The following is a 55,131-nucleotide window of genomic DNA, read 5'->3' as shown; positions in this document are numbered from 1 at the left end:
CGGGTACGGATCGCCGCAGTCCACCCACGACCCGAGCGCGATGCCCCGCACGCCTTCGAACGCCCCGGCCTGCAGCAGCTGCGTCAACATCCGGTCGATCCGGTACGGCTCCTCCCCGATGTCCTCCAGCAGCACCAGCTTGCCGTCGAACGAGGGCTGGTACCGGGTGCCGCACATCGAGGCCAGCAGCGACAGGTTGCCCCCGGTGAGCACGCCCTCGGCCCGTCCGGGCACCAGCACCCGGTCGCCCCGCACGGTCGCGCTCTCCCCGGCCAGCGCCGCCCGCAGACTCTCCCACGAACGCGGCTCGGGGCCCTGCTCGGCGGCGATCGTGTCGCAGGCCGTCATCGGCCCGTGCAGCGTGGGCACGCCCAGCTCGATCGCGAAGGCGTTGTGCAGCGCCGTGATGTCGCTCGACCCGACCAGCACCTTGGGCCCGGCCGCGCGCATGGCGTCCCAGTCGAGCAGGTCGAGCAGCCTGGCCGCGCCGTAGCCGCCGCGGCCGCAGAACACCACCGACACGGCCGGGTCGCACCAGGCGGCCTGCAGGTCGGCGGCGCGGGCGGCGTCCTGGCCGGCCAGGTAGTCGAGGTCCTGGCGGTCGAGCACGTGCGTCCCGGCCACCACCTTCAGCCCGAGGGCCTCCAGCCGCTCGACGCCCCGACCGAACAGGACGGGTGAGGGCGGCCCCGACGGCATGACGATCGCGACGGTGTCACCTTGCTGCATCGGTCAACTCCTGCACGCCTGGGAGCGCCGGGGCCCGGGTAAGCACCGAAACGCTGATTGGCTCGTTCACCTGCCAAACGGTGTCACACTTGTGGTCCAGTATGCGACTTCCGCCCCACATCCTCGTGGTCAACGGCATCAAGGTCCGCAGGCCCGTCTTCCTGCTCGGCGCCCCGCACTCCGGCGCGGACCTGCTGGCCCGCGCCCTGAAACGGTCCCCGGGCTTCCACGTCACGACGGGCCGCGCGAGCGTGACGCACGTCGTGTACGCCTTCGCCCGCAAACCGTCCATCGGCCGCACGTCGGGCGCGGTCCGCGTGCTGCGCGACGCACTGGCGGAGTCCTGGCAGGTCTCCCCGCGGTCGTGCGGGCAGTGCGCCGAGCCGTGCCGGGAGGCGGGCGGCGTGACCGGCAGCGGGCCGTGCGTGGAGCCCGGCGAGGTGACGCGGTTCGGCGACGGCAGCCCCGACCTGCTCTACAGCGCGCCCGTGCTGCTCCAGGCGTTCCCCGACGCCCGGTTCGTCCAGCTCATCAGGGACGGCAGGGACGCCGTCGCCGGCATGCTCGCCGACCCGGCGTGCCTGGCCTGGTTCAAGCCCGCGATGCTCTCCGACAGCACCGAGTTCCCCAACGCCTTCCTCGGCGTCAACAAGGACGAGCACCTCGACCGGTGGAAGGGCATGCCCGCGGCGGGCAAGGCGGCGCTGCGCTGGCGCAGCGCCGTGCGGCTGAGCGCCGAGCTGCGCCGGGAGCTGCCCGAGCGGCAGCTCCTCACCGTCCGCTACGAGGACCTGGCGCACAAGCCCGCCGACACCCTCGCCGCGCTCACCGAGTTCCTGGAGACGCGCGTGTCCAGGATCGCGCTGTACGGCTCGCGCGTCCCCGAGGTCGGCGCCTGGCGGGCCCGGCTGCGACCGGCCGACCTGGAGCTGGTGGAGAAGGTCGCCCGGCAGGAGCTCACCCGGCTGGGCTACCTCCCGAGCTGAACTGGGTGCGGTAGAGCTCGGCGTAGTGGCCGCCGCGCGCCAGCAGCTCCTCGTGCCGGCCGCGCTCGGCCACGCGCCCGTCGTGCACGACGAGGATCTCGTCGGCCTCCCTGATCGTGGACAGCCGGTGGGCGATGACCAGCGACGTACGGCCGTGCAGGGCCGTCTTGAGCGCGAGCTGCACGGCCGCCTCGGACTCGGAGTCGAGGTGCGCGGTCGCCTCGTCGAGCACGACCACGCGCGGCGCCTTCAGCAGCAGCCTGGCCAGCGCGAGCCGCTGCTTCTCGCCGCCGGACAGCCGGTAGCCGCGGTCGCCGACGACGGTGTCGAGCCCGTCGGGCAGCCCCTCGACGAGGTCGCCGATCTGCGCGGCCCGCAGCGCGTCGCGGATCTCCTCCTCGCTCGCGCCGGGCCTGGCGTAGCGGAGGTTGGCCCCGATCGTGTCGTGGAACAGGTGGGCGTCCTGCATGACGACGCCGACGGTGTCGCGCAGCGAGTCGAGCGTGGCCTCGCGCACGTCGAGCCCGTTGATCCGGACGGCCCCCGCGTTGACGTCGTAGAGCCGGGAGACCAGGGAGGTGATGGTGGTCTTGCCCGCGCCGGAGTGGCCGACCAGCGCGATCATCTCGCCCGGCCGGGCGGTGAAGGAGACGCCCTTCAGCACCTCCTGCGACGGGCCACCGGAGTCCTGGCGGGCCACCGACTCCAGGGAGGCGAGCGAGACCTCCTCGGCCGCCGGGTAGCGGAAGCGCACGTCGTCGAACTCGATGGTGACCGAGCCCTCGGGCACCGGACGCGCGCCGGGCCGCTCGGCGACCATCGGCTCGAGGTCGAGGATCTCGAAGACGCGGTCGAAGCTGACCAGCGCCGTCATCACGTCGACGTGCACGTTGGACAGGGACGTCAGCGGGCCGTACAAGCGCATCAGCAGGGCGGTCAGGGCCACCAGCGTGCCCAGCTCGAAGGCGCCGCCGACGGCGAGCACGCCGCCGATGCCGTAGACCAGCGCGGTGGCCAGGGCGGCGACCAGGCCGAGCGCGACCCGGAAGACCGTGCCGTACATGCCGACGGTCACGCCGACGTCGCGGACGCGCCCGGCCCGTGCGGCGTAGGTGGCCGCGTCGTCCTCGGGCCGGCCGTAGAGCTTGGCGACCATCGCGCCGGCCACGTTGAAGCGCTCGGTGGTGACCGAGCTCATCTCGGCGTCGAGCTGCATCTGCTCGCGGGTCAGCGCGGACATGCGCCGGCCGACGTACTTGGCGGGCACGATGAAGATCGGCAGCAGCACCAGCGCGACCAGCGTGACCTGCCACGACAGCGCCAGCATCGCGCCCAGCACCAGGACCAGGCTGACCACGTTGGACACCACGGACGACAGCGTGCTGGTCAGCGCCCGCTGGGCGCCGATCACGTCGCTGTTGAGCCTGCTGACCAGCGCGCCGGTCTGCGCCCGCATGAAGAAGGCCACCGGCATGCGCTGCACGTGGTCGAAGACCTCGGTGCGCAGGTCGTAGATGAGCCCCTCGCCGATGCGCGCGGAGAACCAGCGCTGCGCCAGCGTCAGCGCGGCGTCGACGACCGCCAGCGCGGCGATGGCCACGGCCAGGCCGATCACCACGTTGGTGCGGCCGGTCAGGATGCCGTCGTCGATGATCGCCTTCATCAGCAGCGGATTGGCGACCACGATCACCGCCCCGGCCACCACGAGCAGCAGGAACGCCGCGATCTTCCTGGTGTGCGGGCGGGCGTGCCGGCCGATGCGCCGGACCGTGCCCGGCGCGATGCGCTGCTTGGTCACCGAGCCGTCACGGCGCAGCGACGTCCAGACCTGAGGGCCGAAGCCCCCTCCCATCATCGCCATACGGGGGATCCCTCCTCCTCCCCCGGATTCAGCGTCGCGAGGGCCTCCGGCGATTCCGCGATCCGCTCACGGCGAACCGGAGCCCCGCCTCCGGCCGCCGTCCTAACGCGGTCCGAACAGGGCTTTGATGCGCTTGGCCTGCTCCCTGCCCTCGGCCGCACTCTGCTCCTCCAGGGTGCGCGCCCGCGCCCCTGGAGGAGGCGCTTCGTCGCCACCGCCGCGTCCCGGTTCGTCGACAGCAGCTCCGCGATCTTGTTCTGTACGGTCTTGTCCAGGTCGCCCCCGGCGACCACCTGCTCCGCGAGGCCGATGCGCATGGCCTCCTCGGCGTACACGTTCCTGGCGGTCAGGCAGATGTCGATCGCCTTGGCCAGTCCGACCAGCTCGACCAGCGGTTTGGTCCCCGTCAGATCCGGGACCAGGCCCAGTGCGGGCTCTTTCATGCAGAAGGTGACGTCGTCGGCCACGATCCGCAGGTCACAGGCGAGCGCGAGCTGGAACCCCGCGCCGATCGCGTGCCCCTGCACGGCGGCGATGGAGACGATCTCCGGGCGGCGCAGCCACAGGAAACCGTCCTGCGCCTGACGTATGCGCTGCTCGAAGGTCTCGCCGTCGGTTGCGGCGGCCGAGCTGAACGAGCCCTGTCCGGGCACTCCCTCCGGTGTGAACATCCGCAGGTCGATTCCTGCCGAGAAGGACGGTCCCTCACCTTTCACGACGACGACGCGCACCTGTTCGGGAAGGCTCTCCCCGATGCGAGCCAACGCCGACCATGTCGCGAACGTCTGGGCGTTGCGCTTTTCCGGCCGGTCCAGCGTGATCGTCGCTATCTCACCGTCCACCTCATAGCGAAGCCCGATCTCCGCCAGCCTTTCGGCAGAGACGTCCTCCGCGTTCCCCCCGCGCTGTGGTGCCTGTGCTTCCGCCATCGCCTGCTCCCTGTGTCCGGTCGCGCACGGGGTGCGCCACCAAGGCTGACCGTCGCGCCCGAGCTTACAGAATATGATTCTGGCTCGGGCGCGACAGCGGCTGACAAGGGACGGGCGGCTGCGGTCGCACGTTCCGAGGCAGCCGTCAGCGCTTGGACTTGCCTCGAGTCGCCCCGCCGCGCCCGCGCAGAGTCACGCCGGACTCGCTAAGGATGCGGTGGATGAACCCGTAAGACCGACCGGTCGAAGCGGCCAGGGCGCGGATGCTCTCGCCCTGCGCGTAGCGCTTCTTGAGATCGCCGGCCAGTTTTTCCCGGTCGGCCCCGGTGACCCGGGTGCCCTTCTTCAGTGTCTCGGCCACGAGTACCTCCTGTAGTGCCGGACTTCCGCAGCGTTACTCCGCCATGATCAGTCATTTCAGCGGGATCGGCTACCTACTCCACGGGAAAAGATCCGTACCCACTCAAATTAAGATCAGGCAAGTGCCACAAGATCGGAAAATTCGTCGCTCCACGCGTCTTCAGTTCCGTCAGGCAGCAAGATCACCCTATCCGGTGACAAGGCGTCAACGGCACCCTCGTCATGGGTGACGAGGACGATTGCTCCTGAATACGACCTCAGAGCGTTGAGAACCTGCTCGCGGCTGACCGGATCGAGGTTGTTCGTGGGCTCGTCGAGCAGCAGGACGTTGGCGCTCGACAGCACCAGGATGGCCAGCGCGAGCCGGGTCTTCTCGCCGCCGGACAGGACACCGGCGGGCTTGTCGACGTCGTCGCCGGAGAACAGGAAGGAGCCGAGGACCTTGCGCAACTCGGTGTCGGTGAACTCGCCGCCCGCCGAGCGCATGTTCTCCAGGAGCGTGCGGCCGGGGTCGAGGGTCTCGTGCTCCTGGGCGTAGTAGCCGACCTTCAGGCCGTGGCCGGGCCGCAGCTCGCCGGTGTCGGGAGACTCGATGCCGCCGAGTATGCGCAGCAGCGTGGTCTTGCCGGCGCCGTTGAGGCCGAGGATGACGACCCTGTGACCTCGGTCGATGGCCACGTTGACGTCGGTGAACACCTCCAGGGAGCCGTAGGACTTCGACAGGCCCTCGGCCGTGAGCGGCGTGCGGCCGCACGGCAGGGGCTCGGGGAAGCGCAGGCGGGCGACCTTGTCGCTCTGGCGCTCCTCCTCGGTGCCGGCCAGCAGCCGGTGGGCGCGGCGCATCATGTCCTGGGCCGCCTTGGCCTTGGTGGCCTTGGCGCGCATCTTGTCGGCCTGGGCCAGCAGCGCACCCGCCTGCTTCTCGGCGTTGGCGCGCTCGCGCTTCCTGCGCTTCTCGTCGGTCTCGCGCTGGGCCAGGTAGGCCGTCCAGCCGACGTTGTAGTGGTCGATCACCGAGCGGTTGGCGTCGAGGTGGAGGACCTTGTTGACCGTTGCTTCAAGAAGGCCGACGTCGTGACTGATGATCACCAAGCCACCTTGATGAGATCGCAAAAAATCACGAAGCCACCCGATTGAGTCCGCATCTAGGTGGTTTGTCGGCTCGTCGAGAAGGAGAGTTTCCGCTCCGCTGAAAAGAATTCGCGCCAATTCCACGCGGCGCCGCTGACCGCCGGAAAGCGTTTGCAACGTCTGGCCGAGGACCCGGTCGGGCAGACCGAGGCTGGAGGCGATGGAGGCGGCCTCGGACTCGGCCGCGTAGCCGCCGAGCACGTGCATCTGGTCTTCGAGCCTGCCGTACTGCTTGACGGCCTTCTCGCGGGTGCGCTCGTCGGCGGAGGACATGCCGACCTCGGCCTCGCGCAGCTTGCGCAGGACCTCGTCGAGGCCGCGCGCGGACAGGATGCGGTCGCGGGCCAGCACCTGAAGGTCACCCGTACGGGGGTCCTGGGGCAGGTAGCCGATGCTGCCGGAGGAGGTGACCGCGCCCGCGGCGGGCAGCGCCTCCCCCGCGAGCACCTTGGTGAGGGTGGTCTTGCCCGCGCCGTTGCGGCCGACCAGACCTATCTTGTCGCCGGGGTTGACCCGGAAGGAGGCGTTCTCGATGAGCAGGCGCGCGCCCGCGCGCAGCTCGATGTCATTGGCGATGATCATGTTGGCGGACACTCCCGAGCTAGGAAACGAGGATTGGGCGTGCGACCGCCGGTCAATCGGGAGTATGCATACAGATCAGTGTAGGGCCCCCGTGCCAGGCGCTACCTCTGCTTATAGGGGCTCCAGGTGCCCTCCGGTACGCGTGGGACAGGGGCCGTCAGCCCGGCAGCGACGTCGCGGCCCCGGCGGCCATCCCGTCGAGCATGAGGTGCAGGTACTTCTCCGGACGGGCGGCCACGGGGGCGGGCAGCCCGTCGGGGTGGCAGGTGAAGACGTTGAGCAGGCTGACGACGTCCTCCCAGGTCACGTCGGGACGCATGCCGCCCTCGGCCTGGGCCCGGCGGACGAGCCCCTGGAGCAGCCCCAGCCAGCGCTCCTTGCTCTCGGCGAACTCCGCCGTGCCCGCGATCTCCTCCTGCGGCAGGTGGGCCAGCGCGGCGGCCAGCGCGACGCGGCCGGGGGCGGCGGCCCACAGCACGAAGCCCCGCAGCGCGCTCCAGGCGTCCCGCTCGCCGTCGACGGCGTGCTCCAGGGCCTCGGCCAGCGACTGGACGTAATGCTCGCCCAGCGCGGCGATGAGCGCGTCGCGGTCGGGGAAACGGCGGTAGAGGGTGCCGACGCCGACGCCGGCCTGCCGGGCGATGAGCTCCATGGGCGCGTTGACGCCGCGCTCGGCCATCACCCGGGCGGCCGCGTCGAGGATCTTGACCAGGTTCCTTCTGGCGTCCGCGCGCACGTCCCGACCTCCTAAGTGGACGAATTGTTTCCGCTTAGTGTACCGTCCGGGCAAGCGGACGAAGAGATTCCACTTAGGAGGCCATCATGATCGTGATCACCGGCGCGACCGGTTCCATCGGCCGGGCCCTGGTCGCCCAGCTCGCCGGCCAGGACGTGCTCGCGGTGTCGCGTACGCCCGCCGACCTGGGCGCACGGCACGCCGTCGGCGACTTCACCCGGCCGGAGACGATCGGCGGGCTGCTGTCCCCCGGCGACCGGCTGTTCCTCAACAGCTCGCCGTTCCCCGGGTTCGCCGAGCGCCTCAACGAGGTCATCGACCTGGCCGCCGAGGCGGGCGTGGCGCAGATCGTCGAGGTCTCCGTACGCGACGCCGCCCCCGGCGCCGCGCTCAGCGCCGGACCCCACGGCGAGGTCGACGAGCACCTGCGGGCCTCCGGCGTGCCGCACGCCGTCCTGCAGCCGACCGGGTTCATGCAGAACCTGCTCGGCGAGGTGCGCGGCGACCGCTTCCACGGCTCCTGGGGCACCGGCGGGATGAACTACATCGACGCCAGGGACATCGCCGCGGTGGCCGCCGCCCTGCTGACCCGGCCGGTGGGCGAATCGGGCTCGTACCTGCTGACCGGGCCCGAGTCGCCCACCCACGAGGAGATCGCGGCGACGATGACCGGCGTGCTCGGGCGTCCCGTCTCCTACGTGGACCTGCCGGTGCCCGAGATGGCCGCGCGGCTGGCCGGGCAGGGGATCCCGGAGCCGTTCGCCACCGAGCTGGCCACCACGCAGGCGACGCTGAGCCGGACCGGCTGGGCGGAGATCACCACGACCGTCGAGGAGGTCACCGGCCGCCCGCCGCGCACCCTGGCCGCCTTCGTCGCCGACCACGCCGACGCCTTCCTCCCGGCGTCCTGACCGCTTGGTCGAACCCTCGGGGCTCAGGACGGGTCGACCACCCGGATCCGGACGGCCCGGAACCGGGCGGGCGCGTCGCGCAGGACCGCGAGCCTCGGGTCGGGCACCACCAGGAACGGCTCGCTCTCCAACGCGAACACCGGCGCGAGCCGCCGGTCGCCGCGCAGCGCGTCGACCGCCCGCCGGTCGCCGCCGAGCACCACCGCCTCCAGCTCCCCGAGCGCCGGCAGGAGCACCCGCACCGCCGTCTCCGCCGCGCTGTCGAACGCCTGGGCCGCCTGCTTCTGCCGCCTCCTTGCGAAGCGCTGCTGCGACCACCCGCCGGCCGCCGTACGGCCCTGCACCAGCCGGGAGCCGACCTTGGAGTCCAGCAGGTCGGCGCCGTGGAACACCCCGGCCGCGTAACCGCCGAGCCGCACCAGCAGCACGCCCACCCGCCGCGCGGCCTGCGCGTGCGCGACCAGCCTGGTGACGTGCGGCGGGCCGGGGGTCATGGGCGGGAACGGCACGTGCAGCTCGGCCAGCGCGCCGTCGGCGGCGGTCAGGCGCACCACGCGGTCGTCGCCGGCGGCCTCGAAGGGCCCGTGGCGGCCGGCGAACCCGTCGATCCAGGGGTGCACGCGCTCGGGCGGCACCGTGACCCAGCGGCCGCCGCCTCTGGCCGGTCGCGCGCTCATGCGGGAAGGGTAACCGAACGACATTCCCTTCACGAGAAGGGGGGGAACTATAGCGGAAATGTCGGTGAACTTCGTTTCGGGGGGCTTCTGCCGTAACTGTGCCGGTCGGATCATCTGAACGTGTCCTCCCTGCTCACCAGCCCCGTAGTGGATCTCGACAACGGGGCCGTCATCGCGCAGCCCGCCGTCGTCGACCCGGCGGGCGTTCTGCGGGCGGCTCCGCTGCCCATGGTGCTGCCACTGCCCCTGCACGTGGTGCTCTCGGGCGCCGGGGCGCTGGCGCCGCTCCACGAGGCCCTGCGGCGGGCGGGCAGGCATCCTCGTGAGGCGATCCTGATGCTCACCGGAACGTGCCAGGAGCAGGACCGCCGCCTGCTGAAGGTCGGCCTCGACGGGCTGCGCACGATCGGCTACCTGCTGGGCTTCGCCGACGTGGGCGCGGGCGGCCCGGCGCTGGACGTCGTCACCGACTCCGCGCCGTACCTGCTGGCGCTGGACGAGGAGCTGGTGACCAGGTTGCCGGGCGACCACCGGGCGGCGGCGGTGGCGCGCGCGGTGGTGACGCTGGCCCGCGGGATCGGCGCACACGTGCTGGCCCCGGGCGTGGAGCGCGAGGGGCAGGTGGCGGTGGCCCGCGGCCTGGGCGTGCGCCTGGCCCACGGCCCGCTGCTGGCGCCCGGCCCCGACGGCAAGATCCGGGTGCCGCTCCCGGTGGCCGACGAGTCGCCGGACACGCTGATGCTCGGCCCGCGCGTGCAGGAACTGCTGATCCCGGCGGTGACGCTGCCGGCCGGGGCCAAGGCGGAGGAGGTCGTGGCGGCGTTCGGGCACGAGCCCACGATCACCAGCGTGATCCTGGTGGACGAGTACCAGCGCCCCAAAGGCAGCCTCGACCGCAGCCGCTTCCTGCTGTCCTTCGCCGCCCGGTACGGGCACGCCCTGCACGGCGCCAAGCCGGCCCAGCGCCTGGCCGACCCGCCGCGCACGGTCCCGAGGACGACCCCCGCCATCGCCGCCATGCAGGCCGCCGGCCGGGACGCGGCCCGCATCTACGACGACCTGGTGGTCACCGACGAGCTCAACCGCTGCCTGGGCATCGTCCGGGTGTCGGACCTGATCCGCCAGATCGCCGCCATGCGGACGTGAGCCCCCGCCGGCCCTGCCCCGGCTAGACCCAGCCCTGCGCCCTGGCCCGCCGCACGGCCTCGATGCGGTTGCGCGCGTGCGTCTTCTGGATGGCCGAGGACAGGTAGTTGCGCACGGTGCCCTCCGACAGGTGCAGGCGCCGGGCGATGTCCCCGATCGTGGAGCCGTCGGCGGCGGCGGCCAGCACGTCGCGCTCGCGCGCCGACAGCGGGTTCGGCCCCGCGCTCAGCGCCGCCGCGGCCAGCCCCGGGTCGATGACCCGCTCCCCCGCCTGCACCCGGCGGATGGCCGCCGCGAGGTCCTTGGCCGGGCTGTCCTTGACCAGGAACGCCACCGCCCCCGCCTCCATCGCGGTACGCAGGTAGCCGGGCCGCCCGAACGTGGTCAGGATCATCACCCGGCAGCCCGGCACCCGGGCGGCGATCTCGGCGGCGGCGGTGAGGCCGTCCTTGCCGGGCATCTCGATGTCCAGCAGCGCGATGTCGGGGGTCGCGGCCAGCGCGACGGCGACGGCCTCGTTTCCGTCGGCGGCCTCGCCGACCACCTCGATGTCGGGCTCCAGGCCGAGCAGTGAGGCCAGCGCGCCGCGGATCATGCCCTGGTCCTCGGCCAGCATCACCCGGATCACGCGGCCGTCCCCACCTTGGCCGGCACGAGCACCCGCAGCCGGAACCCGCCCTTGGGCGCGCCGCCGGCCTCCATGGTGCCGCCCGCGCCCGTCACCCGTTCGCGCAGGCCGCTGAGCCCGCTGCCGGTGCCCTGCGGCTCGCCGCCGCGTCCGTCGTCCATGATCTCAAGGGTGGCGTGTTCGCCGTCGTACGTCACCTGGATCTCGCAACGGGCGGCCCGCGCGTGCCGGACGACGTTGGTGACGCCCTCGCGCACCGCCCAGCCGAACAGTCCGTCGAGCAGGTCGGGCAGCGGCGTGCCTGACACCCGCACCTCGGCCAGCACGCCCGCCGCCCGCAGCACCGACCGGGCGCCGTCGAGCTCCTCCGACAGGCTGCGCTGCCGGTAGCCGGTGACCGCCTCGCGCACCTCCACCAGCGCCTGCCTGGCGACGGACTCGATGTCGGCGATCTCCTGCCGCACCTGCGGCGACTCCTCGGCCAGCCGCCCGGCCAGCTCGCTCTTGAGCACGATCAGCGACAGGCTGTGGCCGAGCAGGTCGTGCAGGTCGCGGGCGATGCGCAGGCGCTCCTCCGTGGCCGCCAGCCTGGCCACCTCGCCCTGCGCCTCGTGCAGCCTCAACGTCAGCACCCTGCTGTTGCGGATGCTGATGAACAACACGCCCAGCGTGACGACCTGCAGCCCCAGGACGACGACGCCGGCGAACTCGTCGCCGGTCAGCACCCCGGCCGCCACCACCACCGCCAGGTTCACGCCCACCCCGGCCAGCGCCCAGGCGGGCGGGAGGGTGAACCCGTAGAGCACGACCGTGTAGACGGGCAGGGTGAGCCAGGCGCCGCCGAAGGCGAACGCGCTGACCACCGCGATCACCGCGGTCACCCCGAGCAGGGGGAAGGTGGCGCGCGAGCGCTCGTGGAAGCTCTTGGCGCTGATCACCGTGGCGGCGAAGCAGCCGACGAACGCGACCAGCGCCACGGCCCCCCAGACCGCGCGGGCGCCCGTGACGCCGCCCGCGACGATCTCGGCGATCGGGAAGACGAGGTAGACCATGCCGACGGACATCCCGAGCAGCCGCCGCCTGGGCGACGGCCGCCCGTCGCCGAAGTGCAGCTTGTCGGCGAAACTCATGCCCGAACAGTAGCCCGGCGGTAGAGGTAGGCGGCAGCCCCGCCCAGGACGACCGCCCATCCTCCGACCACCAGCACGTCGGTCAGCGCGACGCCGTTCCCGGCGACGATGCTCCAGCCGAGGCTCGCGTAGTGGTAGGAGGGCATGACGTCGGCCACGGTCCGCATGGTGTCGCCGAACACCTCGGGCGGGAACCACAGGCCGCCCGCGATGGCCAGGACGAACATGCAGATCATCGCGGCCGGCTGTGCGGCGTCGGCGGTCAGCAGCGACCCGATCGCCAGGCCCAGCGCGATGAACGGGATCGTCCCCAGCCACATGGCCAGCAGCAGCGGCACCCACCGGCCGACCGGCATCGACACGCCCTGCTGGACGATCCCGACGACGGCCACCAGCAGCAGCGAGGGCAGCACGAGCAGCATGGCGGTGCCGAGCTTGGTGGCGATGATCATCCAGTTCGGCAGCGGGGTGATCTGGAGCTGGCGCAGCCAGCCGGACTGCCGTTCGGTCGCCCACGGCACCGCCGAGCTCATCATCGACGAGGCCAGCGCCCCGTAGGCGGCCATGGAGACCATCAGCACGACGCTGTAGCTCACCCCGGCGCCGTCGGTCTGCTTGCCGTAGATGTTGGCGTTGATCAGGTACAGCACGACCGGGAAGATGACCACGAAGATGATGTAGCGCCGGTTGCGCAGCATGCGCATCGCCTCGGTCTTGGCGTAGAACAACATCAGGACTCCCTGGTGAGCGCGAGGAAGGCGTCTTCGAGGTCGGCGCCGGTGAGCTGGAGACCCCGTACGTCGAGCTCGGTGCCCCGGAACAGGGCGGCCACGGTCGCGTCGGGGTCGGAGGTGTGTAGCGTGGCGGTGCCGGCGGCGACCTCGACGGCGGTGACGCCGGGCAGCCGGTCGAGCCCGGCCGCGGGCTGGTCGCCCAGGGTGAAGCGGACGACCTGCCCGCCCACGCCCGCCTTGATCTCGGCGGCGGTGCCGTCGGCGGCCAGCCGGCCGCGGGCGATGACGATCACCCGGTCGGAGTGCTCGTCGGCCTCCTCCAGGTAGTGGGTGGCGAACAGCACGGTCCTGCCGCCGGCGGCGTAGTCGTGCATGCTGGCCCAGAACCGCAGCCTGGACTCCACGTCCATGGCCGCGGTCGGCTCGTCGAGCAGCAGGATCTTCGGCGCGCCTGCGATGGCCAGGGCGAACCTGACGCGCTGCGTCTGGCCGCCGGACAGCTTGTTCGCGCGCCGCTTGACCAGGTCCGACAGGTCGGCCAGCTGGAGGATCTCGGCCAGCGGCAGCGGGTCGGGGTAGAGCCGGCGGACGAGGTCGATGAGCTCCTTGACCGACAGCTCGGGGATGAGGGCGCCGTTCTGGAGCATCGCGCCCAGCTCGCCGGAGCGCACCGCGTGGTCGGGCGTGCGGCCGTGGATGGTGATCGTGCCGCTGCTGGGACGCAGCAGGCCGAGCAGCATGTTGATCGAGGTTGACTTGCCCGCGCCGTTGGGCCCGAGCAGGGCCACGGTCTTGCCCGGCTCGATGGCGAGCGAGAGGTCGTCGACGGCAAGCACGTCCCCGTAGCGCTTGCTGACCTGGTCGAACACGATGGCGTTCATGTCAGCAAACGCTACGGGCGCGGCTTTTCCCCCGTTAGTGTGATCCTTCCGGGGTTGGCCGTGACATTTGTCAGAGGCGGCAGGCGTAGATGTCGGTGACCAGGATGGCCCGCGCGCCGATGTCCCAGAGCTGGTCCATCACCTGCTGGTGGCCCTTGCGCCGGACCATGGCCCGGACGGCGACCCAGCCCTCGCGGTGGAGCGGCGAGACCGTGGGCCCCTCCATGCCGGGCGTGAGGGCGATGGCCTCCTCGATGCGCTCGGCGCGGATGTCGTAGTCCATCATGACGAAGTCGCGGGCGTGCACGACGCCCTGGAGACGGCGGACGAGCTGGCCCATGCCCGGCGTCTCCGGCGCGCTCTGCCGCTTGATCAGCACGCCCTCCGAGCGCATGATCGGCTCGCCGAACACCTCCAGGCCGACGTTGCGCAGCGTGGTGCCGGTCTCCACGACGTCGGCGACCGCGTCGGCCACGCCGAGCCGGATCGCGGTCTCGACGGCGCCGTCGAGCTTGATCACGCGGGCGTCGACGCCCTGGTCGGACAGGTACTTGTCGAGCAGCCCCGCGTAGGAGGTGGCGATGCGCTGCCCGTCGAGGTCTTTGACCGACGACATCGTGCCCGCCCTGGCGGCCAGGCGGAAGGTGGAGCCGCCGAAGCCGAGCGGCATGATCTCCTCGACCGGCGCGCCGGAGTCGATCAGCATGTCGCGGCCGGTGATGCCGAGGTCGAGGGTGCCCTCCCCGACGTAGACGGCGATGTCGCGGGGACGCAGGAAGAACAGCTCGCAGCCGTTGTCCTCGTCGACGACGACGAGCTCCTTGCTGTCCCTGCGGGACCGGTAGCCGGCCTCCTTGAGCATGTTCTGGGCGGCTTCGCTGAGCGCGCCCTTGTTCGGTACGGCCAGACGCAGCATGTTCGGGTCTTCTTCCTCACTCATGGTCGATGGGACGCCGGGGCGGGCGCGAGGCGCCCTAGAGATGCTTGTACACCTCGTCGAGCCCGATGCCCTTGGCGATCATGAGCACCTGCACGTGGTAGAGGAGCTGGGAGATCTCCTCCGCCGCCCTGTCGTTCGACTCGTGCTCGGCGGCCATCCAGCTCTCGGCGGCCTCCTCGACGACCTTCTTGCCGATGGCATGCACGCCGGCGTCGAGCGCGGCCACGGTGCCCGAGCCCGCGGGCCTGGTACGCGCCTTGTCTGACAGCTCGGCGAACAGCTCTTCGAAGGTCTTCATGGTCTCTCTCGTCGGTCGGGTGGCGTGCCTGACAAGCCTAGTCTGCGCGCGGCGGTGACGACGCCCGGAGTCCGCCACGCGAGACGGCCGCTTCCTGCCCGTCGTACGGGCGCCGCTTGATCTCCAGAAGGCCGTTCTAGGCTGGTGGTCATGGACATCGCGACCGTGGGCAAGCTCTGGGACGCCGATCCCGGCTGGCTCAACACCCCTTCGTACGGCCTTCCGCCCCGTCCGGCGTTCGAGGAGTTGCAGGCCGTGCTCACCGAGTGGCGGCACGGCAGCGGCGACTGGACGCCCTGGGACGCCTCGGTCGGCCGGGCCCGCACGGCCTTCGCCCACCTGGTCGGCGCCGACCCGGCCGACGTGACGGTCGGCTCGACGGTGTCGCAGATCATGTCCACGGTGGCGACCGCGCTGCCGCCGGGGGCACGGGTGCTGGTGCCGGAGATCGAGTTCACCAGCAACCTGTTCCCGTGGGCGGTGGCGGCCGAGGTCGAGACCGTGCCCGCCGAGCGTCTGGCCGACACCGTCACGAGCCGGATCGACGCCGTCGCCTTCAGCCTCGTGCAGTCGGCCACCGGCTACGTGACGCCCCTGCACGACGTCGTCGCCGCCGCCCGCGCCCACGACGCGCTGGTCATCGCCGACGGCTCCCAGTCGTGCGGGTGGCTGCCGGTGTCGGTGGCCGACGGGATCGACGTGCTGGCGTGCGCGGCGTACAAGTGGCTCATGGCGCCGCGCGGGGCCGCGTTCGGGTACCTGTCGCCCCGGGTGCGCTCCCTCATGCGCCCGCTGGCGGCCAACTGGTACGCCGGCGACGATCCGGGCGGCTCCTACTACGGGCCGCCGCTGCGGCTGGCCGCCGACGCCCGCGCCTTCGACCTGTCGCCGGCCTGGTTCTGCTACGTCGGCGCGGCGCCCGCGCTCGAACTGCTCAACGAGATCGGTCCCCAGCGCGTCCACGAGCACAACGTGGGGCTGGCCAACCGGTTCAGGGCCGGGCTGGGGCTGGAGCCGTCCGACTCGGCGATCGTGTCGGTGGAGGCGCCGGGCGAGCGGCTGGCGGCGGCCGGCATCCGCGCCGCGGTGCGCGCCGGCCGGGTCCGCGCGGGCTTCCACGTCTACAACACCACGGACGACGTCGACCGCGCTCTTGAGGTCCTGACCTCGTAGAACGCCCGGGAACGACGAAGCCCGCCGCCCCTCCCCCGTGGGAGGTGCGACGGGCCCGGTCGTTCAGGCAGGGTCAGGCGGGATCAGCGCTCGAAGCGGCGGCCGCCGTTGTTGCGGCGGAACCCGCCGTTGCCGCGCTCCTCGGAACGGAAGCCGCCGCCGGAGCGGAAGCCGTCGCGGGGGGCGCGCTCGTCGGAGCGGGCGGGCCGGTCACGGTCGCCCGAGAACGGGCGGCCACGGTCGGCGCCGAAGCGGCTGCGGTCGTCGGAGCGGAAACCGGCGCCGCCGCCGCGCTGGCCGTCACGGAACCCGCCGCCACGCGGTCCCTCGGACCGGTAGCCGCGGTCGTCCTGACGGAACGGGCGGTCGTCGGAACGGAAGCCACCACGGTCGTCCTGACGGGCAGGGCGGTCGTCGGAACGGAAACCGCCGCGGTCGTCCTGACGAGCGGGACGGTCGTCGGAGCGGAAACCGCCGCGCGGCCGGTCGCCGCGCCTGCGGTCGTCGCCGAACGTGCGCGGCTCGCCGGAGCGCTGCCCGCCGCCGAACGGCCGCTCGCCCTCGGCGTGCCGGCGCGGACGACGGTCCTCGCCACCGGACTCCTCGTGGCGGCGCGGACGGCGGTCGTCGCCGCCGGCGAAGGTGCCCTCCTCGTGCCGGCGCGGACGGCGCTCGCCGTCGAACTCGCGGCGCGGACGACGCCCGCCCCGGCGCTCGGCGCCGCCGTGACCGCCCTCGCGGCGCGGGCGCAGCGGCTTGCGCACGTCGGGCTCCCACACGGGGATGGCCTCGCCGCTCGGGATCCTGGCCCCGGTCACCTCGGCCAGCCGGGGGTGCCCCGGGGTGGCCTTGAGCCGGAACGGGTGGATGCCGGCGCGCCTGGTCAGGGCGTCGGTCGAGCGGCGCTCGTTGGGCAGCACCAGGGTGACGACGGTGCCCTTCTCGCCCGCGCGGGCGGTACGGCCGCCGCGGTGCAGGTAGCTCTTGTGGTCCTGCGGCGGGTCGACGTGCAGCACCAGGCTGATGTTGTCGACGTGGATGCCGCGGGCCGCGACGTCGGTGCAGACCAGCACGTTGATCGAGCCCTCGCGGAACTCGGCCAGGATGCGGGTGCGCTGGTTCTGGCGCTTGCCGCCGTGCAGGCCGCCGGCCTTGATGCCGACCCGGGCGAGCTGCTTGCACAGCCGGTCGACGCCGTGCTGGGTGCGGACGAAGATGATCGTACGGCCCTCGCGGTTGGCGATCTCGGCCGTGACGTCGAACTTGTCGTCACGCGTGACCTGCATCACGTGGTGCTCCATGGTGTCGACCGGGGAGGTCGCCGGGGCCACGGAGTGGGTGATCGGGTCCTTCAGGAAGCGGCGCACCAGCTTGTCGACGTCGCCGTCGAGGGTGGCCGAGAACAGCAGCCGCTGCCCGTCGGTCGGGGTCTGGGCCAGCAGCTCGGTGACGACGGGGAAGAAGCCGAGGTCGCACATGTGGTCGGCCTCGTCGAGGACGGAGACCTCGACCTGCGCCAGCGAGCACTCGCCCTGCCGGATCAGGTCGCCCAGGCGGCCCGGGGTGGCGATCACGATGTCGACGCCGCGGCGCAGTGCCTCGATCTGCTTGCCCATGGACATGCCGCCCACGACGACCTTCATCCGCAGCCCGAGGCCGCGTCCGAGCGGTTCGAGCGCGTCGTGCACCTGAAGGGCCAGCTCACGGGTGGGCACAAGGATCATCGCGCGCGGGTGGCCGGCGGCGGGCCGCACCCCCGCGATGCGAGCCATGGTCGGCAAACCGAAGGCCAGGGTCTTGCCCGAGCCGGTCTGGCCACGGCCCAGGACGTCATGGCCGGCGAGCACGTCGGGGATCGTCGCACTCTGGATGGGGAACGGGCTGTCGATGCCCTGCTTGGCCAGACCGCTGATGAGCGGCTTGGGAAGGCCGAGCAGTTCGAACTCCGACGGGCCCGTCTCGGGGGCGGTCTCGTCGAGCGCGGGCATGACAGAGTCAAGCATGGTCACGAAATTCGTGCCTTTCAGTCGAAGTGGCGCGTCACTTCTGCGAAAGGACGAGCCGGGACATACGGCCTGATGCCGTACACGTTGCATTACGCCCGCCATCGAGGCGGGACTTCACAGGGGGGATACACCGGGGCACCGGCCGCAGGCGGCGCGATGACGCGAGATGAGGCGTCTGGTGTATACCTGGTGCCAACGCCGGGGATGTTATCGGATATTCCCTGGCTGGGTACGGACCTTCCGAAACCCTTCCTTGGCACACTGAAACGGCTGACGCCCAACGCCAGCCGTAACAGCTAGAAAGATCAGACGTTGAAGCCTAGCATACGGAGCTGCTCACGCCCCTCGTCAGTGATTTTGTCCGGGCCCCACGGCGGCAGCCAGACCCAGTTGATCTTCACGTCGGAGACCATGCCCTCCAGGGCGGAGTGGGCCTGGTCCTCGATGACGTCGGTCAGCGGGCAGGCCGCGCTGGTCAGCGTCATGTCGATGGTGGCCACCGGCTGACCGGTGTCGGACGGGTCGAGGTTGAGCCCGTAGATCAGCCCCAGGTCGACGACGTTGATGCCGAGCTCGGGGTCGACGACGTCTTTGAGCGCCTCCATGACCTCTTCGACGGTGGTGTCACCGTCGAAGCCGGTCGGAGTCTCCACAGGCTTGCTCATTGGGCACTCCTCACCACAGCGTCCTTGTAGGCCATCCACGACAGCAGCGCGCACTTGACGCGCGCCGGGAACTTGGCCACGCCCGCGAACGCCACCGCGTCCCCGAGCACTTCCTCGTCGGCCTCGACCTGCCCCCGGCCCTGCATGAGCCGGGTGAACTCGTCGACCACCGACAGCGACTCCTCGACCGTCGAGCCGGTGGCCAGCTCGTGCAGCACGGAGGCGGCCGCCTGGCTGATCGAGCAGCCCTGGCCGTCGTAGGAGACGTCTTCGATCTTACCGGCGTCGCCCACCCTGACCCGCAGCGTGATCTCATCGCCGCACGTCGGGTTCACGTGGTGAACCTCGGCGTCGTACGGCTCGCGCAGCCCCCGCCCCTGCGGGTGCTTGTAGTGTTCCAGGATCAGCTCCTGGTACATCGACTCGCCGATCATGGCTATGCGAACACCTTCTGAACGTGATGGAGGCCGCGCACCAGGGCGTCGATCTCGCCCGTGGTGTTGTACAGGTAGAACGACGCCCGCGTGGTCGCCGGTATTCCGAACCGCAGGTGCAGCGGGCGCGCGCAGTGGTGCCCGACGCGGACGGCGACCCCGAACTGGTCGTCCAGGATCTGCCCCACATCGTGGGGGTGTATGCCTTCCAGCGTGAACGACAGCGTGCTGCCGCGCTGGTCGAGGGAGTCGGGCCCGATCAGGCGCAGCGACGGCACCTCGCGCAGGGCGTCGAGGGCGTAGGCCGTCAGCGAGCGCTCGTGCGCCTCGATGGCGTCCATGCCGACCGCGGTGAGGTAGTCGACCGCCGCGCCCGGGCCGATGGCCTCGACGATGGGCGGCGTGCCGGCCTCGAACTTGTGCGGGATCGGTGCGTACGTCGAGCGGTCCATCCAGACCGCCTCGATCATCTCGCCGCCGCCCAGGAACGGCGGCATGGCCTCCAGCAGCTCGGTACGGCCCCACAGCACGCCGATGCCCGAAGGGCCGACCATCTTGTGACCGGTGAAGGCCACGAAGTCGGCGCCCAGCGCGGCCATGTCCACCGGGTGGTGCGGCACGGACTGGGAGGCGTCGAGCATGATCAGCGCGCCGACCTCGTGCGCCCGCGCGGCCACCGCGGTGACCGGGTTGACCGTGCCGAGCACGTTCGACTGGTGGGCGATCGAGACGATCTTCGTCCGCTCGGTGACGACGGCCGGGTCGAAGTCGAGCCGCCCGTCGTCGGTGACGCCGAACCACTTCAGCGTCGCACCGGTGCGCTGCGCGAGCATCTGCCACGGCACGATGTTGGAGTGGTGCTCCATCTCGGAGATGACGATCTCGTCGCCGGGGCCGAGGGTGAAGCGGGGGTCGGTGTTGGCGGGGTTGCCGAAGGAGTAGGCCACGAGGTTGAGGGCCTCGGAGGCGTTCTTGGTGAAGATCACCTCATCGCGCGAGCCCGCCCCGACGAACGCCGCCACCTTGTCGCGCGCGCTCTCGTACGCCTCGGTCGACTCCGAGCCGAGCACGTGCATGGCCCGTCCGACGTTGCTGTAGTGCAGCGCCAGGTGGTCGCGCATGGTGTCGATGACCTGGTTGGGCTTCTGCGAGGAGTTGCCCGAGTCGAGGTAGACGAGCGGGCGCCCGTCGGGCAGCTCGCGGGAGAAGACCGGGAAGTCCTTCCTGATCTTCTCCACGTCAAAGCTGGTGGAAGTCATGCAGATGCCTTCGTGTACTGCTCGTAGCCCTCGGCCTCGAGCTTGTCGGCCAGCTCCGGCCCGCCCTCCTCGACGATCCGGCCGCCGGCGAAGACGTGCACGAAGTCGGGCTTCACGTAGCGCAGGATGCGGGTGTAGTGGGTGATCAGCAGCACGCCGGTCTCACCCGTGGAGCGGAAGCGGTTGATGCCCTCGGAGACCACCCGCAGCGCGTCGACGTCGAGGCCGGAGTCGGTCTCGTCGAGCACCGCGATCTTCGGCTTGAGCAGCTCGAGCTGGAGGATCTCGTGGCGCTTCTTCTCACCGCCGGAGAAGCCCTCGTTGAGGTTGCGCTGGGCGAAGGCGGCGTCGATGGACAGCGCGTCCATGCCGGCCTTGAGGTCTTTGGCGAACTCGCGCAGCTTGGGCGCCTCGCCGCGGACCGAGGTGACGGCCGAGCGCAGGAAGTTCGACACCGACACGCCGGGGACCTCGACCGGGTACTGCATGGCGAGGAACAGGCCGGCGCGGGCGCGCTCGTCGACCGACAGCTCCAGCAGGTCGACGCCGTCGAGCAGCACCTGGCCGCCGGTGATCGTGTACTTGGGGTGACCGGCGATCGCGTAGGCGAGGGTGGACTTGCCCGAGCCGTTGGGGCCCATGATGGCGTGCGTCTCGCCGGACTTCACCGTCAGGTTGACGCCGCGCAGGATTTCCTTGTCCTCGACGGCGACCTTGAGGTCACGGATCTCTAGGGTGGACACGTTTATGACTCCTTCGAGAGCGAGACGAGGACGTCGTCGCCGTCGATCTTGACTGTGTAGACGTTCACGGGCTTGGTGGCGGGCGGGCCGGTGGGCTTGCCGGAGCGCACGTCGAAGCACGAGCCGTGCAGCCAGCACTCCAGGGTGCCGTCGTAGACCTCGCCCTCGCTGAGCTTCACCTCGGCGTGGGAGCAGACGTCGTGCAGGGCGAAGACGTCGGCGCCCTTGCGCACCAGCGCCACCGGGGTCTCCCCGACCTCGACGCCGATGACGCCGCCGTCGGGGATGTCGGCGACCTGGCAGACCTTCTCGAAACTCATCGCGCGAGCTCCGCCTCCACCGCGGCCAGCACGCGGTCGCGGATCTCCTCGATCTGGATCTTCTCGATGAGCTGGCCGAGGAAGCCCCTGATGACCAGGCGGCGGGCCTCGTCGTAGGGGATGCCGCGGGCCTGGAGGTAGAAGATGTGCTCGTCGTCGAGGCGGCCCGAGGCCGAGGCGTGCCCGGCTCCGGCGACCTCGCCGGTGAGGATCTCCAGGTTGGGGACCGAGTCGGCGCGGGCGCCGTCGGTGAGGATGAGGTTGCGGTTGAGCTCGTAGGTGTCGGTGCCCTCGGCCTCGACCCTGATGATCACGTCGCCGATCCAGACGGCGTGCGCGTCCTGCCCCTGCAGAGCGCCGCGGTAGTCGACGTTGCTCTTGCAGTTGGGCTGGGAGTGGTCGACCAGGAGGCGGTGCTCCAGGTGCTGGCCGGCGTCGACGAAGTAGACGCCGGACATGTCGGCGTCGCCGCCGGGCGCGGTGTAGGCCACGCTGGGCGAGAGCCGGACCAGGTCGCCGCCGAGTGTCACCACGAAGCTGCGGAAGGTCGCGTCCTTGGCGAGCTGGGCGTGGTGGTGGGAGACGTGGACGGCGTCGTCGTCCCAGTCCTGGAGGCTGACGACCCTGAGGTTGGCGCCGTCGCCGACGACGAACTCGATGTTGTCGGCGTAGACGGCGCTGCCCTTGTGGTCGAGCACGACCACGGCCTCGGCCATCGGCTCCACCTTGACCACGATGTGGCCGTAGGCGGCGCCGTCGCCCTCACCGGTCAGGGTGAGCACGGTCGGCTTCGACGTGACGGCCTCGCGCGGCACCGTGATCACGGTCGCCTTCTCGAAGCTGTTCCACGCCTGCGCGCTGACCCGGTCGGTGGGCGTGAACGCCTTGCCGACGCGGGCGTCGTCGCGCCCGACCGTCTCGACGACGACCTCGGGCGCGGCCTCGACGTCGAGGCGCACGTGGCCCACGGGGTCGGCCTTGCCGTTGTGCAGGCCCTTCAGGCGGGACAGCGGCGTGAAGCGCCACGACTCCTCGCGCCCGGTCGGGACCTCGAAGTCGTCCAGGTCGTAGGACGCCTTCTCGTGCAGGGTCGACAGGGGCTTCTCGTTCAGGCCCATCAGCCGACGGCTCCTTCCATCTGCAGCTCGATCAGCCGGTTGAGCTCGAGCGCGTATTCCATGGGCAGCTCGCGGGCGATCGGCTCGACGAAGCCGCGCACGATCATCGCCATGGCCTCGTCCTCGCCGAGCCCGCGGCTCATGAGGTAGAAGAGCTGGTCCTCGCTGACCTTGGAGACCGTGGCCTCGTGGCCCATCGAGACGTCGTCCTCGCGCACGTCGACGTACGGGTAGGTGTCGGAGCGGCTGATCTGGTCGACCAGGAGCGCGTCGCACTTGACGGTGCTGGCGCTGCCGTGGGCGCCCTCCTCGATCTGCACGAGACCGCGGTAGGAGGTGCGGCCGCCGCCGCGCGCCACCGACTTGGAGATGACGCTGGAGCTGGTGTTGGGCGCCAGGTGCACCATCTTGGAGCCGGCGTCCTGGTGCTGGCCCTCGCCGGCGAAGGCGACGCTCAGCGTCTCGCCCTTGGCGTGCTCGCCCATCAGGTAGACGGCCGGGTACTTCATCGTGACCTTGGAGCCGATGTTGCCGTCGATCCACTCCATGGTCGCGCCCTCGTAGGCGACGGCGCGCTTGGTGACCAGGTTGTAGACGTTGTTCGACCAGTTCTGGATGGTCGTGTAACGGCAGCGGGCGTTCTTCTTCACGATGATCTCGACGACCGCGCTGTGCAGCGAGTCGGAGGAGTAGATCGGCGCGGTGCAGCCCTCGACGTAGTGGACGTAGGAGTTCTCGTCCACGACGATCAGGGTCCGCTCGAACTGGCCCATGTTCTCGGTGTTGATCCGGAAGTAGGCCTGCAGCGGGATCTCGACCTCGACGTTCGGCGGCACGTAGATGAACGAGCCACCGGACCACACGGCGGTGTTGAGCGCGGCGAACTTGTTGTCGCCGACCGGGATCACCGAGCCGAAGTACTCCTTGAAGAGCTCCTCGTGCTCCTTCAGGCCCGTGTCGGTGTCGACGAAGATGACGCCCTTCTCCTCAAGGTCCTCACGGATCTTGTGGTAGACGACCTCCGACTCGTACTGGGCCGCGACGCCGGCGATGAGGCGCTGCTTCTCCGCCTCGGGGATGCCGAGCTTGTCGTAGGTGTTCTTGATGTCGGCGGGCAGCTCGTCCCAGGAAGCGGCCTGCTTCTCGGTCGAGCGCACGAAGTACTTGATGTTGTCGAAGTCGATGCCGGTGAGGTCGGAGCCCCAGGTGGGCAGCGGCTTCTTGGCGAACAGGCGGAGGCCCTTCAGGCGAAGGTCGAGCATCCACTCCGGCTCGTTCTTGAGCGCGGAGATGTTGCGGACGACCTCCTCGGACAGGCCACGCTTGGCAACCGCGCCCGCGGCATCCGGGTCGGCCCAGCCGAACTTGTAATTCCCGAGGCCTTCCAGCTCCGGGCGGTCGGTGACAGTCACCTTCCGGTCTCCTTGCTCTTGTCTCTGTGTGCGGATTCAGCCAGCGACTTGGGGCTCACGTGGGTCGTGCAGACCCCGTCGCCGTGCGCGATCGTGGCCAGGCGCTGCACCGGGGTGCCGAGCAGTTGCGCGAACGCCTCCGTCTCGGCCTCGCAGAGCTGCGGGAACTCCGCGGCCGCGTGAGCCACCGGGCAGTGGTGCTGGCAGAGCTGGTCGCCGCCCGACTTGGCCTTGCTGGCCGAGGCGGCGTACCCCTCTGCCGACAGCGCCTGCGCCAGCACCTGTACGCGCTGGTCCGCCGGCACCGTCCGCATGACCGGCTCCAGCCGCGTCAGCAGGCTCGACACCTGCGAGCGGGCGAAGTCGGTCACGGCTTCTCGTCCCATGCGCTCGGCCAGGAAACGGAGTGCGCTCCCGGCGAGGTCGTCATAGGCGTGCTCGAAAGCACTGCGCCCCGCGTCGGTGATGGCGAACAGCTTGGCGGGCCGTCCGCGCCCGCGCTGACCGCGCGGCCTGACCGTGCGAGGCTCTATCATTCCCTCGGCCAGCAACGCGTCGAGGTGCCTGCGCACCGCGGCGGGCGTCAGCCCCAGCCGCTCGCCGAGCGAGGCGGCCGTCACGGGACCATGCTCAAGGATCAGCCTGGCGACGCGCGCGCGGGTGCTGCGCTCGCTACCGGGCTCGATCGTGGGCATGTTTTTCACAACATCAGTGTGCCGTAATTCCTTCCCGCTGCACAAACGAATCCGAGCAGGCCACCAATGGAATTGCTCACGCAGGTAAGGCTTACCTAACCTTTCGGCGCCCCAGAATCGCGAACGCGAGCGTGGAGCAGATGATGAGGCCGAGCATCACGCCGGCCATCGGCACGGCCGTGCCCTCGCCCGCCAGGCCGACCAGCGGGGCCGCCAGGGCGCCCAGCGCGAACTGCAGCACGCCGAGCAGCGCCGAGGCGCTGCCGGCGATCTGGGCGGGCTGCCCGGCCAGCGCGAGCGCGCCGGTGCCGGGCAGGACGAGCCCCTGACCCAGCATGATCACGAACAGGCCCGCCACGATGCCGGCCAGGCCGAGCCCGGTGAGCGCGGCGGTCAGCAGCAGCGCGGCGCCCACCAGGCCGGTGACCAGCCCGACGACGACCAGGCGGGCGGGCTCCACGCGGCCCGACAGGCGGCCGCCGAGCTGGGCCATCGCGGTCAGGCCGAGCGCGTTGAGCCCGAAGATGAGCGAGTACTGCTGCGGGGTGGCGCCGTACACCTGCTGGAGGACGAACGGCGAGCCGGAGATGTAGCCGAACATCGCCGCGAAGGCCAGCCCGGCGGTGAGCGCGCAGCCCATGAACGAGCGGTCGCGCAGGAGCTGCCAGAAGGTGCGCACGGTGTGCCCCAGGCCGCCGCTCTCACGGCGGTCGGCGGGCAGCGTCTCGCGCACCCCCGGCAGCACGGCCAGCAGCAGCACGAGCCCGGCGACGCTGAGCGCCACGAACACGCCGCGCCAGGAGGTGAAGGCGAGCAGCTGGGCCCCGGCGATGGGGGCGAGGATCGGCGCCAGGCCGCTGACCAGCATGAGCGTGGCGAAGATGCGGGCGATGGCGGCGCCGTCGTACAGGTCGCGGACGACCGCGCGGACGATGACCAGCGCCGCCCCGCCCAGGATGCCCTGGAGCAGCCGCAGGACGATCAGCACGGGCACCGACGGCGCGAACGCGCACAGCAGCGAGGCCACCATGAACCCCGACACGCCCACGATGAGCGGGACGCGCCGCCCGCGCACGTCGCTGACCGGGCCGGCGACGACCTGGCCGACGGAGACGCCGATGAGACAGGCGGTGAGGGTGAGCTGGACCTGCGCGGGAGCGCTGAGCATCTCCTCGGTGATGGCGGGCAGGGCGGGCAGGTACATGTCGATGGACAGCGGGCCGATCGCCGACAGCGCGCCCAGGATGACCAGCAGCAGCCCCCGCCTCCCGCCCTTGGTCTCGCTCTTGCTCCCAATGGCGGTGGACGCGGCTTCTGCCACGGACATGCGTGAACCCCTTCCCCTCGCAGGCCGATGACCCACGAGGGCCGAGGGATCAAACCGGGATACGGTCCTCCTAATTCCCGGTTATCAGATATTTCACGATGTTTCGTTGAGCTGGATGACCCCGAACGCCGCGCCCTGCGGGTCGATGAGCTGCGCGAACCGGCCGGGCGGCGCCTCGGTCACGCCGGTGAGCACGTCCGCGCCCGCGTCGGCGGCGGCGTGCAGGGCCGCGTCGAGGTCGGCGACCGCGAAATAGGTCAGCCAGAACGACGGCAGCTCCGCCGGGGCCTCCGCGGGCATCGGGATCATCCCCGCGACGGCCGCCTCCCCCGCCACCCACTCGGTGTACGCCATGCCGCCCAGGTCGGACGTGCGCGACGTCCAGCCGAAGACCGCCGAGTAGAAACGCTCGGCGGCGGGCGCGTCCCGTGTGCACAGCTCGTTCCAGCAGAACGAGCCGGGCTCGTTGACCAGCTCCGCCCCCGCGTGGGCGGCCGCCTGCCAGGCGGCGGCGTAGGAGCCGTCGGGGGCCCGCAGGGCGACCATGGTGCCCTCGTCGAAGATCGCCATGGGCTCGGCCACGACGGTGCCGCCGGCGTCCCTGACCCGGCCGGCCAGCGCGGCGGCGTCGTCGGTGGCGACGTAGGTGTTCCAGAGCGAGGTGGAACCGCCGCCGCGGACGGGGCCGATCCCGGCGACCTTGCTGCCCTCGTGCACGAACATCCCGTAGCCGCCGGCCGCCGGGTCGTCGACCATGTCGGCCCGCCAGCCGAACAGGTCCCCGTAGAACCGGGCCGAGCCGGGGACGTCGGTGCTGGCCAGGTCCACCCAGCACGGGACTCCTGGGTCGTATCCACTGCGTCGCGACATGTGGAGCTCATCGCCGCACTTCCCCCCGTTCTCACGCCTTTCCGGGGAACGGTCCGGTCAAGGGCCGTCCATTTCCGGGCAGGGCCGTCCGACGGGCGTTCGCCGGGCGCGTACCTGGGGGCCGGACCGCCCGGCGCAGTCCCTAAACTCGTGGCCATGGATTCCCCAGCCGTCGAGATCGTCGACCTGGTCAAACGCTACGGCGGCCGGACCGCCCTCGACGGCCTCACCCTGCAGGCCGGCCGCGGCGCGGTCACCGCCGTCCTCGGGCCCAACGGCGCGGGCAAGACGTCCACGGTCGAGATCTGCGAGGGGTTCCGCAAGGCCGACTCCGGCACCGTGCGGGTGCTCGGCCTGGCGCCCACGCTGCCCGAGCTGCGCCCGCGCGTCGGGGTGATGCTCCAGGCCGGCGGGGTGCCGCCGGCGATGCGCTGCGCCGAGTGGCTGCGCCTGGTCGCGCGCTTCTACGCCCGTCCCCACGACCCCGAGGTGCTGCTGACCCGGCTCGGGCTGGCCGAGCACGCGCGCACGCCCTACCGGCGGCTGTCGGGCGGGCAGCAGCAGCGGCTGTCGCTGGCCGCGGCCGTGATCGGCAGGCCGGAGCTGGTGTTCCTCGACGAGCCGACCGCCGGCCTCGACCCGCAGGCCCGGCACGCCTGCTGGGACCTGGTCGGCGAGCTGCGCGGCGCCGGGGTGTCGGTGGTGCTGACCACCCACCACATGGAGGAGGCCGAGCGGCTGGCCGACCACGTCGTGATCATCGACAGGGGGCGCGTGGTGGCCGAGGGCAGCCCGGCCTCGCTGACCGGGGCCGAGCGGCAGCTCAGGTTCAGGGCCCGGCCGGGCCTCACGCTGGAGGAACTGCTCAACGCGCTCCCGGTGGGCAGCGCGGCCAAGGAGTCGCCGGCCGGCCACTACATCATCGAGGGCCGGTGGGCCCCGAGCTGCTGGCCACCGTCACGGCCTGGTGCGCGGCGGAGGGCGTCACGGCCGACGACCTGCGCATCGAGCGCCGTACCCTCGAAGACGTCTTCCTCGAACTGACCGGCAGGGAGCTGCGATGACCCCCGTGCTCGACCTCTCGCCCGCGCCGGGCGCCGCGCCGTTCCCGCGCATGGTGCTCGCGCAGGCCGGCTCGGAGGTCCGCACGATGCTCCGCAACGGCGAGCAGCTCCTGCTCACCCTGATCATCCCGGTGCTGCTGCTGGTCGGCTTCTCGCTGGCGCCGCTGGTCGACGTCGGGGGCGGCCGGCGGGTCGACTTCCTGGTGCCGGGCGTGCTGGCCCTGGCCGTCATGTCCACGGCCTTCACCGGGCAGGCCATCGGCACGGGCTTCGAGCGCCGCTACGGCGTGCTCAAGCGGCTGGGCGCGACCCCGCTGTCCAGGGCCGGGCTCATGCTGGCCAAGACGGCCGCGGTGGTGGCCGTGGAGGTCATCCAGGCGGCGGTGATCGTGGCCGTGGGGCTGGCGCTGGGCTGGCGTCCCCACGGGTCGTTCCTGGCCGCCGCGGTGCTGGTCGTGCTGGGCACGGCGGCCTTCAGCGGCCTCGGCCTGCTCATGGCGGGCACGCTGCGGGCCGAGGCGACGCTGGCCGCGGCCAACCTGGTCTACCTGGTGCTGCTGGGGGCGGGCGGCGTGGTGTTCCCGCTGTCGAAGTTCCCCGAGGGCGCGCGGCCGGTCCTGGAGCTGCTGCCGATCTCGGCGCTGACCGGTGGGCTGCGCGCGGTGCTCGCCCAGGGGGCGGCGCTGCCGCTGGGGCCGGTGCTCGTCCTGGCCGGCTGGGCCGTGCTGACCTTGGCGCTGGTCTCGCGGCTGTTCCGCTGGGAGTGAGGGGGCGCGCCACCCCGCGTGCGGAGATGTCGTCCGAGGTCAGTACGCTCTGACGACTGCCCCAACCTGCCGCGCGAGGAGTTCCGTGACCGACTTCGCCCTCGACGATCCCTTCGATCGCCGCCCGGCGCTGCCCCGGCCTGGCCGCCTGCTGCGCCAGGCCGCGGACTCGATCCCGCCCTCCTCGCTCGTCCTGCTGGCCATCGTCTCGGTGCAGCTCGGCGCCGCGTTCGCCAAGAACCTGTTCGCCGTGCTGCCGCCGAGCGCCGTGGTGTTCCTGCGCATCGCGGCGGGCGGCCTGATCATGGCCGCGGTGGCCAGGCCGAAGCTGCGGGGGCTGGGGTGGCGTGACTGGGCGGTCGGGGCCGGTTTCGGCCTGACGCTCGCGCTGATGAACCTGTCCTACTACGAGGCCCTGTCGCGGCTGCCGATGGGCGTCGCGGTGGCGATCGAGTTCCTCGGCCCGCTGGGCGTGGCCGTGGCCGCCTCCCGGCGCCGGCTCGACCTGGCCTGGATCGGCCTGGCGGGCCTCGGCGTGGCGCTGCTGGCGCCCTGGGGGCAGCAGGCGTCGGCGAGCTGGTGGCTCGGCATCGGGTTCGCCCTGGTGGCGGGCGCGTGCTGGGCGGCCTACATCCTGCTGTCGGCGGCGGCCGGGCGGCGTTTCCCCGGCACGACCGGGCTGTCGTTCGCGATGATCGTCTCGGCCCTGGTGATCGCGCCGGTGGGCGTCACGACCGGTGGCGCCGACCTGCTGCAGCCGTCGCTGCTGCTGATCGGGCTGGGCGTGGGGCTGCTGTCGTCGGTGATCCCGTACTCGCTGGAGCTCCACGCGCTGCGGCGCATGCCCAAGCACGTGTTCGGCATCCTGATGAGCCTGGAGCCGGCCGTGGCGGCGCTGGCCGGCGTGCTGGTGCTGGGTGAGGTCCTGCACGTGCAGCAGTGGGCGGCGATCGTGTGCGTCGTGGCCGCCAGCCTGGGCTCGACGAGGATGACCGGGCGCTGATGTCCGGGCGGTAGGTGCCGCCGCGCGCCCGCGGGGATGGGGATCTCTCGGGCGCGCGGCGGAGGGCTCGGCTTGAGGTGGGCGGGTGCCGAGCCCGGTGAAGGTCAGCGGATGCGGGCGTCCGCGTGACCGGGCTTGCGAGGCTTCACGGAGATCCGTTCGTGAAAGCTTTCACAAACACATTACCGCAAAACGGACAAACCTTCTTAATTCGGACGGTAAAGAAACGCGGCGGGCGTCAGTGCTCGGCCCAGATGCCCCGGACGTGACCGATGTGCTCGCCCATCAGGTGGCCGACCGCCTTGCCGTCGCCGCTCTTGAGCGCGTCGAGCATGGCCAGGTGCTCCCTGGCGGAGTCGGTCAGCGAGCCGCGCTCGGCCAGCTGCGACAGGCCGTAGAGCCGGGCCCGGTTGCGCAGGTCGCGCACCACCTCCACCAGGTGGGCGTTGCCGGACAGGGCCAGCAGCTCCAGATGGAAGCGCAGGTCGGCGTCGATGTAGGCGAGCAGGTCGGCCCGGTCGGCGGCCGAGACGATCTCCTCGGCGATCGGGCGCAGCCGTTCGAACTCCTCGGCGCGGGCGCTGTCGGCCAGCCGCGAGACGGTGGGCACCTCGATCAGCTCACGGATCTCGGTCAGCTCGTCGAGGTCGCGGTCGGACAGCTCGGTCACCCGGAAGCCCTTGTTGCGCACGGCCTCGACCAGGCCCTCCTTGGCCAGGTCGAGCATGGCCTCGCGGACCGGCGTGGCCGAGACGCCGAACTGCGCGGCGAGCACGGGCGCGGAGTAGACCACCCCGGGCCGCATCTCACCGGTGATCAGCGCGGCCCGCAGCGCGTGCGCGACCTGCTCACGCAGGCTCTGCCGCTCCCCCACCATGGGCAGGTCGAGCCGGTCCTCGGCAGCCATCCGCCTTCCCTCCTACTTCCACGCCTCGTACGCGGCCGCGGCGACCACCAGGTCCTCCCACGCCATGCCGGTGCTCTTGAACACCCGCGGGCCGGGACCGGTCACCACCCTTCCGGCGATCAGCTCGGCGAGGTTTCCGGCGAGATGACCAGAGGTGATCGTACCGTGGCGGATCGGGATGATCACGTCGCCGGCTTCCTCCAGGGCGGCCGATCTGGCCTCGACGACCACGGTGGCGCGGGCGACGAGGTCGCCGTCGAGCTCGCGGACGCCGGGCTCGTGCGACCCGACCGCGACCACGGTGACGCCGTCCCGGGCGAGCTTACCGGGGAACAGCGGCTGCGCGGCCGTGGTGCAGCAGGCGACGAGGTCGGCGGCCCGGAGCGCGTCGGCCACCTCGTCGGGCACCTTGTCGGGCACCTTGTCGGGCACCGCCCTGGATTCGGTGGTGGGGGCTCCGGCGGTCAGGGGCTCGGTGGTCAGGGGCTCGGCGGTCAGGCCCAGGTCGCCGCAGCGGGCGGCCAGGGCGGCGGCGCGGGCGGGGTCGCGGCCCACGACCGTGACGTGCTCGACGGGCCGCACCTCGCGCAGGGCCACGACATGGCCGTACGCCTGCGGCCCGCTGCCGAACACCACCAGGCGGTGCGCGTCCGGCTCGGCCAGGTGCGCGACGGCCAGGGCGGAGACGGCGGGCGTGCGCAGGGACGTGAGGGCGATGCCGTCCAGGGCGGCGAGCGGGGCCAGGGTCGGGCCGTCCAGCAGCAGGTACGTCCCCTGGATGCGGGGCAGCCCGCGCCCGGGGTTGGCGGGCGTGACGGTGACGGCCTTGACCCCGGCGTAGGGGCCGGCGGCGGCGGGCATGAGCAGGAGCTGCCCGGCCGGCAGGTCCACGGTCGGCCGCCGGGGCGTCTGCTCGGGGTCGAGCCCGGCGCGCAGGGCCTGTTCGAGTACGGCCACCGCGCGGCCCACCGGCACCAGCCGCTCCAGCTCGGGCCCGTCGATGTAGGGAAGCGCGCTCATCGCAGCGTGAACCCCGTTCCGATCGGGTCGTCGGGATCGAGCTCGAAGACGTGCCGGCCGGTGCGGTAGGCCATGCCCTCGATCTCCGGCACGATGCCCTCGGCCGTCACCTCGGCCACCCGCGCCCGGAAGACGGACCCGACGACGCTCTCGTGCACCAGGGTGCCGCGCAGGCCCGCGTCGTGCAGCAGCGCCATCCTGGCGGCGGTGCCCGACCCGCACGGCGACCGGTCCACCTCGCCGTCGGCGAAGACGGTGACGTTACGCTGCCGGACGCCCCGACCGGCCCCCGGCAACCCGCCGCCCACCGATCCGCCGCCCGACAGCCCCTCGCCCGGCAACCCCGCGCCCGACAGCTCGCCGTCCGCCGACCCGCCGTCCGGCAGGTCGTCGCCCGGCAGGTCGTCGTAGAAGATCACGCCGTAGACGCCGGACAGGCGGTCGTCGCGCGGGTGGCGGGTGGCGGGGTGGCCGGCCAGAGCGGCCTTGATGCGGCGGGCGTGCCCGACGAGGGCGGTCAGGTGGCGGGGCTCGACGGACAGGCCCAGCACCCCAGCCGAAATCGACGCATAAATCGCCCCGCCGTACGAAATATCGACCTTCGTTCCGGCGACGGCCACGTCCCGGGCGATCACGTACGACGGGACGCTCACGAACGTCACCCCCGCCACCCGCCCGCCCGAGCACCGCACCCGCGCCCTGACCCGCCCCGACGGCACGTCCACCACCACGTCGGTCTCCCCGTCGGGGTCGGCCTCGACCAGCCCCTCCTGCACCGCGTACGCCCCGAGGGCGATCGTGCCGTGCCCGCAGGCGGTGGAGAAGCCGTCCTTGTGCCAGAACAGCGCGCCGAGATGCGCCCCGGCGTCGTCGGGCGGGACCAGGAAGCAGCCGTACATGTCGGCGTGCCCGCGCGGCTCGTGGCACAGCAGCCGCCTGACGTGGTCGGCGTGGGCGGGCGCGTTCTCCCGCCGGGTGAGCACGTCCGCCCCGGGGATGCCGGGGACGCCTCCGGTGACGATCCGGAAGGGCTCACCGCCCGTGTGGTAGTCGACAGTAGTGATCACAGTTCGAAACCCCTCCGGGCCCGGGTCGAGGAAGCCGCCAGGAGTAACATGTCACATTGTCACGTTCTGGAGAAGCCCCTGACGGGACCGTCCCACCTGGCCCGTACCATCGTTGACGTGAAGGAATCCACCGGCCGCCCCAACGTCCTCGTTCGCGCCCTGCGCTCGTTCTGGGCGCCGAGCGCGCGCTCGATGCGCGGCTGGGCGCTGGCCTCCGTGGTGGCCAACGCGGGCATCACGGTGACCGGCGCGGGGGTGCGGGTGACCGGTTCCGGGCTCGGCTGCCCGACCTGGCCGAGGTGCACGCCCGACAGTTTCGTGCCGATCGCCCATCCCGAGATGTCGATGCTCACGATGCTCATCGAGTTCGGCAACCGGCTGCTGACGTTCCTGGTGCTGGCGGTGGGCGCGGCCTGCGTGATCGCGGCGCTGCGCCTGGTCCCGCGCAGGCGGCCGCTGGTGCGCCTGGCGCTGCTCCAGCCGGCGGGCGTGCTGGCCCAGGCCCTGTGGGGCGGGCTGGTGGTCAGGAGCGCGCTGAGCCCGTTCACGGTCGGCATGCACTTCCTGATCTCGATGGCCCTGATCGTCGCCTGCTGGATGCTCTACGCCCGCGCCGGCGAGGGCGACGGTCCGGCCGCCGGGGTCACCCACCGCGACGTCCGGCGGCTCGGCCACGCGCTGCTCGCGGCCACGGCGGTGCTGCTGGTGGCGGGCGTGGTGGTCAGCGGCACGGGCCCGCACTCCGGCGACGTCATCGCCTCGCGGTTCGGCTTCGACATCGAGACGGTGGCCCGGCTGCACGCCGACATCGTCTACGTCGTCGTCGGCCTGACGTTCGCGCTGCTGTTCGCGCTGCGCGTGACCGGCGCGCCCCGGGCCGCCAGGCGGGCCGTGCTCGGGCTGTTCGTGGTGGAGCTGGGCCAGGGCGTGATCGGCTACACCCAGTACTTCCTGGCCGTGCCGGCCGCGCTGGTGCTGCTGCACGTGCTCGGCGCCTCGCTGGTGTGGATCGCCGCGCTGCGGGTGGTCACCTCGCTGCGCACGAGAGGCCCGCTGGAGGTCCCGGCCGCCGCCGCGCACACGGAAGCGCCCGCCCCGGTCTGACCGTTGTGCGATGGTATGGGGTGTGCTGCGACTCCCTAGGTTCTCGCGCAGGCTGCTGCGCCGTACGTATCAGGGGCTGGTGCTGGTCAGCGTGCTCGTGCTGGCGCCGATGACCTGGGCCTGGCTCGACAGCTCGCCGCACCGCGTGGTGGCCGACACCGGCGGCTGGCTGGGCCGGGTGCCGCCCGCGCAGGCCGCGCTGGTGCTCGGCGCGGGGTTGTGGCGCACGCAGCCCACGCCCATGCTGGCCCGCCGGCTCGACGTGGCCGCCGAACTCTACCGGGCGGGCAAGGTGCGCGCGCTGCTGCTGTCGGGCGACAACAGCCGCAAGGAGTACGACGAGCCCACCGCCATGCGCGACTACCTGCTGCGCAGGGGCGTGCCGGCGGACGTGATCGTGCTCGACTACGCCGGGTTCGACACCTGGGACTCGTGCGTACGGGCCCGCCGGGTGTTCGGCGCCGAGCGGGTCACCGTCGTCACCCAGGTCTTCCACCTGCCGAGGGCCGTCGCGCTGTGCCGGACGGCCGGGCTGGAGACGTTCGGCGTGGGCGACGACTCCACCCGCCAGTGGGGGGCCACCACGTACGCCTACGCCACCCGGGAGCTGCTGGCCACCGGCAAGGCCGTCGTGGACGCGCTGCTGCTGCACTCCGACCCGGTCTTCCCCGGGCCGCGCGAGGTCTCGCTGACCCGGATCCTGGCTCAGCGGGGCGCGCCGGGCGCGTAGCCGGGCGGCGGGGTGCCCCTGGCCATCCGGCGGGCGTGCACGGGCGGCACCGGGAAGTCGGCGCGGGCGGTGCTCATGCACTCCAGCAGGGCGCGCTGCTCCTCGTGGAAGGCCTGCTCGTCGACGATGTGGCGGGCCGCCCGCTCGTGCAGCAGGCCCAGCTCGGTGGCGGCGAGCTGGTAGTCGCGCATGGCGCGCACGCCTTGCTTGCCGCCGTAGGCCCTGGCCCACTGCCTGGCCTGGCGGCGCCTGGCGAACGTGGACAACATGTAGATGTCGGCCGGCCCGACCAGCTTGGTCGGCTCGTACGGCGGCAGGTAGGTCTGGATGAGCGCGACGATGCGCCGCCGGTCCCTGAACACCACGCCGATCAGCACGACGAGCACCACCAGCAGCGCCAGGTAGGCCACCACGAGCCCGGGGAAGCCGCCGTAGGAGGCCAGGCCGTTCCACAGGCCGTGCAGGATCATCGCCCCCGACCAGCCGGCCAGCACCAGGAAGACCCGCTCGGGGCCCTGGCGCTGGGCCGCGTAGGCGACGGCCACCCCGATCATCGAGCTGAACAGCGGATGGGCGAACGGCGACAGGATGCCGCGCAGCACCACGGTGACCGCCAGGCTGCTGACGCCGTTGCCGTTGAGCGCCGACAGGTAGTAGCTGACGTTCTCGCTCATGGCGAAGCCGAGGCCGACCATGCTGGCGTAGATGATGCCGTCGGTGGGGCCGTCGAGCTCGGCCCGGCGGAACTTCAGCAGGCCGAGCAGCACCAGGCCCTTCATCGTCTCCTCGACCACCGGCGCGCCGAAGGTGGCCGCCAGGTTGCGGGCGCTGGTCGGCGAGAGCTTGGCGGTGTCGATGAAGTAGTGGAGGTTGAGCGAGTTGATCGCGCCGGCGACCAGCACGGCGATGCCCGCGCCCCAGGCGAAGGCGAAGATCAGGTTGCTACGCGGCTCCGGCTCCATGCGGTCGAGCGCCAGCACGGCGGCCAGCAGCAGCGGCACCGGCGCCAGGGCGAGCCCGAGCGCGATGAAGAACTGCACCGGCTCGCCGTTGATCACGTCGAAGGAGAACGAGACCAGGGCGCAGATGCCGGTGAGGACCAGCCCGGTGATCAACGCGAATGACGGGCGGTCCTTCAACACCCAGCGTGGATCACGGGTCGCCATACCGTGACTTTAACGGATCGAAGGGCCGGGGTCCGTGCCGACCGCCCGCGCGGGACAGGCACTCCTCACCGTCCGGACACGCGCTTCTGGGGCGTCGCGCACGGCGGTCAGGACGGTCACGGCGGTCAGGCCAGCAGCGGGTCGATCGCGACGGCGAGGAAGAGCAGCGCGAGGTAGGCGTTGGACCAGTGGAAGAAGCGCATCGGGCGCAGGTCGACGCCGCTCTTGCCGGCGTTGAGCCGGGCCAGCAGGCGGTGGACCTCCCACAGGCAGACCACGCCGAGCACGGCCGCGACGACCGGGTAGAACAGCGTGGTGCCGGCCACCGGCCACAGGGCCAGCGAGCACAGCACGGTCGCCCAGGTGTAGGCCACGGACTCCAGGATCACCCGCCGCTCGGTGGCCACCACCGGCAGCATCGGCACCTTGGCCGCCGCGTAGTCCTCCTTGTAGCGCATGGCGAGGGTCCAGGTGTGGGGCGGGGTCCAGAAGAACACCACGCCGAACAGCACCAGGGGCGCCCAGTCGAGCCGCTCGGTGATGCCCGCCCAGCCGATCATAACCGGCATGCAGCCCGCGATGCCGCCCCAGACGATGTTCTGGGCCGTGCGGCGCTTGAGCAGCATCGAGTAGACGATGACGTAGAACAGGATCGCGCCGGTGGACAGCACCGCGGCCAGCCAATTGGTGGTGAGCCACAGGCCAACAGTGGACAAAATCCCCAGAACGATGCCGAAAACCAGCGCGCCGCGCGGCGACACCTGGTGCCTGGCCAGCGGCCGGCGGCGGGTGCGCCGCATCTTCTGGTCGATGTCGCGGTCGACGTAGCAGTTGAGCGCGTTGGCGCTGCCCGCCGACAGGGTGCCGAAGACCATGACGGCGATCGACTTCCACAGCGGCGGCAGGCCGCCGGCCGCCAGGAACATCACCGGGAGGGTCGTGATCAGCAGCAGCTCGATGATCCGCGGCTTGGTGAGCGCGACGTAGGCCTTCACGACCATGCCGAACGTGCGCGGCGCCCCGGGCTCGGTCGAGGGGGCCGTGGCCTGCCTGTTGGTCAGCACCGTCAAGGCGCTTCCAGCCTGTGCGGAGTCAACGCGTAACCTCTGATTAGAGCGGATCGATGAGTGGCGCCGTGGCGCCTCTGCGAACAACCAAACTGTAGTCGCAGGGGCGGCCGGTCCGGCCAATGGGGGGCTTGCGCCATTCATGGACACGCGAGGGTGGAATGGGAATCGATCGCCAGCTCCACTCGGTTAGGGTCCCGTGTGGGCGGGATAGCCAACAGGTACTGCCAAATGACAACTAGATTCCGGAGATCGAGCACTTGAGCACCGAACTCGTGCCAGCCCTTGAATGGACCGACCTCGACAAGAAGGCCGTCGACGTCGTCCGGGCCCTGGCGATGGACGCAGTCGAGAAGGCGGGCTCGGGTCATCCCGGCACCGCCATGAGCCTGGCCCCCGCCGCATACCTGCTGTTCCAGCGCGTGATGCGCCACGACCCCAGCGACCCCAACTGGGCGGGCCGCGACCGGTTCGTGCTGTCGTGCGGCCACACCAGCCTGACGCTCTACATCCAGCTCTACCTGTCGGGCTACGGCCTCACGCTCGACGACCTGCGGCGGCTGCGCCAGTGGGACAGCCTGACCCCGGGTCACCCCGAGCACGGCCACACCGCCGGCGTGGAGACCACCACCGGCCCGCTCGGCCAGGGCCTGGGCAACGCGGTCGGCATGGCGATGGCGGCCCGCCGTGAGCGCGGTCTGTTCGACCCCGAGGCCGAGCGCGGCTCCTCGCCGTTCGACCACCACATCTGGTGCTTCGTCAGCGACGGCGACATCGAGGAGGGCATCAGCCACGAGGCCAGCGCCCTGGCCGGCCACCAGAAGCTCGGCAACCTCGTCGTCCTGTACGACGACAACCACATCTCCATCGAGGACGACACCCTCATCGCCAAGTCCGAGGACGTCGTCAAGCGTTACGAGGCCTACGGCTGGCACACCGAGAGCGTCGACTGGACCGCCGGCGGCGAGTACGAGGAGGACGTCCAGGCGCTGTACGAGGCGCTGGAGGCGGCCAAGGCCGAGACCGACCGGCCCTCCTTCATCCGGCTGCGCACGATCATCGGCTGGCCGGCGCCGAACAAGAAGAACACCGGCAAGATCCATGGCGCGGCCCTGGGCGAGGCGGAGATCGCCGCGACCAAGGAGATCCTGGGCATGGACCCGGCCAAGAGCTTCGACGTGCCGGCCGAGGTGCTGCAGCACGCCCGTGAGGTGGTCGCCCGGGGCCGTACCGAGCGCGCCGAGTGGGACAAGGGTTATGCCGAATGGCGCCTGGCCAACCCCGAGCGGGCCAAGGAGTTCGACCGCATCTCCCACCGCGAGCTGCCCGCCGGCTGGGCCACGGCCCTGCCCGAGTTCGAGACCGGCTCCTCGATGGCCACCCGCAAGGCCAGCGGCGAGGTGCTGGGCGCGCTGGCGCCGGTGCTGCCCGAGCTGTGGGGCGGCTCGGCCGACCTGGCCGAGTCGAACCTGACCACGATGAAGGGCGAGCCGTCCTTCATCCCCGAGGAGTACCAGACCAAGGACTTCCCCGGTAACCGCTACGGCCGCACGCTGCACTTCGGCATCCGCGAGCACGCCATGGGCGCGATTCTCAACGGCATCGCCCTGCACGGCGGCACCCGCCCCTACGGCGGCACGTTCCTGGTCTTCTCTGACTACATGCGCCCCTCGGTGCGCCTGGCCGCGCTGATGAAGCTGCCGGTCACCTACGTCTGGACGCACGACTCCATCGGTCTCGGCGAGGACGGCCCCACCCACCAGCCGATCGAGCACCTGTGGGCGCTGCGCGCCATTCCCGGCCTCGACGTCGTCCGCCCGGCCGACGCCAACGAGACCGCGCACGCGTGGAAGACGATCCTGGAGCACACCGACCGTCCCGCCGCCCTGGCTCTGACCAGGCAGAACGTCCCGGTCTACGAGGGCACGAGCGCCGACGGCGTGGCCCGTGGCGGCTACGTGCTGCGCGAGGCGTCCGACGGCCAGCCGCACGTGATCATCATCGCCACCGGCAGCGAGGTCGAGGTGGCCGTGCAGGGCCGCGAGCTGCTGGAGGCGCAGGGCATCCCGGCACGAGTGGTGTCGATGCCGTGTGTCGAGTGGTTCAACGGGCAGGACTCCGCTTACCGGCAGACCGTCCTGCCGAGCTCGATCAGGGCTCGGGTCGCGGTCGAGGCCGGCGTCGCGCTCGGCTGGCACCAGTTCGTCGGCGAGTGCGGCGAAGTGGTCAGCCTGGAGCACTTCGGCGCCTCGGCGCCGTACAAGACGCTGTACGAGCAGTTCGGGCTCACGGCCGAGCGCGTGGCGGCCGCGGCCAAGGCGAGCCTCGCCAAGCTGGGTCAGGACAAGGGCGAGACGACGGGAAACTGAGAAGAAGATGAGCGACAACCTCAACAAGCTGTCCGGCCAGGGCGTTTCCATCTGGCTCGACGACATCAGCCGCGAACGGCTGCGCACGGCCAACCTCGACCAGCTGATCCGCGAGAAGAACGTCGTCGGGGTCACCTCCAACCCGACGATCTTCGCCAGCGCGCTCAGCAAGGGCGACGCCTACAACGCCCAGCTCCACGACCTGGCCGTACGCGGCGTCACCGTGGAGGAGGCCGTCCGCGCCATCACCACGTACGACATCCGCTGGGCCGCCGACGTGCTGCGCCCGGTCTACGACGCCACCGGCGGCGTGGACGGCCGCGTCTCGCTGGAGGTCGACCCGCGCCTGGCCCGCGAGAGCGAGAAGACCGTGGCCGAGGCCAGGGCGCTGTGGTGGATGGTCGACCGGCCCAACCTGTTCATCAAGATCCCGGCCACCCTCGAGGGCCTGCCCGCGATCACGCAGGCGCTGTCGGAGGGCATCAGCGTCAACGTCACGCTGATCTTCTCCCTGGAGCGCTACCGCGCGGTCATGGACGCCTGGCTGGCCGGCCTGGAGGCCGCCCAGGCCAAGGGCCTGGACCTGGCCACGATCGAGTCGGTGGCCTCGTTCTTCGTCAGCCGCGTCGACACCGAGATCGACAAGCGGCTCGACAAGCTCGGCAAGCCGGAGCTGAAGGGCAAGGCCGGCATCGCCAACGCGCGCCTGGCCTACGCCGCCTACGAGGAGGTCGTCAGCTCCGAGCGCTGGCAGCGCCTGCGCGCCGCGGGCGCCCGTCCGCAGCGCCCGCTGTGGGCCTCGACCGGGGTGAAGAACCCCGACTACTCCGACACCATGTACGTCGACCAGCTCGTCGCCCCCGGCACCGTCAACACGATGCCGGAGAAGACCCTCGACGCCACCGCCGACCACGCCCAGGTCACCGGCGACACCGTGCGCCCCTTCTACGAGCAGGCCTGGAACACCATGGCCGCGCTCAAGGACGCCGGCATCGACTACGACGACGTCGTGCGCGTCCTGGAGGAGGAGGGCGTCGAGAAGTTCGAGGCGTCCTGGAACGAGCTGCTGGAGAGCGTCACCAAGAATCTGGTGCCATGATCGAGGTGTCCTACCGCGAGGAGGGGGTGGCCGCGGCCGCCTCCTCCGTCGCGGGGCGCCTCGTCGCCGACGGCGTGCCCGCGCGGCTGGCCGGCGGCGACCCCACGCTGTGGGGTGAGGACGCCGAGGCGGTGGCGGCGGTCCGGCTCGGCTGGCTGACGCTGCCGCGCACCTCCCGCGAGCTCCTTCCCGAGCTGGGCAAGCTCGTGGAGCGGGCGCGCGCCGAGGGCCTGACGAACGTGGTGCTGGCCGGGATGGGCGGCTCGTCGCTGGCCCCCGAGGTGATCTGCCAGACCGCCGACGTGCCGCTGACCGTGCTCGACACGACCGACCCCGCGCAGGTCCGGCGGGCACTGACCGACCTGCTGGAGTCCACGGTCGTGGTGGTGGCCAGCAAGAGCGGCTCGACCGTCGAGACCGACTGCCACCTGCGCATCTACGAACAGATCTTCACCGAGGCGGGCATCTCGCCCGCCGACCGGATCGTGGTCGTCACCGACCAGGGCTCGCCGCTGGAGCAGCGGGCGATCGACGGCGGCTACCACCTGGTCCTGGCCGTCCCCGACGTGGGCGGCCGCTATTCGGCGTTGTCGGCGTTCGGGCTGGTGCCGAGCGCGCTGGCCGGGGCCGACGTCGAGCGGCTGCTCGACGACGCCGAGGAGGTGCTGCCGCTGCTGTCCCTCGACACCGGCAACCCCGGCCTCGACCTGGGCGCGGCCCTCGGCGGCGCGGCGCTGGCCGGGCGCGACAAGCTCGTGCTGGAGGACCAGCTCTCCGGCATCAACGGGCTGCCCGACTGGATCGAGCAGCTCGTCGCCGAGTCCACCGGCAAGCAGGGCAGGGGCATCCTGCCGATCGTCAACGCCGACCCCAACCACACCGGCGACGAGCTGGTCGTCGCGATCGAGTCCGACAACGGCGCCGTACGCGTCGACGGGCCGCTCGGCGGCCAGTTCCTGGTCTGGGAGTACGCGACCGCCGTGGCCGGGCTGCTGCTGGAGATCGACCCGTTCGACCAGCCGAACGTGGCCGAGTCCAAGGAGAACACCGCGGCCCTGCTGGCCCTGCCCGACCTGCCGCTCGGCGCGCCCACGCTGGTCGACGGGCCCGTCGAGGTCTACGGCGCGGTCCGCTCCCACGACCTGCCCGGTGTGCTGGCCGAGCTGCTGAAGGCCATCCCGCACGACGGCTACCTGGCCGTGATGGCCTACCTCGACCGGCTGGCCGCCTTCGACGCGCCCGTGCCCGAGGGGGCCGACTTCGAGCAGATGACCGACGCGTGGATGATGGCCGACGCGGCCACGCTGCGCGCCCTGCTCGCCATCCGCACCAACCGGCCGGTGACGTTCGGGTGGGGGCCGCGTTTCCTGCACTCGACCGGCCAATACCACAAGGGCGGGCCGCAGAACGGCGTGTTCCTGCAGATCACGGGGGCGGTGACCGACGACGTCGCCGTCCCGGGACAGCCGTACACGCTGGGGCGGCTCCAGCTCGCGCAGGCGCTTGGCGACCTGGCCGCGCTGGAGACCCGCGGCCGGCCCGCCGTACGCCTGCACTTGACGGACCGCGCGACGGGTGTCGCGCATTTGCTCGCAGCCGCACAGGAGGTTTGAGATGACTGACGAAGCATCTCCTGAAGAGGAGGTCGTCGCGGTGGCGGCGGCCGTGGCGAACACCGCCACGACATTGGAGGTCGCCGAGGCCAACCCCTTGCGCGACCCGCGTGACAAGCGGCTGCCGCGGGTGGCGGGGCCGTGCGTGCTGGTGCTGTTCGGCGTGACGGGCGACCTGGCCAAGCGCAAGCTGCTGCCGGCCATTTACGACCTGGGCAACCGCGGCCTGCTGCCGCCCGGTTTCTCGCTGGTCGGTTTCGCCAGGCGCGACTGGAAGGACCAGGACTTCGCGCAGTTGACGCACGACGCGGTCAAGGCGCACGCGCGTACGCCGTTCCGCGAGGAGGTCTGGAAGCAGATCCTCGAAGGCATCCATTTCGTCCCGGGCGAGTTCTCCGACGACGGGGCCTTCGACGCGCTGGCGATGGCGTTGGCGGAGATCGACCAGACCCGCGGCACGGGCGGCAACTACGCTTTCTACCTGTCCGTCCCGCCCAAGTTCTTCCCCGTGGTGGTCGAGCAGCTCAAGCGCACCGGGCTGTCCGACGCGCCCGAGGGGTCGTGGCGGCGGGTGGTCATCGAGAAGCCGTTCGGCCATGACCTGAAGTCGGCCCACGAGCTGAACGAGATCACCACGTCGGCGTTCCCGGAGAGCTCGATCTTCCGGATCGACCACTACCTGGGCAAGGAGACGGTCCAGAACATCCTGGCGCTGCGCTTCGCCAACAACCTGTACGAGCCCATCTGGAACCGCAGCTTCGTCGACCACGTGCAGATCACCATGGCCGAGGACATCGGCATCGGCGGGCGCGCCGGCTACTACGACGGCATCGGCGCGGCCCGCGACGTGATCCAGAACCACCTGCTCCAGCTGCTCGCGCTGGTCGCCATGGAGGACCCGACCTCCTTCGACGCCTCGGCGCTGCGCCGGGAGAAGGAGAAGGTGCTCAAGGCGGTGCGGCTGCCGTCCAACCTGGGGCTCAACACCGCCCGCGGCCAGTACGCGGCCGGGTGGCAGGGCGGCGAGAAGGTCGTCGGCTACCTCCAGGAGGAGGGCATCTCCGCCGAGTCGACCACCGAGACGTACGCGGCCGTCAAGCTGGAGATCGCCAACCGGCGGTGGGCCGGAGTGCCGTTCTACCTGCGTACCGGCAAGCGGCTGGGCCGCCGGGTCACCGAGGTGGCCGTGGTGTTCCAGCGGGCGCCGCACCTGCCCTTCAGCAAGACCGACACCGAGATCCTGGGCCAGAACGCCCTGGTCATCCGCGTGCAGCCGGACGAGGGCATCACCGTGCGGTTCGGGTCGAAGGTCCCGGGCACCGCCATGGAGGTGCGCGACGTGTCCATGGACTTCGCCTACGGCGAGTCGTTCCTGGAGTCCTCGCCCGAGGCGTACGAGCGGCTGCTGCTCGACGTCATGATCGGCGACCCGCCGCTCTTCCCGCACCAGCGCGAGGTCGAGCTGTCCTGGACGATCCTCGACCCGATCGAGGACTTCTGGGCCACGCAGGGACAGCCCGAGGGCTACGAGTCGGGCTCGTGGGGCCCGGAGTCGGCCGATGCGATGATGGCGCGCGACGGCCGCGTGTGGAGGAGACTCTAGTGACGACTTTCATGCTGTCGGACACGACGGCCGGCAAGATCTCGGCGCAGCTCATGCTGCTGCGCCACCAGATGGGCGCCCCCGCCATCGGCATGGTGCTGACCCTCGTGGTGGTCTCCGAGGAGCGCCACCAGTACGACGCGCTGCGCGCCGCCACCGAGGCGGCCCGCGAGCACCCCTCGCGCATCATCGTGGTGATCAAGCGGGAGGAGGCCGAGCCCAACCGGCTCGACGCCGAGCTGCGCATCGGCGAGAACACGCCCGGCGAGGTCGTGGTGCTGCGCCTGTACGGCGAGCTGACCCAGCACGCCGACTCCGTGGTCAGCCCCCTGCTGCTGCCCGACACCCCCGTGGTGGCCTGGTGGCCGGGCGCGGCCCCCGACGTGCCGTCCAAGGACGCGATCGGCGCCCTGGCCCAGCGGCGCATCACCGACGCCAAGGGCTTCGAGAACGGCGGCGCCGCGTCGCTGGTCACCCGCGCCAAGGGGTACGCCCCCGGCGACACCGACCTGGCCTGGGCCCGGCTGACGCCGTGGCGCAGCCTGCTGGCCGCCGCGTTCGACCAGCCGGTGGGCAAGGTGCGCAAGGGCATGGTGGAGGCCAGTCCCGGGCACCCGAGCGCGCCGCTGCTGGCGGCCTGGCTGTCGGAGCGGCTGGGCGCGCCGGTCAAGGTGGGCGAGTCGGCCGGTCCCGGCCTGACCGCCGTACGGCTGCAGACCGGCGACGGCGAGCTGTCGGTCATGCGTTCCGACGCGCGGCTGGCCACGCTGTCGCGTCCCGGTCAGCCGGACCGGAACGTGGCGCTGGCCAGGCGGCACACCTCCGAGCTGATGGCCGAGGAGCTGCGCCGGCTGGACAGCGACGAGGTCTACGAGGCCGCCGTCAAGCGCTTCGCCCGTACGTACAAGGGCTGACCCCCTCCACTTGAGAAAGAAGTGTCGTGAGCGTTCCCAACGTTGTCGTGCACCGCGACGCCGACGTCCTGGCCAAGGCCGTGGCGGCGCGCATCATCACGCGCCTGGTCGACGTGCAGTCGGCCAAGGGGTCGGCCTCGATCGTGCTGACCGGTGGCACGGTCGGCATCGCCACGCTGGCCGCCATCGCCGCCACGCCCGCCCGTGACGCCGTCGACTGGCGGCGCCTGGACGTCTGGTGGGGCGACGAAAGGTTCGTGCCCACCGGCGACAAGGAACGCAACGAGACCGGCGCCCGCCAGGCGCTGCTCGACCACGTGGACCTGGACCCCGGCCGGATCCACGTCATGCGCGGCCCCGACTCCGGCATGACGGCCGAGGAGTCGGCCGAGGCGTACGCCGCCGAGCTGCGCGCCGCGGCCCGCCCCGAGGACCACGGCCCGGTGCCGGCCTTCGACGTCATGCTCCTCGGCATGGGCCCCGACGCGCACGTGGCCTCGCTGTTCCCCGGCATGCCCGCCCTGTACGACACGCGCCCCGTCGTCTCCGTGCACGGCTCCCCCAAGCCGCCCCCCACCCGCATCTCCCTGACCCTGCCCGCCATCCAGGCGGCGCGCGAGGTGTGGGTGGTGGCGGCCGGCGAGGAGAAGTCGGGCGCGGTACGCCTGGCCCTGTCGGACTCGGGACACGTCCAGGTGCCGGCCGCCGGCGCCCGCGGCCGAGCCGGCACCATGTTCCTGCTCGACCGCGCCGCCGCCGCCAAGATCCCCCCAGAACTGGGCCGCCTGGCCTCCCCCTGACCTCAACGCGGGTCGGGGCGCACGACGCTTCCTGGCCGTCAGATGTCGGCGGTCAGGGTGTCGATCTCCTTGAGGAGGGTCTGCTTGCGGTCGGCGGTCAGGTAGGAGGCGTTCACCGCGTTGCGGGCGAGTTGGGCCAGCTCGGGGGCGCCCAGGCCGAGCACGTGGGCGGCGGCGCGGTACTCCCCGCCAGCGTGGTGGCGAACATGGGCGGGTCGTCGCTGTTGAGGGTGACGTACAGGCCCTCCTCCAGCATCCGGGGCAGCGGGTGGGCGGCGAGGTCGGGCACCTGGCCGGTGCAGACGTTCGAGGTGGGGCAGACGTCCAGGGGGAGCTGGGTCTCGCGCAGGTGGGCGACCAGGCGGGGGTCGGACAGGCAGTTGATGCCGTGGCCGATGCGCTCGGCGCCGTAGCCCTCGATGACCTCCCACATCGTCTCGGGGCCGCTCATCTCGCCGCCGTGCGGGACGCTGTGCAGGCCGGCGGCGCGGGCGGCGGAGAAGGCGTCGCGGTAGGCGTCGCGGTACTTGGGGCGGTCCTGTTCGATGCCTCCGATGCCGAAACCTACCAATGCGGCGGGAGGTTCGCGCAGAGCGTGGTCGACGGTGATCCGGGCGGCCTCCTCGCCATACTCGCCGGGGATGTCGAAGATGTAGGCCATCTCCACCCCGTGGTCGGTCAGGGAGCGCCGGGCGGCCAGGTCGAGGGCCTCGGTCACCTCACGCATGGGCATGCCGACCATGTGGTGGGCGTACGGGGTGACCTGCAGCTCGGCGTACCGGCCGCCCTGCCCGGCGAGGTCCCTGGCCAGGCCGAGGACGAGGGTGGCGACGTCCTCGGGCTCGCGGACGAGGCTGTTGACGGCCTGGTAGACGCGGGCGAAGTGGGGGAAGTCGAGGAAGGTGTAGAAGCGGCGCAGTTCCTCCTCGGAGGTCGGGACCTCACTGCCGGGATGCCGCCGGGACAGCTCCAGCACGGTGTCGACCGAGGCCGATCCGACCAGATGTACGTGCAGCTCCACCTTGGGCAGCGCGTCGATGAAGGCGTCGATGGTCATGGCGAAGACCATAAGCCTGAGATTTCCCCTTGAAACAGGGAAAGGGGCGAAATTTCACCTTAAGATGTCAGGATTCGTGCCGTGGGGGTAGGCTCCTGGTCCGTGAGGGATCCTGAGGCCTACGACCGCGGGTTCGCGCGGCTCAGCTCGCACACCGTCCCACCCCTGCTCGCCGCCGTGACCCGCGGCGCCGACGTGACCGCAGAAGACGCCGTGGCATCAGGCGCCGTCGCGCCCCCCGGTGCGGAAGGCCGGGTGGAGCGGCGTCCGGAGCGGGTGCTCGATGTCGGATGTGGCACCGGCGTGGTGACGGCGGCCGCGCTCGCGGCCGGCGCCCAGGTCACCGCCGTGGACGCCGACCCCGCCATGCTGGAGCTGGTCGCCCGCCGCCACCCCGCCGCCACGGTCCGCCGGGCCACCCTGCCCGTCCTGCCGTTCGAGGACGCCTCCTTCGACGCCGTGGCGGGCAACTTCGTCGTCAACCACGTCGCCGACGTCCCGGCGACGCTCGCGGAGTTGCACCGGGTGCTGCGTCCCGGCGGCGCCGTCGCGCTGACCTGGTGGAAGTCCGATGAGATGACGGCCACGAACGTCTTCGCCGAGGCCCTGGCGGCGGCGGGGGTGCCGTACGAACCTCCGGTCCGCCCCTTCGCCGCCGTGGAGCGGCCGGAACACTTCGCCGGGCTGCTGGCGGAGGCGGGTTTCACCGCCGTGGACGTGCGGACGCTGCGCTGGCGGCACCGGGTGGACGTCACCGCCTGGTGGAGCGGCGTGGTCGAGGCCGGCGGCCCGCGCTTCGAGACGATCGCCCGCCAGCCGCCGGAGACCTACGCCCGCGTCCGGGCCTGCTACGACCGCCTGGCCGCCCCGTACGCCACCACGGGCTTCCCCGTCTGCGCCCACCTGGCCCGCGGTCTGCGCTGACCCGGCCGGGGCCAGCACGCCGCCGAGGCCCCTGACCGGTTTGCGGCGAGGACAGCCCTCAGCTTGTGCTCCAGGGCCGCGGCACGTTCCTCAGCGGTGGGCGAGCTCCTCGAACCGTACGCCCGTGAGCTGCGCGGACACCTCCCACAGCCGCCGGGCGACCTCCTCGGACCTGGCCGTCTCCGAGGGCGTGAGCAGCTTCAGCCGGGGTCCGACGAACTCGCCGCCGGTGATGTCCGGCGAGGTGGCGGCGTACAGGGAGGGGGCGGCGCCGGCGTCGGCCGACTGCAGGAACAGGCGCAGGAGGGGCTGCAGGAGCCCCAGCTTGACGAAGCGGGTCGCGGTGGCACCTGGATGGGTGGCCACGCTGATCAGGCCCGCACCGGCGCTGCCGGCCCGCCGCTGGAGCTCCAGGGCGAAGAGCAGGTTGGCGAGCTTGGACCGTCCGTACGCGCTCATCCGGCGGTAGCCGCGTTCCAGGGCGAGGTCGTCGAAGTCGAGCCGGCCCATGGAGTGCGCGTCGCTGGAGACGGTGACCACGCGGGCGTGCGGGGCGGCCAGGAGCCGTGGCAGGAGCAGCCCGGTGAGCGCGAAGTGGCCGAGGTGGTTGGTGGCGAACTGCAGCTCCCAGCCGTCCTTGGTCACCTGACGGGGGACCAGGCCGATCCCGGCGTTGTTGACCAGCAGGTCCACTCTGTCCACCGTGTCGGCGAAGCGCCGGATCGAGGACTGGTCGGCCAGGTCGAGGGCGCCGTACGCGACGTCGGCCCCCGGCACGGCCCGCCGGATCTCCGCCACGGCGGCCTCGCCCTTGTCCGCCGAGCGGGCGGCCACGACGACGCGGGCTCCGTGCCGGGCCAGCTCGCGGGCGGTGGGCAGGCCGATGCCGCTGTTGGCGCCGGTCACGATGGCGGTTGTGCCGGTGAGGTCCGGGATGTCGGCGGGCGTCCAGGGGGCCATCGCCCCTCCTTGCAGGTGTACGAACGCGTTTCGTGCACCTTAGTGCAGTCGGCGGCGGGCGTGGCGCTCCTCGCGGCGGGTGACCTCCAGACGTTGCCGGACCTCTTCCAGCCGCTTGCGTGCCTTGGCGAGCTTGCGTTCCAGCCGGGCGACCTTCTCGGCGCGCTCGTCGTAGTCGCGGGTGACCGCCTCCAGCGCCTCGGCCCACTCCCGGTGGGCGGCCTCCGCCTCCGCGCGCTCCTTCGCCTTCGCGGCTTCTTTGGCCTCCTTGGCCTCTCGGGCCTGCCTGGCCTCGGCCTCCGCCCGTGCTCGTGCCTCGGCCGCCGCGTCCTTCCCGGCCTGCCCTCGCCCGCGCGACGCGGGCCGGGGCTCACTGGAGGGCGCGGCGGCGGGCCCGGTGGCGGGTGCGGTGGAAGGGGCGGGGGCGAAGCCGCTGTAGCTGAGCGGTTTGGCCAGGCGGCCGGCCCGCACCTGGTCGGCGGCGCCGGCGTCCACGACGGCGGCGTCCAGTGTCTGGTCCACCTCCGAGGAGGCCGCCGCCGACAGACCGCCGGCCTGTCTGGCCAGCCTCGCCACCTTGGCGGTCACCTCGCCACGCGACCGGGTCAGCTCGGCCAGCGCTTCGGCGTCCTGCGCCTGCCAGGCCGCGCGCAGCCGCTCCCCCACGCCGAGCAGTTCGTTCAGCTCGGCGGGGTGCTCCCGGGCCAGCCTGTTGACCGCCCAGGCCGAGACGGTGGGCTTGCGCAGCTTCGCGATGTCCCGCGAGAGCCGTACGTCGCCCGCCTCCTTGGCCGCGCGGACCTCGGCCGCGCGGGCGGCGGTGAACTCCGCCGGCGGGACTGCGTAGAGGCGGCCGGCCACCTCGTCAAGATCCACACAGGACAAATACCCCACACGGCGCGGTTTGTAGCGCATAGTGGAGGCAGCCCCAGTCGAACGGAGGCCCCCGGTGTTCGAACGCTTCACCGACCGTGCGCGCAGGGTCGTCGTGCTCGCCCAGGAGGAGGCGCGGCAGATGAGCCACAACTACATCGGCACGGAACACATCCTGCTGGGCCTCATCCACGAGGGCGAGGGGCTGGCCGCGCTGGTGCTCGACGGCTGCGGCGTGGAGCTGGAGCACGTACGGACCTTCGTGGAGCGCGAGGTGGGCCGCGGGGCCAACTCCCCGAGCGGGCACATCCCCTTCACCCCGCGCGCCAAGAAGGTGTTGGAGCTGTCCCTGCGCGAGGCGCTGCAGCTGCGCCACAACTACATCGGCACCGAGCACATCCTGCTCGGGCTGATCAGGGAGGGCGAGGGGCTGGCCGCCCAGGCTCTGGCGGACACCGGCGCCGACCTGGCCGACGTCCGGCAGCGCCTGCTCGACCGGGTGGGCCGCGGCACCAGAGAACGGCCGACGGAGGTGTACTTCGGCGGCGGCTCGGTGCTCGCCGAACGACTCACCCGCATCGAGGAGAGCCTGGAACGCATCGAGCGCCACCTGGGCATCGGCCCCGCCGCCCCGGACGAGCCCGGGGAGGAGGGGCCGCGCGAGGAGGGCCTGGGCTGAGGCCCGCCCGCCGACCGGCAGCCCCATGTCCGGGGTCCACACATCGCGCACGTCAGGCGGGCTTGGTGTACCGGCCGGTCCGCTTGGCCTGGGAGCGGTGGTGCCAGGGCTCTCCGCCTCCCCCACATGCGCCTGACCAGTACGCGGCCGACACCCCGCGCCAGCCGCCGGGCCGCGCTGGTCAGATCGCACCACGGAGGCCGGTCACGCCCGTCGGCCAGGCGCGCGTTCACAGCGGTCAGGAATGGGCGGCGCGGATCTCCGTCACGGTGAACTCGTCGACGATGTGCCTGTTCTGCACCAGGAACCCCACCACTCCCGCCACCGCCTCCGCGCCCAGGGCAGCCCTCACGCGTGCGCTCAAGAGGTAGACGAGGGGCGTCGCCGGCTGGGTGAGGGTGAGGTCGCGGTCGTGGCGGTGCACGTCCTGCAACGCCCTGATCGGGATCGGCCGCTCTGTGGTGAACCACACCGCGACCTCCCAGAGCGGCTGCGTCGGACCGACGTCGGCACCGGCGTGATAGCAGGCGACGCAGCCATGTCCGGCATGCCGGCCATGCGGGCAGGTCCACTGGACGACGTCGGCCGCGCTCTGGGGCTGGGCGCCCAGGACGGCTGCTTCGGTGACGCGGCGACGTACCCGCCTTGCCCGGTCCTCCCACGGAGAGACGGAGTCGCTGCTGATGATCGGATCCCTTCGCGGCTACACCCCAAGACACCCAAGCCTAGTCTGGTTACCGGTTCTGTGTCCGAGCCGCGGGAGTCGCCCGGCGAGATCCTTGCCAGAAGGCAATGGCTTGATCGCGGGGCGAGGCCGCAGTCGTGTACTGGTCGCGCACCTCGCGGGCAATGGTCATATCGCCGCTCCCCCACTGAGGGTGGATCTCCGACATGGCTGGCGACGGACGGTCGCCTCACCAACGTTTGCGAAGGTCATCCAACCAGCAAGGCAGACTCCTGAACGCTTCGAGCGGGGTGCACGCGGCAATCCGTGCCGGGCCTTCCCACGGCCGCGCCGGCCTGCGAGCCCGGCGACGGTGCCTCGTACACGCCAGGAGGCGCCCTGGTGCGCCCGCAACCGGCCGATGCGGCAGCGGTCGTCGACCATGACGAGCTCCAGGTTCTCGCGCATCATGGCTACGGTCAGTTGTCCTGGTGCGCCTTCTCGGGCAGGTCTCGCTCGGTGAACATGTCCACCAGCAGGCGGATGGGCAGTTCCGCCTCGGTGGGATAACGGAAATGCTGGTCCAGGTTGAGGTTGTAGTGGTTGCGGCGGCCCACCCGCTCGCGGACGACATAACCGCCCTGATGCAGGTCGGAGACGATGCTCTGCACGGTGCGCTCGGTGATGCCCAGGGTCGCGGCGATGTCGCGGAGCCGGGCCTCCGGATGGCGGGCGATCTCCAGCAGCACCCGGGCGTGATGGGTGAGGAAGGTCCATGAGCGCTCCTCCGCACGGCCGGCCACCGCCTCATCGGCTTGTGCTTCCACTGACGTGTCGGAGATGCGCATTCCGACAGCATTTCACGAAGTGGCTGTGCAGAAAACTCTTTCCGGTATTGTGTTTCGGGATTACAGTTGGGTGTGCCCCGGCAAGCACACGGTCCCCGACATCGGGGAGAAGCGATGCCCAACCGGAAGCCGCTGTCGTGAACCACCAAACCGAGGGGGCATCGTCATGACCCCGCTACTGATCGACTCCTGGGACGCACCCGGCGCGGTGGTGGTCACCGTGGCGGGCGAAATCGACACCACCAACGCCCTCCGCCTACAGGAGTACCTGACCCGGGCGGCGCGGGCCGGCCTGCCGCTGGTGCTCGACTTCGCCGCGATGACCTTCATGGACAGCAAGGGACTGCAGGTCCTGATCCACTCGGACGACGAACTGCGCACGCGCGGAAGCGGTCTGCATCTGGCGGCCGTCCAGGGCATCCCCGCCCGGCTCTTGGAGATCACCGGCGTAGCGGACTTCCTGACCATCCACTCCAGCGTCGACCATGCCCTGACCGCACTGGACGAGCCGAACACGGACGACTCCTTCCCCGAGCGGAACCCCGCCTGACCACTCGCCTGCGCAGGGTACCCAGATGCACGCCCTCGCCTTGACAGCCGGGCCGTAGCGAGCCGGCGCCGCCACTTCATCTCAGGCACCGAATCGACCGTCACGGCGTCCTCACCGAGCTCAGCGACCTCGCTAACCCGCTGCGGCCGCGCCGGCGCACCCGGCGTCCCCGCGGGCATCTGTCACTGGCGGAATCCCCCATGGCACCCGTTCTCCCTGTGCCCGGGATCACTGGCGCAGTGCGTATTTGTGCGCCGACCGACCAGCCCTGCGGCGTGTGTACTACCCGAGGCCCGCAATCCGGCGGGCCGCTTCATCAAGGGGATGTATGTTCACGTCAAGAACACTGAGACGTACCGCTGCGTGCGCCGCCGCTCTGTGCGTCACCGGAATCGGCGCCTCGCTCGCCTCGCCGGCGCAGGCGGCCACCGTGTACAAGGAGCTCGAATATCGCGGCAACGCCTCCAAGCTGGTCCTGACCGCGGAAGCGAACTTCAACGGCTCCTTCGTCCTGCTGAAGGCCGACACCAACAGCGCGCTCGGCCAGTGGGCGCAGACCGCGACCACCTCCTCCGGCGGCGGGCAGCCCGCCTTCGTCTACACGCTGCGGGCCAGCCTGGAGACGGGCTCTCCGCTGTGCCTCACCGCCAAGAACACCGTGGACGTGGTCGTGGCCGCATGCGACAACACCGACAGCCAGAAGTGGTTCCACCCCACCGCCGTGTCAGGCCCTGGCGGCACCCTGCCGACCAAGAACGTCGCCAACCTCCGGCACCTGGGGCAGAGCCAGTCTCCTCAGGCAACATCGCTGTCGCTGTTCGGGCCGATCGGCGTGCACTTCTGGGCCAAGCGCACCGCCTGAGCCATCGAGGTGGCCAGCGGTGGCCTGCCCCGACAGCAGGTCGAGCATCACGTTCGCGCCGAACCTGGTGGCCCCGACGCCCAGCGGTGCGTGAAGCGCACCTGGGACAGCTGCGGGAGCGTGGTGGCGGTGCTCGGCGAGCTTGACGAACGTCTCGTCGCGCTCTGGCTGATGGAACCCGAGGGAGCGGACGCCGCCACCGCCCCCGTCGACGTTCAGCGTATGTGTGGCCGGATCTGCGACTTCGCGCCGGGGCGCAGGAACGGTCCCTGGCCCTGTCGGTCGTGACGCGATGGGGTGCCGACCGCCACCCGGTGAGGAGCGGTCCGCACCTGCGAAGGCGCGGCCCTGATGGGCCGCGCCTTCGCGTTTCACACCATGGCGGCGACGGACAGGCGGGCCTCGATCACACCGGGATCATCGGTGGGGCCGACGGCGGCCCCCAGGCCGGTCATGAGCCGGTGCATGCGGATGTTGTCCGACAGCATGGTGGCGCGGATCTCGGCGAAGCCGTGGTTGCGGGCGGTGTCGATGAGGATGCGGGCGAGCGCGGCGCCCAGGCCGCGGCCCTGCCAGTTGTCCTCGACGAGGAAGGCGAGTTCGGCGGCGCCGGGGTCGGCGCAGTACATGAGGCTGGCCAGGGCGATGGCCTGGCCGTCGTGGCAGGCGACGATGGATTCGCCGCGGTCGCGGTCGCACAGCCGGTCGAACATGCGCGGGGGCAGGGACGGCATGGCGGTGAAGTAGCGGAAGCGGCGCGAGGCGGGGGTGCAGCGGTCGTGCAGGTCGCGCACGGCCTCGCGGAAGCCGGCCGTCAGGGGGCGGACGTCGACCTCGGTGTTGTCGGCCAGGCGCAGGGACCGGTCACTGCCGGCGGGCTCGGTGGGCGGCTGGGCGAGCCGGACGAAGGCGGCGGCGCGAGCGGCCTCGGTGAGGGTGAAGGGCAGCTCGTGGCGGCGCAGCTGGATGACGCGCTTGGGAGCCACGGGAATGACGAGCTGGTGGGGGTCGGGCAGTTCGCTCACGTGCTCACCGTAGGCCCAGCGGGCGGAGTCGGCGCGCAGCAGGTCGGCCAGGATCGCGGGCAGGCGCCATGGCTGGGCGTGCAGGCGGGCGGCGAGGAGGAGGGCGCGAGTGGTCTCGTCGGCGAGCTCGTGGGCGGCGGCAGGAACGACGTGGACGCGGCGTCCACCGGCGGCTGTCAGGGCGGCGGCGACGTCCTCGGCGGGGGCCGGGACCTCGGCGACGAACTCGTCGACGGTGCCGGTGATGTCGGGCTGGACGGACAGGCCGAGGATGTTGCCGCCGCGCTCGGCCAGGGCGGTGGCCAGGGAGGCGAGGCGTCCGGGTCGCTCGTCGACGGTGGCGCGGATGCGCATGTAGGCCATGGGGTCCCCTTCCGTTGTGGTTCCAGCGTGGAAGAGGTGTGTTACGGGGTTGCTACACGGTAGTGGCTCCGCCGTTTCGTTTGCCGATATGTCTCTTGGTAGTGCCTCGCCCCATGCCAGGTGCTGCCGCGGCGCGCAGGCCAGGGGCGAGGGCAGCCGTCCGGGGTCGCCCGTCCACCGTGGTCCGGATCCGCAAGGACCTCACAGGAGCATTCCTGGGAGCCGTGCCCGCCAGCCGACGGCTTTCATCACGAATTTCGTCGTGAGATGCGCCACCTAATCCCGATATAGCAGGATATGGGGCCATGAATGCGCGAGTTCCCTTGTCGTCCGGATTCGTCAACGGTGACGTGTCCTTCTGGTACCGCTCGTCCGGGGTGCCGGAGCCTGGTCCGCGGCTCGACGGCGACCTGCAGGCCGACGTGGCGATCGTCGGGGCCGGCTACACGGGGCTGTGGACCGCGTACTACCTCAAGAAGGCCCGCCCCTCGCTCCGGGTGGTGCTGCTGGAGCAGGAGTTCGCCGGGTTCGGCGCCTCGGGGCGCAACGGCGGCTGGCTGACCGGCGACCTGGCCGGCTCCCACGAACGGTACGGCTCGGACGCCCGCCGCCTGCAGCGCGAGATGTACGCCTCCATCGACGAGGTCATCGCGGTCTGCGAGAACGAGTCGATCGACTGCGACATCGTCAAGGGCGGCGTGGTGAACGTGGCCCGCACCCCCGCCCAGGCCGACCGGCTGCGCGCCTCGGTGGCCACCGCCCGCGCCTGGGGCATCGAGGAGGCGGACCTGCGCCTGGCCGACCCCTCGGAGCACGTACGCGTGGCGGGCGCCCTGGCGGCCTCCTGGAGCCCCCACTGCGCCCGTATCCAGCCCGCCAAGCTGGCCCAGGGGCTGGCCAGGGCCGTACGCGACCTCGGCGTCCCGGTCTATGAGCGCACCCCGGTCACCGGGATCTCCCCCGGCCGGGCGGTGACCCCGTACGGAACGGTCAGGGCGGCGTACGTCATCCGCGCCACCGAGGGCTTCACCGCCCGCCTGAACGGCCTGCGCCGCCAGTGGCTGCCCATGAACAGCTCCATGATCGTCACCGAGCCCCTCCCCGCCTCCTTCTGGGACGAGGTCGGCTGGCGGGGCGCCGAACTGCTCGGCGACCTCGCGCACTACTACATGTACGCCCAGCGCACCGCCGACGACCGCATCGCCTTCGGCGGCAGAGGCCGTCCCTACCTGTACGGCTCCCGCATCGACGCCCGCGGCCGCACCCACGAGTGGACGGTCGAGGCCCTGTGGCGGCTGCTGGTCGACTTCTTCCCCGCGGCCCGCTCCTCCTCGGTCGCGCACGCCTGGTCG

The 55,131-nt window shown here is 71.6% G+C and carries 53 protein-coding genes and 3 pseudogenes (2 of these 56 cut by a window edge); 20 read left to right on the top strand and 36 right to left on the bottom strand.

Annotated elements, in window-relative coordinates:
* A protein-coding gene (locus ACNF49_RS23045; protein ID WP_482944945.1) for a S66 peptidase family protein crosses the window boundary here: on the bottom strand, positions 1-729 show its 5' portion. It extends 165 nt beyond the left edge of the window; 729 of the gene's 894 nt are visible here — the first part of the coding sequence; its start codon is at positions 727-729; the stop codon falls past the left edge of the window.
* A 101-nt stretch (positions 730-830) separates the two neighbouring features.
* Between ACNF49_RS23045 and ACNF49_RS23040 the strand changes: the two genes are divergently transcribed.
* On the top strand, positions 831-1,715 hold the full coding sequence (locus tag ACNF49_RS23040) for a sulfotransferase family protein (protein WP_357983264.1): 885 nt from the start codon (positions 831-833) through the stop codon (positions 1,713-1,715).
* Here the strand turns inward: ACNF49_RS23040 and ACNF49_RS23035 are convergent.
* The 5 genes and pseudogenes from ACNF49_RS23035 to ACNF49_RS23015 all read right to left on the bottom strand — a co-directional run bounded on the left by ACNF49_RS23035 (position 1,687) and on the right by ACNF49_RS23015 (position 7,314).
* Positions 1,687-3,576: an ABC transporter ATP-binding protein gene (locus ACNF49_RS23035; RefSeq protein WP_482944944.1), complete on the bottom strand. Its 1,890-nt coding sequence runs from the start codon at positions 3,574-3,576 to the stop codon at positions 1,687-1,689. The genes ACNF49_RS23040 and ACNF49_RS23035 overlap by 29 nt on opposite strands.
* A gap of 102 nt (positions 3,577-3,678) precedes the next feature.
* Positions 3,679-4,505, bottom strand: a pseudogene (locus ACNF49_RS23030) (enoyl-CoA hydratase/isomerase family protein).
* Positions 4,506-4,650: 145 nt separating this feature from the next.
* Positions 4,651-4,866, bottom strand: a complete 216-nt coding sequence (locus ACNF49_RS23025; protein ID WP_125642298.1) for a helix-turn-helix domain-containing protein — start codon at positions 4,864-4,866, stop codon at positions 4,651-4,653.
* A 113-nt stretch (positions 4,867-4,979) separates the two neighbouring features.
* The gene (locus ACNF49_RS23020) at positions 4,980-6,578 is read right to left on the bottom strand and encodes an ABC-F family ATP-binding cassette domain-containing protein (protein ID WP_357983270.1); all 1,599 of its coding nucleotides are present in this window, start codon (positions 6,576-6,578) and stop codon (positions 4,980-4,982) included.
* A gap of 157 nt (positions 6,579-6,735) precedes the next feature.
* A complete protein-coding gene (locus ACNF49_RS23015) occupies positions 6,736-7,314 on the bottom strand; it encodes a TetR/AcrR family transcriptional regulator (RefSeq protein ID WP_357983273.1) in 579 nt (192 codons plus the stop codon).
* Positions 7,315-7,400: 86 nt separating this feature from the next.
* On the opposite strand from ACNF49_RS23015, the gene ACNF49_RS23010 reads away from it, so the two are divergent.
* Positions 7,401-8,225, top strand: coding sequence for an NAD(P)H-binding protein (locus tag ACNF49_RS23010; RefSeq protein ID WP_482944943.1), 825 nt, complete (start codon positions 7,401-7,403; stop codon positions 8,223-8,225).
* Between the two features lie 23 nt (positions 8,226-8,248).
* On the opposite strand, the gene ACNF49_RS23005 is transcribed toward ACNF49_RS23010, so the two are convergent.
* The gene (locus ACNF49_RS23005) at positions 8,249-8,902 is read right to left on the bottom strand and encodes an acVLRF1 family peptidyl-tRNA hydrolase (protein WP_482944942.1); all 654 of its coding nucleotides are present in this window, start codon (positions 8,900-8,902) and stop codon (positions 8,249-8,251) included.
* A gap of 120 nt (positions 8,903-9,022) precedes the next feature.
* Between ACNF49_RS23005 and ACNF49_RS23000 the strand changes: the two genes are divergently transcribed.
* Positions 9,023-10,048, top strand: coding sequence for an EAL domain-containing protein (locus tag ACNF49_RS23000; RefSeq protein WP_482944941.1), 1,026 nt, complete (start codon positions 9,023-9,025; stop codon positions 10,046-10,048).
* Between the two features lie 22 nt (positions 10,049-10,070).
* Here the strand turns inward: ACNF49_RS23000 and ACNF49_RS22995 are convergent, their stop codons facing one another.
* The 6 genes from ACNF49_RS22995 to ACNF49_RS22970 all read right to left on the bottom strand — a co-directional run bounded on the left by ACNF49_RS22995 (position 10,071) and on the right by ACNF49_RS22970 (position 14,659).
* Positions 10,071-10,676 (bottom strand): response regulator, encoded by a 606-nt coding sequence (locus tag ACNF49_RS22995; protein ID WP_357983289.1) that lies wholly within the window; start codon positions 10,674-10,676, stop codon positions 10,071-10,073.
* Complete coding sequence (locus tag ACNF49_RS22990; protein ID WP_357983292.1) at positions 10,673-11,806, bottom strand: sensor histidine kinase; 1,134 nt, start codon at positions 11,804-11,806, stop codon at positions 10,673-10,675. The genes ACNF49_RS22995 and ACNF49_RS22990 overlap by 4 nt, the downstream gene beginning before the upstream one ends.
* Entirely contained in the window at positions 11,803-12,537 is a 735-nt protein-coding gene (locus tag ACNF49_RS22985; RefSeq protein ID WP_357983296.1) for an ABC transporter permease, read from the bottom strand. Before ACNF49_RS22985 ends, ACNF49_RS22990 begins: the two co-directional genes overlap by 4 nt.
* A complete protein-coding gene (locus ACNF49_RS22980; protein ID WP_357983299.1) occupies positions 12,537-13,421 on the bottom strand; it encodes an ABC transporter ATP-binding protein in 885 nt (294 codons plus the stop codon). Before ACNF49_RS22980 ends, ACNF49_RS22985 begins: the two co-directional genes overlap by 1 nt.
* 70 nt (positions 13,422-13,491) lie before the next feature.
* Positions 13,492-14,337: an ATP phosphoribosyltransferase gene (gene hisG / locus ACNF49_RS22975; RefSeq protein ID WP_357983491.1), complete on the bottom strand. Its 846-nt coding sequence runs from the start codon at positions 14,335-14,337 to the stop codon at positions 13,492-13,494.
* Between the two features lie 58 nt (positions 14,338-14,395).
* Positions 14,396-14,659, bottom strand: coding sequence for a phosphoribosyl-ATP diphosphatase (locus ACNF49_RS22970; RefSeq protein WP_189652386.1), 264 nt, complete (start codon positions 14,657-14,659; stop codon positions 14,396-14,398).
* Between the two features lie 150 nt (positions 14,660-14,809).
* Here ACNF49_RS22970 and ACNF49_RS22965 point away from each other — a divergent pair, with 150 nt between their 5' ends.
* On the top strand, positions 14,810-15,832 hold the full coding sequence (locus ACNF49_RS22965) for an aminotransferase class V-fold PLP-dependent enzyme (RefSeq protein WP_482944940.1): 1,023 nt from the start codon (positions 14,810-14,812) through the stop codon (positions 15,830-15,832).
* Positions 15,833-15,915: 83 nt separating this feature from the next.
* On the opposite strand, the gene ACNF49_RS22960 is transcribed toward ACNF49_RS22965, so the two are convergent.
* The 11 genes from ACNF49_RS22960 to ACNF49_RS22910 form a co-directional block, all read right to left on the bottom strand.
* Positions 15,916-17,835, bottom strand: a complete 1,920-nt coding sequence (locus ACNF49_RS22960) for a DEAD/DEAH box helicase (RefSeq protein WP_482944939.1) — start codon at positions 17,833-17,835, stop codon at positions 15,916-15,918.
* A 308-nt stretch (positions 17,836-18,143) separates the two neighbouring features.
* Entirely contained in the window at positions 18,144-18,503 is a 360-nt protein-coding gene (locus ACNF49_RS22955) for a metal-sulfur cluster assembly factor (protein WP_482944938.1), read from the bottom strand.
* Positions 18,500-18,937 (bottom strand): Fe-S cluster assembly sulfur transfer protein SufU, encoded by a 438-nt coding sequence (gene sufU, locus ACNF49_RS22950; RefSeq protein ID WP_352325531.1) that lies wholly within the window; start codon positions 18,935-18,937, stop codon positions 18,500-18,502. Before sufU ends, ACNF49_RS22955 begins: the two co-directional genes overlap by 4 nt.
* Before the next feature lie 2 nt (positions 18,938-18,939).
* Entirely contained in the window at positions 18,940-20,196 is a 1,257-nt protein-coding gene (locus tag ACNF49_RS22945; RefSeq protein ID WP_482944937.1) for a cysteine desulfurase, read from the bottom strand.
* Entirely contained in the window at positions 20,193-20,939 is a 747-nt protein-coding gene (gene sufC, locus ACNF49_RS22940; protein ID WP_352325533.1) for a Fe-S cluster assembly ATPase SufC, read from the bottom strand. The genes ACNF49_RS22945 and sufC overlap by 4 nt, the downstream gene beginning before the upstream one ends.
* 2 nt (positions 20,940-20,941) lie before the next feature.
* Positions 20,942-21,259, bottom strand: a complete 318-nt coding sequence (locus ACNF49_RS22935) for a non-heme iron oxygenase ferredoxin subunit (protein ID WP_352325535.1) — start codon at positions 21,257-21,259, stop codon at positions 20,942-20,944.
* Positions 21,256-22,377 carry a Fe-S cluster assembly protein SufD gene (sufD, locus tag ACNF49_RS22930; protein ID WP_357983312.1) on the bottom strand — a complete coding sequence of 374 codons (1,122 nt, stop codon included), beginning with the start codon at positions 22,375-22,377 and terminating at the stop codon, positions 21,256-21,258. The genes ACNF49_RS22935 and sufD overlap by 4 nt, the downstream gene beginning before the upstream one ends.
* Positions 22,377-23,789, bottom strand: coding sequence for a Fe-S cluster assembly protein SufB (gene sufB / locus ACNF49_RS22925; protein WP_357983315.1), 1,413 nt, complete (start codon positions 23,787-23,789; stop codon positions 22,377-22,379). Before sufB ends, sufD begins: the two co-directional genes overlap by 1 nt.
* Positions 23,786-24,484 carry a helix-turn-helix transcriptional regulator gene (locus ACNF49_RS22920; RefSeq protein WP_352328768.1) on the bottom strand — a complete coding sequence of 233 codons (699 nt, stop codon included), beginning with the start codon at positions 24,482-24,484 and terminating at the stop codon, positions 23,786-23,788. Before ACNF49_RS22920 ends, sufB begins: the two co-directional genes overlap by 4 nt.
* A 91-nt stretch (positions 24,485-24,575) precedes the next feature.
* The gene (locus tag ACNF49_RS22915) at positions 24,576-25,811 is read right to left on the bottom strand and encodes a multidrug effflux MFS transporter (RefSeq protein ID WP_357983318.1); all 1,236 of its coding nucleotides are present in this window, start codon (positions 25,809-25,811) and stop codon (positions 24,576-24,578) included.
* Between the two features lie 93 nt (positions 25,812-25,904).
* Complete coding sequence (locus tag ACNF49_RS22910) at positions 25,905-26,681, bottom strand: VOC family protein (RefSeq protein WP_357983321.1); 777 nt, start codon at positions 26,679-26,681, stop codon at positions 25,905-25,907.
* 156 nt (positions 26,682-26,837) lie between these two features.
* Between ACNF49_RS22910 and ACNF49_RS22905 the strand changes: the two are divergent.
* The 3 genes and pseudogenes from ACNF49_RS22905 to ACNF49_RS22895 all read left to right on the top strand — a co-directional run bounded on the left by ACNF49_RS22905 (position 26,838) and on the right by ACNF49_RS22895 (position 29,515).
* Positions 26,838-27,745, top strand: a pseudogene (locus ACNF49_RS22905) (ABC transporter ATP-binding protein).
* The gene (locus tag ACNF49_RS22900) at positions 27,742-28,512 is read left to right on the top strand and encodes an ABC transporter permease (RefSeq protein ID WP_357983327.1); all 771 of its coding nucleotides are present in this window, start codon (positions 27,742-27,744) and stop codon (positions 28,510-28,512) included. Before ACNF49_RS22905 ends, ACNF49_RS22900 begins: the two are co-directional and overlap by 4 nt.
* 85 nt (positions 28,513-28,597) lie before the next feature.
* Positions 28,598-29,515: an EamA family transporter gene (locus tag ACNF49_RS22895; RefSeq protein ID WP_357983330.1), complete on the top strand. Its 918-nt coding sequence runs from the start codon at positions 28,598-28,600 to the stop codon at positions 29,513-29,515.
* 238 nt (positions 29,516-29,753) lie between these two features.
* On the opposite strand, the gene ACNF49_RS22890 is transcribed toward ACNF49_RS22895, so the two are convergent.
* The 3 genes from ACNF49_RS22890 to ACNF49_RS22880 are packed head-to-tail and all read right to left on the bottom strand — an operon-like array spanning position 29,754 to position 32,509.
* A complete protein-coding gene (locus ACNF49_RS22890) occupies positions 29,754-30,422 on the bottom strand; it encodes a GntR family transcriptional regulator (RefSeq protein ID WP_482944936.1) in 669 nt (222 codons plus the stop codon).
* 12 nt (positions 30,423-30,434) lie between these two features.
* The gene (locus tag ACNF49_RS22885) at positions 30,435-31,442 is read right to left on the bottom strand and encodes an ornithine cyclodeaminase family protein (RefSeq protein ID WP_482944935.1); all 1,008 of its coding nucleotides are present in this window, start codon (positions 31,440-31,442) and stop codon (positions 30,435-30,437) included.
* Positions 31,439-32,509, bottom strand: coding sequence for a proline racemase family protein (locus tag ACNF49_RS22880; protein WP_482944934.1), 1,071 nt, complete (start codon positions 32,507-32,509; stop codon positions 31,439-31,441). The genes ACNF49_RS22885 and ACNF49_RS22880 overlap by 4 nt, the downstream gene beginning before the upstream one ends.
* A 117-nt stretch (positions 32,510-32,626) precedes the next feature.
* Between ACNF49_RS22880 and ACNF49_RS22875 the strand changes: the two genes are divergently transcribed.
* Both ACNF49_RS22875 and ACNF49_RS22870 read left to right on the top strand, forming a co-directional pair.
* Positions 32,627-33,613 (top strand): COX15/CtaA family protein, encoded by a 987-nt coding sequence (locus ACNF49_RS22875; protein WP_482944933.1) that lies wholly within the window; start codon positions 32,627-32,629, stop codon positions 33,611-33,613.
* Positions 33,614-33,635: 22 nt separating this feature from the next.
* Positions 33,636-34,343: a SanA/YdcF family protein gene (locus ACNF49_RS22870; RefSeq protein ID WP_482944932.1), complete on the top strand. Its 708-nt coding sequence runs from the start codon at positions 33,636-33,638 to the stop codon at positions 34,341-34,343.
* Here ACNF49_RS22870 and ACNF49_RS22865 read toward each other — a convergent pair.
* Positions 34,319-35,509, bottom strand: a complete 1,191-nt coding sequence (locus ACNF49_RS22865; protein WP_482944931.1) for a PrsW family intramembrane metalloprotease — start codon at positions 35,507-35,509, stop codon at positions 34,319-34,321. The genes ACNF49_RS22870 and ACNF49_RS22865 overlap by 25 nt on opposite strands.
* A gap of 125 nt (positions 35,510-35,634) precedes the next feature.
* Positions 35,635-36,579, bottom strand: coding sequence for a heme o synthase (locus ACNF49_RS22860; protein WP_357983351.1), 945 nt, complete (start codon positions 36,577-36,579; stop codon positions 35,635-35,637).
* A gap of 335 nt (positions 36,580-36,914) precedes the next feature.
* On the opposite strand from ACNF49_RS22860, the gene tkt reads away from it, so the two are divergent.
* From tkt to pgl, 6 genes are read left to right on the top strand one after another with little or no spacing between them, the layout of a single operon-like run.
* On the top strand, positions 36,915-38,945 hold the full coding sequence (tkt, locus tag ACNF49_RS22855; protein ID WP_482945570.1) for a transketolase: 2,031 nt from the start codon (positions 36,915-36,917) through the stop codon (positions 38,943-38,945).
* Positions 38,946-38,952: 7 nt separating this feature from the next.
* Positions 38,953-40,044: a transaldolase gene (gene tal / locus ACNF49_RS22850; RefSeq protein ID WP_357983357.1), complete on the top strand. Its 1,092-nt coding sequence runs from the start codon at positions 38,953-38,955 to the stop codon at positions 40,042-40,044.
* Positions 40,041-41,657, top strand: a complete 1,617-nt coding sequence (locus ACNF49_RS22845) for a phosphoglucose isomerase-related protein (RefSeq protein WP_357983360.1) — start codon at positions 40,041-40,043, stop codon at positions 41,655-41,657. The genes tal and ACNF49_RS22845 overlap by 4 nt, the downstream gene beginning before the upstream one ends.
* A gap of 1 nt (position 41,658) precedes the next feature.
* Entirely contained in the window at positions 41,659-43,260 is a 1,602-nt protein-coding gene (gene zwf / locus ACNF49_RS22840) for a glucose-6-phosphate dehydrogenase (protein WP_482944930.1), read from the top strand.
* Positions 43,260-44,174 (top strand): glucose-6-phosphate dehydrogenase assembly protein OpcA, encoded by a 915-nt coding sequence (locus tag ACNF49_RS22835; RefSeq protein ID WP_357983366.1) that lies wholly within the window; start codon positions 43,260-43,262, stop codon positions 44,172-44,174. Before zwf ends, ACNF49_RS22835 begins: the two co-directional genes overlap by 1 nt.
* A 26-nt stretch (positions 44,175-44,200) precedes the next feature.
* On the top strand, positions 44,201-44,974 hold the full coding sequence (pgl, locus tag ACNF49_RS22830) for a 6-phosphogluconolactonase (protein WP_482944929.1): 774 nt from the start codon (positions 44,201-44,203) through the stop codon (positions 44,972-44,974).
* Between the two features lie 38 nt (positions 44,975-45,012).
* Here the strand turns inward: pgl and ACNF49_RS22825 are convergent, their stop codons facing one another.
* Positions 45,013-45,138, bottom strand: coding sequence for a hypothetical protein (locus ACNF49_RS22825; protein WP_482944928.1), 126 nt, complete (start codon positions 45,136-45,138; stop codon positions 45,013-45,015).
* The gene (add, locus tag ACNF49_RS22820; protein ID WP_482944927.1) at positions 45,087-46,031 is read right to left on the bottom strand and encodes an adenosine deaminase; all 945 of its coding nucleotides are present in this window, start codon (positions 46,029-46,031) and stop codon (positions 45,087-45,089) included. Before add ends, ACNF49_RS22825 begins: the two co-directional genes overlap by 52 nt.
* Positions 46,032-46,133: 102 nt before the next feature.
* Between add and ACNF49_RS22815 the strand changes: the two genes are divergently transcribed.
* Positions 46,134-46,955, top strand: coding sequence for a class I SAM-dependent methyltransferase (locus ACNF49_RS22815; RefSeq protein ID WP_482944926.1), 822 nt, complete (start codon positions 46,134-46,136; stop codon positions 46,953-46,955).
* 90 nt (positions 46,956-47,045) lie between these two features.
* Here the strand turns inward: ACNF49_RS22815 and ACNF49_RS22810 are convergent, their stop codons facing one another.
* Positions 47,046-47,915, bottom strand: coding sequence for an oxidoreductase (locus ACNF49_RS22810; protein ID WP_482944925.1), 870 nt, complete (start codon positions 47,913-47,915; stop codon positions 47,046-47,048).
* Positions 47,916-47,954: 39 nt separating this feature from the next.
* Positions 47,955-48,791: a hypothetical protein gene (locus ACNF49_RS22805; protein WP_482944924.1), complete on the bottom strand. Its 837-nt coding sequence runs from the start codon at positions 48,789-48,791 to the stop codon at positions 47,955-47,957.
* Positions 48,792-48,864: 73 nt separating this feature from the next.
* Here ACNF49_RS22805 and ACNF49_RS22800 point away from each other — a divergent pair.
* A pseudogene (locus ACNF49_RS22800) lies at positions 48,865-49,350 on the top strand (Clp protease N-terminal domain-containing protein); the annotation flags it as partial.
* A 355-nt stretch (positions 49,351-49,705) separates the two neighbouring features.
* On the opposite strand, the gene ACNF49_RS22795 reads toward ACNF49_RS22800, so the two are convergent.
* Both ACNF49_RS22795 and ACNF49_RS22790 read right to left on the bottom strand, forming a co-directional pair.
* Positions 49,706-49,939, bottom strand: coding sequence for a hypothetical protein (locus ACNF49_RS22795; protein ID WP_357983384.1), 234 nt, complete (start codon positions 49,937-49,939; stop codon positions 49,706-49,708).
* A 671-nt stretch (positions 49,940-50,610) separates the two neighbouring features.
* A complete protein-coding gene (locus tag ACNF49_RS22790; protein WP_357983387.1) occupies positions 50,611-50,979 on the bottom strand; it encodes a helix-turn-helix transcriptional regulator in 369 nt (122 codons plus the stop codon).
* 166 nt (positions 50,980-51,145) lie between these two features.
* Here ACNF49_RS22790 and ACNF49_RS22785 point away from each other — a divergent pair, with 166 nt between their 5' ends.
* Together ACNF49_RS22785 and ACNF49_RS22780 are read left to right on the top strand one after the other, a co-directional pair.
* Positions 51,146-51,529 (top strand): STAS domain-containing protein, encoded by a 384-nt coding sequence (locus tag ACNF49_RS22785; RefSeq protein ID WP_482944923.1) that lies wholly within the window; start codon positions 51,146-51,148, stop codon positions 51,527-51,529.
* Between the two features lie 328 nt (positions 51,530-51,857).
* Entirely contained in the window at positions 51,858-52,391 is a 534-nt protein-coding gene (locus ACNF49_RS22780) for a ricin-type beta-trefoil lectin domain protein (protein ID WP_357983393.1), read from the top strand.
* Positions 52,392-52,762: 371 nt separating this feature from the next.
* On the opposite strand, the gene ACNF49_RS22775 is transcribed toward ACNF49_RS22780, so the two are convergent.
* Entirely contained in the window at positions 52,763-53,779 is a 1,017-nt protein-coding gene (locus ACNF49_RS22775; protein WP_357983396.1) for a GNAT family N-acetyltransferase, read from the bottom strand.
* Positions 53,780-54,084: 305 nt separating this feature from the next.
* Here ACNF49_RS22775 and ACNF49_RS22770 point away from each other — a divergent pair, with 305 nt between their 5' ends.
* A protein-coding gene (locus ACNF49_RS22770; protein ID WP_482944922.1) for an NAD(P)/FAD-dependent oxidoreductase crosses the window boundary here: on the top strand, positions 54,085-55,131 show its 5' portion. Its footprint extends 330 nt past the window's final position; only the first 1,047 of its 1,377 coding nucleotides appear in the window; the start codon lies at positions 54,085-54,087; its stop codon lies beyond the right edge, outside the window.

This window comes from Actinomadura sp. ATCC 39365, from assembly GCF_054392275.1.
Note: the sequence above shows the minus strand (reverse complement) of the source record. Positions and strands in the feature narration are given on the sequence as shown.

What these genes read in the sequence shown, in the direction of transcription:
- hisG (WP_357983491.1), bottom strand. Translation starts at nt 14,337, where the DNA reads ATGCTGCGTCTGGCCGTACCGAACAAGGGCGCGCTCAGCGAAGCCGCC.
- ACNF49_RS22885 (WP_482944935.1), bottom strand. Translation starts at nt 31,442, where the DNA reads ATGAGCGCGCTTCCCTACATCGACGGGCCCGAGCTGGAGCGGCTGGTG.
- ACNF49_RS22945 (WP_482944937.1), bottom strand. Translation starts at nt 20,196, where the DNA reads ATGACTTCCACCAGCTTTGACGTGGAGAAGATCAGGAAGGACTTCCCG.
- ACNF49_RS23005 (WP_482944942.1), bottom strand. Translation starts at nt 8,902, where the DNA reads ATGAGCGCGCGACCGGCCAGAGGCGGCGGCCGCTGGGTCACGGTGCCG.
- ACNF49_RS22845 (WP_357983360.1), top strand. Translation starts at nt 40,041, where the DNA reads ATGATCGAGGTGTCCTACCGCGAGGAGGGGGTGGCCGCGGCCGCCTCC.
- ACNF49_RS22960 (WP_482944939.1), bottom strand. Translation starts at nt 17,835, where the DNA reads ATGCTTGACTCTGTCATGCCCGCGCTCGACGAGACCGCCCCCGAGACG.
- ACNF49_RS22900 (WP_357983327.1), top strand. Translation starts at nt 27,742, where the DNA reads ATGACCCCCGTGCTCGACCTCTCGCCCGCGCCGGGCGCCGCGCCGTTC.
- ACNF49_RS22970 (WP_189652386.1), bottom strand. Translation starts at nt 14,659, where the DNA reads ATGAAGACCTTCGAAGAGCTGTTCGCCGAGCTGTCAGACAAGGCGCGT.
- ACNF49_RS23020 (WP_357983270.1), bottom strand. Translation starts at nt 6,578, where the DNA reads ATGATCATCGCCAATGACATCGAGCTGCGCGCGGGCGCGCGCCTGCTC.
- add (WP_482944927.1), bottom strand. Translation starts at nt 46,031, where the DNA reads ATGACCATCGACGCCTTCATCGACGCGCTGCCCAAGGTGGAGCTGCAC.
- ACNF49_RS22775 (WP_357983396.1), bottom strand. Translation starts at nt 53,779, where the DNA reads ATGGCCTACATGCGCATCCGCGCCACCGTCGACGAGCGACCCGGACGC.
- ACNF49_RS23035 (WP_482944944.1), bottom strand. Translation starts at nt 3,576, where the DNA reads ATGGCGATGATGGGAGGGGGCTTCGGCCCTCAGGTCTGGACGTCGCTG.
- tal (WP_357983357.1), top strand. Translation starts at nt 38,953, where the DNA reads ATGAGCGACAACCTCAACAAGCTGTCCGGCCAGGGCGTTTCCATCTGG.
- ACNF49_RS22965 (WP_482944940.1), top strand. Translation starts at nt 14,810, where the DNA reads ATGGACATCGCGACCGTGGGCAAGCTCTGGGACGCCGATCCCGGCTGG.
- ACNF49_RS22910 (WP_357983321.1), bottom strand. Translation starts at nt 26,681, where the DNA reads ATGTCGCGACGCAGTGGATACGACCCAGGAGTCCCGTGCTGGGTGGAC.
- ACNF49_RS22915 (WP_357983318.1), bottom strand. Translation starts at nt 25,811, where the DNA reads ATGTCCGTGGCAGAAGCCGCGTCCACCGCCATTGGGAGCAAGAGCGAG.
- ACNF49_RS22780 (WP_357983393.1), top strand. Translation starts at nt 51,858, where the DNA reads ATGTTCACGTCAAGAACACTGAGACGTACCGCTGCGTGCGCCGCCGCT.
- sufD (WP_357983312.1), bottom strand. Translation starts at nt 22,377, where the DNA reads ATGGGCCTGAACGAGAAGCCCCTGTCGACCCTGCACGAGAAGGCGTCC.
- ACNF49_RS22935 (WP_352325535.1), bottom strand. Translation starts at nt 21,259, where the DNA reads ATGAGTTTCGAGAAGGTCTGCCAGGTCGCCGACATCCCCGACGGCGGC.
- ACNF49_RS22990 (WP_357983292.1), bottom strand. Translation starts at nt 11,806, where the DNA reads ATGAGTTTCGCCGACAAGCTGCACTTCGGCGACGGGCGGCCGTCGCCC.
- ACNF49_RS22980 (WP_357983299.1), bottom strand. Translation starts at nt 13,421, where the DNA reads ATGAACGCCATCGTGTTCGACCAGGTCAGCAAGCGCTACGGGGACGTG.
- ACNF49_RS22810 (WP_482944925.1), bottom strand. Translation starts at nt 47,915, where the DNA reads ATGGCCCCCTGGACGCCCGCCGACATCCCGGACCTCACCGGCACAACC.
- ACNF49_RS22955 (WP_482944938.1), bottom strand. Translation starts at nt 18,503, where the DNA reads ATGAGCAAGCCTGTGGAGACTCCGACCGGCTTCGACGGTGACACCACC.
- sufU (WP_352325531.1), bottom strand. Translation starts at nt 18,937, where the DNA reads ATGATCGGCGAGTCGATGTACCAGGAGCTGATCCTGGAACACTACAAG.
- ACNF49_RS22890 (WP_482944936.1), bottom strand. Translation starts at nt 30,422, where the DNA reads ATGGCTGCCGAGGACCGGCTCGACCTGCCCATGGTGGGGGAGCGGCAG.
- ACNF49_RS22790 (WP_357983387.1), bottom strand. Translation starts at nt 50,979, where the DNA reads ATGCGCATCTCCGACACGTCAGTGGAAGCACAAGCCGATGAGGCGGTG.
- ACNF49_RS22985 (WP_357983296.1), bottom strand. Translation starts at nt 12,537, where the DNA reads ATGTTGTTCTACGCCAAGACCGAGGCGATGCGCATGCTGCGCAACCGG.
- ACNF49_RS22785 (WP_482944923.1), top strand. Translation starts at nt 51,146, where the DNA reads ATGACCCCGCTACTGATCGACTCCTGGGACGCACCCGGCGCGGTGGTG.
- ACNF49_RS23040 (WP_357983264.1), top strand. Translation starts at nt 831, where the DNA reads ATGCGACTTCCGCCCCACATCCTCGTGGTCAACGGCATCAAGGTCCGC.
- ACNF49_RS22865 (WP_482944931.1), bottom strand. Translation starts at nt 35,509, where the DNA reads ATGGCGACCCGTGATCCACGCTGGGTGTTGAAGGACCGCCCGTCATTC.
- tkt (WP_482945570.1), top strand. Translation starts at nt 36,915, where the DNA reads ATGGACGCAGTCGAGAAGGCGGGCTCGGGTCATCCCGGCACCGCCATG.
- ACNF49_RS23010 (WP_482944943.1), top strand. Translation starts at nt 7,401, where the DNA reads ATGATCGTGATCACCGGCGCGACCGGTTCCATCGGCCGGGCCCTGGTC.
- ACNF49_RS22920 (WP_352328768.1), bottom strand. Translation starts at nt 24,484, where the DNA reads ATGCCCACGATCGAGCCCGGTAGCGAGCGCAGCACCCGCGCGCGCGTC.
- zwf (WP_482944930.1), top strand. Translation starts at nt 41,659, where the DNA reads ATGACTGACGAAGCATCTCCTGAAGAGGAGGTCGTCGCGGTGGCGGCG.